30 protein-coding genes, 17 tRNA genes and 1 rRNA gene are annotated in these 41,534 nt (G+C 37.5%); 41 read left to right on the top strand and 7 right to left on the bottom strand.

The window, feature by feature from the left end; genetic code table 11:
- From QVA17_RS06065 to QVA17_RS06170, 22 genes are all read left to right on the top strand, one after another.
- A 23S ribosomal RNA gene (locus tag QVA17_RS06065) occupies positions 1–81 on the top strand; the annotation flags it as partial.
- Between the two features lie 141 nt (positions 82–222).
- Positions 223–294: transfer RNA gene (locus tag QVA17_RS06070), tRNA-Asn, on the top strand.
- A gap of 39 nt (positions 295–333) precedes the next feature.
- Positions 334–405 (top strand) — tRNA-Glu (locus QVA17_RS06075).
- Between the two features lie 29 nt (positions 406–434).
- Positions 435–506: transfer RNA gene (locus QVA17_RS06080), tRNA-Thr, on the top strand.
- 7 nt (positions 507–513) lie between these two features.
- A tRNA-Ile gene (locus QVA17_RS06085) sits at positions 514–587 on the top strand.
- A 33-nt stretch (positions 588–620) separates the two neighbouring features.
- Positions 621–694 (top strand) — tRNA-Asp (locus QVA17_RS06090).
- Positions 695–734: 40 nt separating this feature from the next.
- Positions 735–807, top strand: a tRNA-Val gene (locus tag QVA17_RS06095).
- Positions 808–839: 32 nt separating this feature from the next.
- Positions 840–926 (top strand) — tRNA-Leu (locus QVA17_RS06100).
- 29 nt (positions 927–955) lie between these two features.
- Positions 956–1,029 (top strand) — tRNA-Arg (locus tag QVA17_RS06105).
- A 268-nt stretch (positions 1,030–1,297) separates the two neighbouring features.
- Positions 1,298–2,455: a THUMP domain-containing class I SAM-dependent RNA methyltransferase gene (locus QVA17_RS06110; RefSeq protein ID WP_287387080.1), complete on the top strand. Its 1,158-nt coding sequence runs from the start codon at positions 1,298–1,300 to the stop codon at positions 2,453–2,455.
- Positions 2,456–2,571: 116 nt separating this feature from the next.
- Positions 2,572–3,159: an XTP/dITP diphosphatase gene (locus tag QVA17_RS06115; protein ID WP_074522116.1), complete on the top strand. Its 588-nt coding sequence runs from the start codon at positions 2,572–2,574 to the stop codon at positions 3,157–3,159.
- Entirely contained in the window at positions 3,152–3,643 is a 492-nt protein-coding gene (locus QVA17_RS06120; RefSeq protein WP_034246276.1) for a metallophosphoesterase family protein, read from the top strand. The genes QVA17_RS06115 and QVA17_RS06120 overlap by 8 nt, the downstream gene beginning before the upstream one ends.
- Positions 3,644–3,866: 223 nt before the next feature.
- Positions 3,867–3,941 (top strand) — tRNA-Pro (locus tag QVA17_RS06125).
- 18 nt (positions 3,942–3,959) lie between these two features.
- Positions 3,960–4,030: transfer RNA gene (locus tag QVA17_RS06130), tRNA-Gly, on the top strand.
- Between the two features lie 4 nt (positions 4,031–4,034).
- Positions 4,035–4,108: transfer RNA gene (locus QVA17_RS06135), tRNA-Arg, on the top strand.
- A gap of 12 nt (positions 4,109–4,120) precedes the next feature.
- A tRNA-His gene (locus tag QVA17_RS06140) sits at positions 4,121–4,194 on the top strand.
- Positions 4,195–4,303: 109 nt separating this feature from the next.
- A tRNA-Gln gene (locus tag QVA17_RS06145) sits at positions 4,304–4,375 on the top strand.
- 30 nt (positions 4,376–4,405) lie between these two features.
- Positions 4,406–4,478: transfer RNA gene (locus tag QVA17_RS06150), tRNA-Lys, on the top strand.
- Between the two features lie 147 nt (positions 4,479–4,625).
- Positions 4,626–5,459 carry an Mrp/NBP35 family ATP-binding protein gene (locus QVA17_RS06155; protein ID WP_027431895.1) on the top strand — a complete coding sequence of 278 codons (834 nt, stop codon included), beginning with the start codon at positions 4,626–4,628 and terminating at the stop codon, positions 5,457–5,459.
- Between the two features lie 29 nt (positions 5,460–5,488).
- Positions 5,489–6,877, top strand: a complete 1,389-nt coding sequence (locus QVA17_RS06160; RefSeq protein WP_287387084.1) for a glycosyltransferase — start codon at positions 5,489–5,491, stop codon at positions 6,875–6,877.
- Between the two features lie 36 nt (positions 6,878–6,913).
- Positions 6,914–6,995: transfer RNA gene (locus QVA17_RS06165), tRNA-Leu, on the top strand.
- 189 nt (positions 6,996–7,184) lie between these two features.
- Complete coding sequence (locus tag QVA17_RS06170; RefSeq protein WP_287387086.1) at positions 7,185–8,069, top strand: aldose 1-epimerase family protein; 885 nt, start codon at positions 7,185–7,187, stop codon at positions 8,067–8,069.
- A 3-nt stretch (positions 8,070–8,072) separates the two neighbouring features.
- Here the strand turns inward: QVA17_RS06170 and QVA17_RS06175 are convergent, their stop codons facing one another.
- The gene (locus QVA17_RS06175; RefSeq protein ID WP_287387088.1) at positions 8,073–9,224 is read right to left on the bottom strand and encodes an MFS transporter; all 1,152 of its coding nucleotides are present in this window, start codon (positions 9,222–9,224) and stop codon (positions 8,073–8,075) included.
- 322 nt (positions 9,225–9,546) lie between these two features.
- Between QVA17_RS06175 and QVA17_RS06180 the strand changes: the two genes are divergently transcribed.
- From QVA17_RS06180 to QVA17_RS06210, 7 genes are all read left to right on the top strand, one after another.
- Positions 9,547–11,106: a right-handed parallel beta-helix repeat-containing protein gene (locus tag QVA17_RS06180; RefSeq protein WP_287387090.1), complete on the top strand. Its 1,560-nt coding sequence runs from the start codon at positions 9,547–9,549 to the stop codon at positions 11,104–11,106.
- 280 nt (positions 11,107–11,386) lie between these two features.
- On the top strand, positions 11,387–12,721 hold the full coding sequence (gene glnA, locus QVA17_RS06185) for a type I glutamate--ammonia ligase (protein ID WP_287387092.1): 1,335 nt from the start codon (positions 11,387–11,389) through the stop codon (positions 12,719–12,721).
- 14 nt (positions 12,722–12,735) lie between these two features.
- Positions 12,736–13,287, top strand: coding sequence for an ANTAR domain-containing response regulator (locus QVA17_RS06190; protein WP_027431889.1), 552 nt, complete (start codon positions 12,736–12,738; stop codon positions 13,285–13,287).
- Between the two features lie 155 nt (positions 13,288–13,442).
- Positions 13,443–14,315, top strand: coding sequence for a diaminopimelate epimerase (dapF, locus tag QVA17_RS06195; protein ID WP_287387095.1), 873 nt, complete (start codon positions 13,443–13,445; stop codon positions 14,313–14,315).
- A gap of 15 nt (positions 14,316–14,330) precedes the next feature.
- Positions 14,331–14,963, top strand: a complete 633-nt coding sequence (locus tag QVA17_RS06200) for a cyclodeaminase/cyclohydrolase family protein (protein WP_287387097.1) — start codon at positions 14,331–14,333, stop codon at positions 14,961–14,963.
- Between the two features lie 9 nt (positions 14,964–14,972).
- Positions 14,973–15,815, top strand: a complete 843-nt coding sequence (locus QVA17_RS06205) for a bifunctional 5,10-methylenetetrahydrofolate dehydrogenase/5,10-methenyltetrahydrofolate cyclohydrolase (protein ID WP_287387099.1) — start codon at positions 14,973–14,975, stop codon at positions 15,813–15,815.
- A 297-nt stretch (positions 15,816–16,112) separates the two neighbouring features.
- Entirely contained in the window at positions 16,113–22,064 is a 5,952-nt protein-coding gene (locus tag QVA17_RS06210; RefSeq protein ID WP_287387102.1) for an Ig-like domain-containing protein, read from the top strand.
- A 147-nt stretch (positions 22,065–22,211) separates the two neighbouring features.
- On the opposite strand, the gene glpK is transcribed toward QVA17_RS06210, so the two are convergent.
- A complete protein-coding gene (gene glpK / locus QVA17_RS06215) occupies positions 22,212–23,717 on the bottom strand; it encodes a glycerol kinase GlpK (RefSeq protein WP_287387104.1) in 1,506 nt (501 codons plus the stop codon).
- 81 nt (positions 23,718–23,798) lie between these two features.
- Positions 23,799–24,716, bottom strand: coding sequence for a YitT family protein (locus QVA17_RS06220; RefSeq protein WP_287387106.1), 918 nt, complete (start codon positions 24,714–24,716; stop codon positions 23,799–23,801).
- 210 nt (positions 24,717–24,926) lie between these two features.
- Here QVA17_RS06220 and trpS point away from each other — a divergent pair, with 210 nt between their 5' ends.
- Positions 24,927–25,931, top strand: coding sequence for a tryptophan--tRNA ligase (gene trpS, locus QVA17_RS06225; protein ID WP_287387108.1), 1,005 nt, complete (start codon positions 24,927–24,929; stop codon positions 25,929–25,931).
- A 227-nt stretch (positions 25,932–26,158) separates the two neighbouring features.
- On the top strand, positions 26,159–26,593 hold the full coding sequence (locus QVA17_RS06230) for a GatB/YqeY domain-containing protein (RefSeq protein WP_027431882.1): 435 nt from the start codon (positions 26,159–26,161) through the stop codon (positions 26,591–26,593).
- Positions 26,594–26,706: 113 nt separating this feature from the next.
- Here QVA17_RS06230 and QVA17_RS06235 read toward each other — a convergent pair whose 3' ends face one another.
- Positions 26,707–27,276 (bottom strand): chromate transporter, encoded by a 570-nt coding sequence (locus QVA17_RS06235; protein ID WP_287387110.1) that lies wholly within the window; start codon positions 27,274–27,276, stop codon positions 26,707–26,709.
- Positions 27,273–27,845 (bottom strand): chromate transporter, encoded by a 573-nt coding sequence (locus QVA17_RS06240; protein ID WP_287387111.1) that lies wholly within the window; start codon positions 27,843–27,845, stop codon positions 27,273–27,275. Before QVA17_RS06240 ends, QVA17_RS06235 begins: the two co-directional genes overlap by 4 nt.
- A 575-nt stretch (positions 27,846–28,420) precedes the next feature.
- Here QVA17_RS06240 and aspS point away from each other — a divergent pair.
- From aspS to gatB, 4 genes are all read left to right on the top strand, one after another.
- On the top strand, positions 28,421–30,166 hold the full coding sequence (aspS, locus tag QVA17_RS06245) for an aspartate--tRNA ligase (RefSeq protein ID WP_027431879.1): 1,746 nt from the start codon (positions 28,421–28,423) through the stop codon (positions 30,164–30,166).
- 399 nt (positions 30,167–30,565) lie between these two features.
- Positions 30,566–30,862: an Asp-tRNA(Asn)/Glu-tRNA(Gln) amidotransferase subunit GatC gene (gatC, locus tag QVA17_RS06250; protein WP_027438349.1), complete on the top strand. Its 297-nt coding sequence runs from the start codon at positions 30,566–30,568 to the stop codon at positions 30,860–30,862.
- A gap of 268 nt (positions 30,863–31,130) precedes the next feature.
- On the top strand, positions 31,131–32,579 hold the full coding sequence (gene gatA / locus QVA17_RS06255) for an Asp-tRNA(Asn)/Glu-tRNA(Gln) amidotransferase subunit GatA (RefSeq protein ID WP_287387115.1): 1,449 nt from the start codon (positions 31,131–31,133) through the stop codon (positions 32,577–32,579).
- 17 nt (positions 32,580–32,596) lie between these two features.
- Positions 32,597–34,033, top strand: a complete 1,437-nt coding sequence (gatB, locus tag QVA17_RS06260; protein WP_287387117.1) for an Asp-tRNA(Asn)/Glu-tRNA(Gln) amidotransferase subunit GatB — start codon at positions 32,597–32,599, stop codon at positions 34,031–34,033.
- Positions 34,034–34,198: 165 nt separating this feature from the next.
- Here gatB and QVA17_RS06265 read toward each other — a convergent pair whose 3' ends face one another.
- Positions 34,199–34,576 (bottom strand): PilZ domain-containing protein, encoded by a 378-nt coding sequence (locus QVA17_RS06265; protein ID WP_034246271.1) that lies wholly within the window; start codon positions 34,574–34,576, stop codon positions 34,199–34,201.
- A 291-nt stretch (positions 34,577–34,867) separates the two neighbouring features.
- Here QVA17_RS06265 and QVA17_RS06270 point away from each other — a divergent pair, with 291 nt between their 5' ends.
- Both QVA17_RS06270 and purF read left to right on the top strand, forming a co-directional pair.
- Entirely contained in the window at positions 34,868–35,743 is an 876-nt protein-coding gene (locus QVA17_RS06270) for a phosphoribosylaminoimidazolesuccinocarboxamide synthase (protein WP_287387119.1), read from the top strand.
- 69 nt (positions 35,744–35,812) lie between these two features.
- Positions 35,813–37,255: an amidophosphoribosyltransferase gene (gene purF, locus QVA17_RS06275; protein ID WP_074522181.1), complete on the top strand. Its 1,443-nt coding sequence runs from the start codon at positions 35,813–35,815 to the stop codon at positions 37,253–37,255.
- Positions 37,256–37,341: 86 nt separating this feature from the next.
- Here the strand turns inward: purF and QVA17_RS06280 are convergent, their stop codons facing one another.
- Entirely contained in the window at positions 37,342–37,827 is a 486-nt protein-coding gene (locus QVA17_RS06280) for a DUF2500 family protein (RefSeq protein WP_287387122.1), read from the bottom strand.
- Between the two features lie 259 nt (positions 37,828–38,086).
- On the opposite strand from QVA17_RS06280, the gene purB reads away from it, so the two are divergent.
- The 4 genes from purB to QVA17_RS06300 form a co-directional block, all read left to right on the top strand.
- Positions 38,087–39,517, top strand: coding sequence for an adenylosuccinate lyase (gene purB, locus QVA17_RS06285; RefSeq protein ID WP_287387123.1), 1,431 nt, complete (start codon positions 38,087–38,089; stop codon positions 39,515–39,517).
- 993 nt (positions 39,518–40,510) lie between these two features.
- Positions 40,511–40,583, top strand: a tRNA-Val gene (locus QVA17_RS06290).
- A 35-nt stretch (positions 40,584–40,618) separates the two neighbouring features.
- A tRNA-Met gene (locus QVA17_RS06295) sits at positions 40,619–40,692 on the top strand.
- A 255-nt stretch (positions 40,693–40,947) separates the two neighbouring features.
- The coding region (locus QVA17_RS06300; RefSeq protein ID WP_287387124.1) for a hypothetical protein at positions 40,948–41,534 on the top strand (587 nt) is incomplete at its 3' end.

Consider the following 41,534-nt stretch of genomic DNA (forward strand, 5'->3'; position numbering starts at 1 on the left):
ACGACGAGGTTGATAGGCAAAAGGTGGAAGCGTGGTGACATGTGGAGCTGATTTGTACTAATAGGTCGAGGGCTTAACCAAGTAAAGGTTAAGGTTTGGATAGAGAGTGAGAAATCACTGAACAATACGAGGGTTATTCTTTAAGGATAATCAAACGGATGATATATTTAATGTGCAGTTTTGAAAGAGCAAATCTTTCAGGCATTATCGATAAGATAATATTCCTCGATAGCTCAATGGTAGAGCACTCGGCTGTTAACCGAGTTGTTGTAGGTTCGAGCCCTACTCGGGGAGCTGTGATAGGAATATCACTATTTGTATGAATACAAATAAGGCGCCATGGTCAAGCGGTTAAGACACCACCCTTTCACGGTGGTATCAGGGGTTCAAATCCCCTTGGCGTCATAGAGTAGAGCAAATGCGTAGATTTTCATGCCGACATGGCTCAATGGCAGAGCAGCTGATTTGTAATCAGCAGGTTGTTGGTTCGACTCCGACTGTCGGCTCTTATTTGGACCTTTAGCTCAGTTGGTTAGAGCAACCGGCTCATAACCGGTCGGTCCTGGGTTCGAGTCCCCGAAGGTCCATTTGTTCTACTCGTTTTTTTAAAAAATTATTATGGCCTGGTGGCTCAGCTGGTTAGAGCGCCGCCCTGTCACGGCGGAGGTCGTGGGTTCGAACCCCATCCGGGTCGTTTACAATTTAATATTGTAAAGTAAACAATGTTTACATATGGGGTCTTAGCTCAGCTGGGAGAGCATCTGCCTTACAAGCAGAGGGTCACAGGTTCGAGCCCTGTAGGCCCCATTTAAGTCTTAAAAGGGCTAAAAACCACACATGCCGGTGTGGCGGAACTGGCAGACGCACAGGACTTAAAATCCTGCGGGACTTATACTCCCATACGGGTTCGATTCCCGTTGCCGGCACTTAAACATCTTTGATGTTTACTTTATATGTACGTGTAGCTCAGCTGGATAGAGCGTCTGGCTACGGACCAGAAGGTCGCGAGTTCGAATCTTGTCACGTACATTGACCTTGCAAACTTTCTTTGCAAGGTTTTTTTATTATCATGAATTATACAAATTCTTACATTTTAATACTAATTCCAAACATAAACTGGTTAAGACCTAGAGCTATTAGCATGATTATACATGTTAGTAAAATCCAGATAATCTAGCATTGGACTTTAGTAAAATTGACATTGAATTCCATAGGAATTAATATAAGTGTATGTGCATTTAAAAATAAAAGCACAGTGTATATGTATAATTCACTAAGAAATATTTTGGAGTAAGTTATGAATACATTTGAATTGATTGCGCCATGTCACTTTGGACTGGAGGCGGTATTAAAAAGAGAAATATACGATTTAGGTTATGACATCTCACAGGTTGAAGATGGTAAGGTAACCTTTATTGGCGATGCTGAAGCTATTGCTAGAGCTAATATTAATCTTAGAACAACTGAGAGAATTCTTCTTAAGGTAGGCCAGTTTAAGGCTACTACATTTACAGAATTATTTGATCAGACAAAGGAATTACCATGGGAAGAGTTTATTCCTAAGAATGGTAAATTCTGGGTAACAAAGGCTAATTCAGTTAACAGTAAGCTCTTTAGTAGCTCAGATATTCAGTCCATTGTTAAAAAGGCTATTGTAGACCGTTTAAAGGACAAATATAGCGTTAATTGGTTTGATGAAGATGGCGAGAGCTATCCAATTAGAGTAACAATTATGAAGGATATGGTAACACTTGCATTAGATACAACAGGCGTTTCTCTTCATAAAAGAGGTTATCGTCCGGTAGCTGGTAAAGCTCCTATTTCAGAGACACTTGCAGCTGCGTTAATTATGTTAACTCCATGGAAGAAGGATAGAATTTTAGTTGATCCATTCTGCGGTAGTGGTACATTTGCAATAGAAGCAGCTATGATGGCGGCTAATATTGCTCCCGGCGTAGAGAGAAATTTCCAGGCTGAGAAGTGGACTAACTTCATTGATAAGTCCCTTTGGAAGGATGCTAGAGAAGAGGCAAGAGACCTTGAAGAATTAGATGTTGAGACTGAAATTCAGGCTTATGACATTGATGAAGAGGTAATTAAGAAGGCGAGAATCAACGCTAAAAGAGCTGGCGTTGATCATTTGATACATTTTCAAAATCGAGGCGTGGAGGAGTTAAGCCACCACAAGAAGTACGGCTTTATCATCACTAATCCACCTTATGGCGAGCGATTAGAGGATAAGGAGACACTTCCTAAGATTTACTCTGATTTTGGACGTCAGGCAGCATTACTCGATACTTGGTCAGTTTACATGATCACATCTTACGAGGATGCGCAGAAATATTATGGCAAGAAGGCAGATAAGAATAGAAAAATCTATAACGGCATGTTAAAGACATATTTTTATTCATATATCGGACCAAAGCCACCAAAAAAGACAGATAAACAACTATAGTATGAGCATATTTACAATACTTATATCATCTATCTGACGAGTACAAAAAATAAATATCTTTCTGAGTGCAACCGCAAATAATAAATTGCGCTCAAAATAAATTAGGGGAGGCAAAAATGTCAGAAATTATATTAGCTTCTAACAACAAAGATAAGGTAAAAGAAGTAAAGCAGATTCTATGCGACTACGACATCGTTTCACTTAAAGATGCCGGAATTGATGTGGATGTTGAGGAAAATGGAACTACATTTGAAGAAAACGCACTTATAAAGGCAAGAGCTATTGCTAAGATTACAGGAAAGATGACAATGGCAGATGACTCTGGACTTGAAATTGACTATTTAGATAAGGCTCCAGGAGTATATTCAGCAAGATTTATGGGTCATGACACAAGTTATGACATTAAAAATAAGGCTTTAATTGAGAAGTTAGAGGGCGTTGAAGGACAGGATAGATCATGCCGTTTCGTATGCGCCATTGCAGTAGTTTTCCCAGACGGTAGAGAATTAGTAAAGAGAGGCACAATGGAAGGCCTTTTAGCTAAGGAAATATCAGGGGAGAATGGATTTGGTTATGATCCAATCGTATTTTTACCAGAATATGGTAAGACATCAGCTTCTCTAAGCCCAGAGGAGAAGAACAAGATCAGTCACAGAGGTAAGGCATTAGCACTAATTAAAGAGGAGCTTAAGAATTATGCATAGAATTATGATTGTAAGTGATACTCATCGTAAAGAGGCTAATTTAGCCCAGGCGCTTCATAACGAGGGTCAAATCGATAAGTTGATACATTTAGGGGATTTTGAAGGCGAAGAGGACGTTATAGAGGCTATGGCAGGCTGTGAGACTATCATGGTGCCAGGAAATAACGATTTTAGTTCTAATATGCCTGCAGAACAGGAAATTACTATTGCTGGCAAAAAGATTTTACTTACACATGGACACTATTATTATGTTTCTCTTGATTTGCAGACTCTAAGAGAGGAATGTAAGGCTAGAGATATAGATATTGTCATGTTTGGACATACTCATAGACCACTTATCCAGGAGGAGAAGGATATTACCTTTATTAACCCTGGAAGTATTAGTTATCCTCGTCAAGAGAGCAGAAAATGCACCTATATTATGATGGAATTCGAAGATTTTGAAAAAAATTGCAAAATAGACTTTACAATTAAGGAAATATAGTGTATAGTTAATAACTGTTGTGACTGCCACGACAAAGCGGCCGGGAGGCAAGCATCTGGTATAGTTACAACAGTTTGAGAATATAGATTCCATCAGTGTTTGAAGGTAATCGAGTTTCTCAAAAAGAGTTGAAAAAAGTCAAAAAAAACACTTGACAATAACAACTCACTGATGTAAAATACATCTTGTTGTTGCGACACATCAACAACAAAGACAAACACCTCGGGGTGTGGCTCAGCTTGGCTAGAGCGCTTGATTTGGGATCAAGAGGTCGCAGGTTCGAATCCTGTCACCCCGACTTACAACTAAATAATCTGCGGGTGTAGTTCAATGGTAGAACACTAGCCTTCCAAGCTAGATACGTGGGTTCGATTCCCATCACCCGCTTCGTGTGTCCGTAGCTCAGTTGGATAGAGCAACGGCCTTCTAAGCCGTGGGTCGAGGGTTCGAATCCCCCCGGGCACACTTATTTTTATGGTGGGTATAGCACAGCTGGTCAGCGCGTCAGATTGTGGCTCTGAAGGTCCAGGGTTCGAATCCCTGTACCCACCCTTTTTTTATTTAAGGGACTTGATAACGCTTGTTATTTCGGGGGATTATTTAGTTTGACGATATACGCGGAAGCGGATGATATATACTAAACTGATTATTCAGTTATATTGGGCTATCGCCAAGCGGTAAGGCACAGGGTTTTGATCCCTGCATTCGCTGGTTCGAATCCAGCTAGCCCAGTTGGATTAGCGATAATCCTGAAATCACTTTGGGTTCATAGCTCAGTTGGTAGAGCACTAGACTTTTAATCTAGGTGTCGCGGGTTCGATCCCCGCTGGACTCATAATTAAAGCCAGAAGATTTAATCTTCTGGCTTTTTTTTACCCTTTCTTTAAAGACAAGTTTCTTAAATTTGCATTTATATAAATTCCATTATTCTAATCCATGTTGTATAATATCAATTGAGTAAAAAATTTCGGAGGAAGACTCGATGAGCGAAGAATACAGAAATGAAACAAATAACGCTAAGTCTATTAGTGACTTAAAGCCACCAGTTAAGGAAGAGCCAAAGAAGGCTAATAATTATGATGGTGTTAAGAAAGTAATTGCAGTAGTTAGTGGTAAGGGAGGCGTTGGTAAGTCACTTGTTACTTCTATGCTTTCAGTAAAGTCAAGACAGGCTGGCTTAAGCACAGCTATTTTAGATGCTGATATTACAGGCCCTTCAATTCCAAGATCTTTTGGTGTTAAGGATAGAGCTATGACAGATGAGGCTGGTACAGTTATTTACCCAGCTATTACAAGTACAGGTATTAAGATGATGTCTCTTAACCTTTTAATGGATAATGAGACAGATCCAGTTATTTGGAGAGGTCCAGTTATTGCTAATGCAGTAAAGCAGTTCTGGGAAGAGGTTTTATGGGAAGACGTTGACTTAATGTTTGTGGACTGTCCTCCAGGAACAGGTGACGTTCCACTTACAATTTTCCAGACATTACCAGTTGCAGGTATTGTAGTTGTAACATCTCCTCAGGATCTAGTTTCTATGATAGTTGAGAAGGCTGTTAAGATGGCTAAGATGATGAAAGTTCCAGTACTTGGTATCGTTGAAAATATGTCATATTTTGAATGCCCTGACTGCGGCAAGAAACATTACATCTATGGTGAAAGTCATATCGATGAAATCGCAAAGGATCTTGATATTAAGACAGTTGCAAAGCTTCCAATTAAGCCAGAAGTTGCAGCAATGGTTGATTCAGGTAGAGCAGAAGATATTGATGTATCTGCCCTTAATGATATTTTCGAGGCAATTAAAGAAGCATAAGCATGTAATTAGTGATTTTGGGGGATAGCATGAAATTAATTATGTTTATGGGTGGAGTTGAAACTCTAGAATATTTTTCAATGGAGATAGCAAGATATTTAGAAGAAAAAGGCTATGAAATCTTTTGGTATAATCTTTTGGTCGGAGCAAGTGAAGTCTCTAGGCTAAAGGGATTTTTTGATGCCAATAAAAGTGAGGATTTCATAGCCTTTACTTTTAATCATGAGGGAATTGCTGGGGAAGAAGGCTTGTATTTTATTGATAGTGAATCGGTGAAGAATACTGAAACTGAGTGTGGACAAGCAGATTGTAATAAATACGCGTTAGAACAAGCAGATGATAGGAACTCCTCGTGTGGGCAAGCAGATTGTAAGGACAGCTTAAACAGCCAGAAGCTAGCTTCAACTCTTAAGCTAACTAATATCTGGGATAATTACCGTGTTAAGGTTATTAACATGGTGGTGGATCACCCACTTTACTATCACAAGTATCATAAGTACTTACCAAAGAACTATCATCAGATTAATATTGATAAAAATCATTTTGAATATATGCGACATTTTTATCCTGAAATAAAGAATGTTAGCTTTCTTATGACGGCTGGAATGGAGCTAAATAAAGATAGGGATATTTTGCCGGATAGGCCTTATTTATTCATGGATGAGAGAAAATATGACATTGTCTTTACAGGCAACTTCACTCCGAAATACATTTTGCAAAAGTCTATTGAAAAAATGGGACAGGACTACATAGACTTTTATGAGAGTGTCCTTACGAGAATGATAAAGGAACCGAAAGAAACAATTGAAAAAATCGGACAAGAGGCCTTAATTAAGGAGATAGAGGGCATAACAGAGGCAGAGATAAGAGAGGCTATGCAGACCATGTCCTATGTGGATTTGGCGGTGCGTTTTCACTATAGGGAGCTAATGATAAGGACACTAACAGACCTTGGCTTTAAGCTTACAGTTGTGGGGGAGGGCTTTGAGTATATGAAGCTAAAGCATCCTGAGAATTTAAACATGCTTGGCAGTGGTAATACGAAGAAGTGTCTTGATAGCATAAGTCAGGCAAAGATTTCCCTAAATGTCATGCCTTGGTTTAAGGCGGGGGCTCACGATAGGATTTTTACATCTATGCTTAATGGGGCAGTGTTACTTACAGATAGCAGCACATTTTTAGATAAGGAAATTCTAACGGAGGAGAACTGCATAAGATATAGTCTTGAGCTTTTAAGAGATTATGAGGCATCAGGCTTTGATTTAGGCCTAATAGAGGATTTTGGGGTGAAATTAAGGAATTTGTTAGAGGATAAGGAAAAGCTTTCTAAAATGGCAAATAGCGCCTATATTTTTGCAAAAAACGGACATACATGGGAAGATAGAGCAAAGATAATAGAAAAGCTTTTTTATACTTGACGTACGCTTAAAAACATGATAATATATTGAATGTTCGCGGATATGGCGGAACTGGCAGACGCGCTAGATTTAGGTTCTAGTGGGGTACCCCGTGCAGGTTCGATTCCTGTTATCCGCATGGATTTAAGAGAGTCTTTTAAAGGCTCTCTTTTTTATTTTACTTAAGAAACTAGACTTAAGAAGTTAGACTTAAGAATCTAGAATTGGCTTTATTGAAAATAATAAGGACTTTGTTTATAATTAAACAATGTCAAAACATATCAATGAACATTGGAAATAAAAAGATGATTTGAATTGGAGGTTTAATATGGAGTTTTTTATAGAAAATGATGAATTAAAGCTTACAGTTAATTCAAAGGGCTGTGAGATTAAATCAGTTAAGTCTGTTAAGACAGGGGAAGAATATATGTGGTCGGCTAATCCAGAGGCTTGGAAAAGAACTGCACCAATCCTTTTCCCGATTGTAGGTAAATATGCTGATAATGAAAGCATTTACGAGGGCAAGACTTATACTATGACTCAGCACGGTTTTGCAAGAGATAAGGAATTTACACTTGTGGAAAATGCTAATCAGAAGCTTGTAATGAAGTTAGAGTCAGATGAGGAAACTAAGGCTAAGTATCCTTTTGATTTTGAGCTTTATGTGGAATATGATTTGTGTGAAAATGCAGTTACAAAGAAGATTAAGGTTGTAAATAAGGATACTAAGACAATGTATTTTAGCCTTGGTGGTCATCCAGCCTTTGTTTGCCCAGATTTAAAGGAATCTCAGGCAGGGGTTAAGATTTGTTTTGAGAAGATATCAGATGAAGCTAAGGGAATTAGCTATAAGTTATTAAGCGAGAATGGCTTATTAGTTGATGAGGAATATAAGCTTCCTTTAAATGAGAATAGGGAATTTGAAGTTGATAAGACTTTCTTTGATAAGGATGCTTTAATCCTTGAGAATAAGCAGGCTAGCAAGATTTCTCTTGATTATAAGGGCAGAAAGTACGTAACCGTAGAGTTTGATGCCCCAGTATTTGGCCTATGGTCAGCAGCAAAGAAAGACGTTCCATTTATCTGTATTGAGCCTTGGTATGGTAGAACAGATAAAGAAGGCTTTAATAAAGACTTAACTAAGCGTGAATGGGGCAATGAACTCGCAGTTGGACAGGAGTTTAATGCCAGCTATAAGGTTAGCTTTAATTAGAGATTAAGTTAGTTTTTTAGTAATTCTAATTAAGATTAGTAAGGCTATTAGTGATATTAGGAAAAATGCAGCAAGAACCAGAATAGCAATTCTTAGGTTATATTGCCCACCGACAAAGCCTGTAAGGGCTGTAAAACAGACACCACCAATTCCTGTGGCAGTTGTTATCATTCCTGTGGCTGTGGCCTTTTTTGAGCCAGCTAGCGGCATGGCTATATTTAAGACACTAGGATAGATTGCGCCTGATGCAAAGCCTAGTGGTATGCACAAAAGTAAGATTCCAATAGGGTTAATTAAGTTGGTTATAAGTAAAATTATGGTTGGAATGGAAATTATACAGATAAGTAAAATTATTTTTGAATATTTTCCAAGGTAACCAACTAATACTCTTGCAGGAATCATAATAATCCAGAATAAACTTAAAGCGTATTTGCCTAGGTTAGAGTTTAATTCCTGGGCAAATAGGCTATCTATAAAGAAAGCGAATCCATTTTCAAAACCAACATAGATACACATAATAATACATAGACATATAATGGCCAAAATAATGAAGTTTCCGCTAGTTTCCCCTTCTAAATCCTGATTAACGACTGTTTCCTTTTGGTAGTTATTAGATTTAATTAGTCCTAAAAATGCAAAAAATGAGGCAAGGGCAATAAGAAGGAATAAGGTTTTCCAGCTTAGTCCAATTTTTAAATAAGCACTAACAATTAAAGGTGCAATGAAAGCGCCAAGGGCATACATAGAGGTTAAAAAGCCGATTTTTTGGTTATAGGATAGGGGATAGGAATCTGCAAGGGCTGCAATAGTAATAAACTGAAGGGCGCTTGTACTAAGGCCAAGAAAGAAAACTCCAGCTATAAATACGATTTTAAGATTAATTAAAGTGATTAAGCTAGCTGCTAGAATTTGAATAAAAAGGATTATTTTTAGGCAGTTGATTTTGTTGTTTCTATCAGCCCAAGCACCTAAAAATAAAGGCGCAAGCATAGTGGCAAAAAGCTCAACTGAGGCAAAAAGTCCCTTAGATGTATTAGAAAGATCGTAATCTTTGCCTATATTTAATAAGCTTGCTTGATATCCTCCAGCCTCAAAACCGTTTATAAGTATAATTAAAAAGAAGGCTAGCCATAAGAAATCACGTTTTTTAATCATCAAAAATTCCCCCTAATCTAAATGAATTTCCTAATCTAAATGAATCCCCTAATTTCATGTCCCTATTTTTATTCCTATAAATGTTCCATATAGTAATAATATACTATTATAGATAATTATACTATATTAATAAAAGATAAAAATGAAGAATAAGTCCTATAGACAAAACATATAATTATGCTATTTGCACAAATAAAGTGTGAAAATTTTGTGAATTCTCGTGACTATTAAACAGAACATTTTTGTGTTAAATTAACCTATGTTCACTACTAACAGCGAAGGTTTAAAGTAGCATTAATAAGGCGTTTTGGGAGGTATTAATATGAGAAAGGCAAGAAGATTTTTATCACTTGTTTTAGCGCTTGTTTTAGTTACAGGAGCAAGCTTAATGTTGATGGTATCTAATGTTTCTGCAGCATCAACATCATGGAACTTCAAGAATAGTTCATTTAAGAATCTTGGAACAATTAAGAGTACAGTGTCAGTTGATGGACTTACACTTATTGCAACAAGTTCTAAGACAATGTCTGTTAAGGCAGAGAATGCAACAGTAGACGGTACAGCATATACATATTGCTTAGCTCTAGGGGGAACTGGCGATAAGAATGGTCGTGCTGTAAAGGTTCCAGTAACAAAGAACAGCACAATTAAGGTAGTTCTTAGAAGTAGCGGAAGCTCAACAAGAACTCTTACAGTTGCTAATTCTAATGGTAACACAATAAGCACAATGTCAGCTGCTTCAACAGCTAGCCAGCAGACATATACATATACAGGTGCTGATGGTTACATTTATCTTTATTCTAAGAACAGCGGAATCAACATCTACAAGATTCAGGTAGACCAGGCATCAGGTTCATCAAGCTCAGGTTCATCAAGCTCAGGTTCATCAAGCTCTGGATCATCTAGTTCAGGTTCTTCTAGCTCATCTGGTTCAAGCTCATCAAGCTCAGGTTCTAGCTCATCTACAACAGGCAGCACAATAACTGTTAAGAACGGCGGAACAAGCTTAGAGTCAGCTATTAAGAGCGCTAAGAAGGGTACAACAATCGTTATCGATGGTACAGTTAAGTCAGGTGCAATCACACTTCCAGCTGGTGTTAACATCTCTGGTAAGAATAATGCAACAATCGACTTCTCTAGCACATCAGGTTCATCTGGTCGTGGTATTACAATCAGTGGTAATGGTAGTACAATTGAAAATGTAACAATTAAGAACGCTGCTGATAATGGTATTTATATTACAGGTTCTAACAATACATTTAAGTATGTAACAACATGCTACAACGATGATGCTGGTTTCCAGGTATCAAACGGTGGTGCTTACAACAAGTTCTACAACTGTAACTCACATCACAATGCAGATGCAAAGGGTGAGAACGCTGATGGATTTGCTGTAAAGCTTCATTCAGGTGAAGGTAACTATTTTGAAAATTGTATCGCTGAATACAATTCAGATGATGGTTGGGATTGCTACGCAGCTCATGGTGCAGTTCAGTTCAAGAATTGCCAGGCTAACTACAACGGTTACTGTGATGGTATTTATGGTGATGGTAATGGTTTCAAGCTTGGTGGTGTTGATAATAAGACACCAGGCCAGAAGGCACATTTAGACCCACTAAATCACTACCTTGAAGGTTGTAAGGCAATCGGTAACTACGCATCTGGTTTTGATAGAAACAACCAGAACGGTGTTGTTACAATGAAGAATTGCTACGCAGAAGCTAATAAGAAGTGCAACTACAACTGGCCATTAAAGGGCAAGCCATCTGCACTTGGTTATGAAGTAACATTTGGCAAGGCTATTATCCAGGATTGTACATCTAAGAATGGTAAGAATAAGATCGATGGTGCAACACTTAAGGGAAATTGCATCGGATTTTAAGATACATAATAATTGTCTATAGTTAAATAAGATAAAAGCGAATTATAATGCTACTTTGGCGCCGTGAGAGAAATCTTGCGGCGCATTTCTTATTTTGGGACCACAATACATTGTAAAGCGGGGGATTGCTTACACTGCGTTCAAACCTTACAAACTAGCCATAGATAGGGGAAAATTCCTAAATTTAGAAAGTTAAATAGTATATACAAGAAATGAATAAATGATGTATATTAATATATGTGTGTATTAAAATTTAAGCTTTTTAAAGGAGGATGAATACATGAGTAAATATACCAGAGAAGATATATTTAGAATGGTAGAAGAAGAGGACGTTGAATTTATTAGATTGCAGTTTACAGACATTTTTGGTGCTTTGAAAAATGTAGCAATCACCTCAAGTCAGTTAGAGAAGGCTCTAGACAATCAATGCATGTTTGATGGTTCTTCAGTAGAAGGCTTTGTAAGAATAGAAGAATCGGATATGTTTTTACATCCAGATTATGACACATTTGAAATATTCCCATGGAGACCACAGCAGGGTAAGGTTGCCCGTTTGATTTGTGATGTCTATATGCCAGATGGCACACCATTTGAGGGAAATGTGCGTTACATATTAAAGAAGGTAATTAAAGAGGCTGACGAGATGGGACTTAAGTTTGATGTTGGTCCTGAGCTTGAATTCTTCCTTTTCCAGACAGACGAGGACGGAAACCCTATTATTAATAATTACGAGAGAGCTAGCTATTTTGATATCGGTCCTACAGATTTAGGAGAAAATGTTAGACGAGATATGGTACTTAATCTAGAAGAGATGGGCTTTGAGATTGAGGCCTCACATCATGAAATAGCTCCAGCTCAGCACGAGATAGATTTTAAATATGATGAAGCCCTAAAGACAGCAGATGCTATTATGACTTTTAAGCTAGCAGTTAAGACAATTGCTAGAAGACATGGACTTTATGCAACCTTTATGCCAAAGCCACAGGAAGGAATCAATGGTTCAGGAATGCATATTAATATGTCTCTTGCTACAAAGGATGGCAAGAACATTTTTGCAGATGATACTGATCCTAATGGCTTATCAAAGGAAGCCTATCACTTTATTGCAGGTATTTTAAAGCATGCAAAGGGAATGGCAGCTATTACAAATCCTATAGTTAATTCCTATAAGAGATTAGTGCCAGGTTACGAGGCACCAGTTTATATTGCTTGGTCTTCAACTAATAGAAGTCCACTTATTAGAATTCCTGCAGTTAATGGAAGCGGCACAAGAGTTGAGCTTAGAAACCCAGATCCAGCAGCTAATCCATATCTTGTAATTGCTTGTTGCCTTGCAGCAGGACTTGATGGAATCAAGAATAAGCTAGAGGTTCCAAAGGGGGTTGGTAGAAACCTTTACGAGATGACAGAAGAAGAAAGAGCTAAGGAAGGCATTGATGAGCTTCCTGAAAATCTTTACGAAGCCCTTAAGTGCTTAAAGGAAGATAAGTTTATTTGTAGCGTTTTAGGTGAGCATATCACTAATAAATATATTGAAGCAAAATTATCAGAATGGAAGGCCTACAAGGAACAAGTTACTAAGTGGGAAGTTGATGAGTACCTTTATAAATACTAATTAAAGGAGAGTATATGGCTACAATAATAGTTGCATTTCCTAAGTTGGAAGAAGCAAGAGCCATCAGAAATCTTTTAATCAGAAAGGGCTTTGATGTAGCAATGCCCCTAACTAGTGGAGCCCAGGTTATAAACCAGGCGGACTCCCTTGCTAGCGGTATTATAGTGTGTGGTTATAAATTATCAGATAATATGGTCTATACAGACCTAAACGAATATAAGCCCAAAAGTTTTGAGATGCTACTTGTAACCTCTCAGAACCGATGGGAAGAATGCAGAGATAATAATATAGTCTGTCTTGGCACTCCTCTTAAGGCCAACGAACTAGTATCAACACTTGAGATGATGATACAGTCCCAGATTCGAACTAGAAAAAAGAAGAGGAGCACACCTACAAAACGTTCACCTGAGGAACAAAGAATAATTGATGATGCTAAGCATCTTCTAATGGAAAGAAATAATATGTCGGAACCAGAGGCATTTAGATATATACAAAAGTGTAGTATGGACAGTGGCAATTCTATGGTGGAATCCGCGAGAATGGTTATTGGTTTATATGAGGAATAGCAAAAGAATTTAGCTTGTTAAAGTATGGGCTAATTGATACAATAATTAGGGTTTAGCATTTTCTAAACCCAAGATATGTAGTAGGAAAATGTTTCTAGGTCGTTTTTTTACAAAAAGCCAAAAGATACATTTTCATAAAAAGAAAGAGGTAGTGTATGAAGTTTACAAAAATGCATGGTATAGGCAATGATTACGTTTACGTTGATTGCACAAAGACTGAGCTTGAGAACGCTAGTGAAATTGCAATTAAGGTAAGTGATAGACATTTTGGAATCGGTTCAGATGGACTTATTCTTATAAAGAAGTCAGATAAGGCTGATTTTTATATGGAAATGTATAACGCAGACGGTTCACAGGGCAAGATGTGTGGTAACGGTATTAGATGTGTGGCAAAGTATGTTTGCGATAATAAGCTTACTGACAAGGATGAGTTTACAGTAGAGACTCTATCAGGAATTAAGATTTTAAAGGTTACTAAGGACGAGAAGGGATTAGTTAGCCTTGTTAAGGTAGATATGGGTGCTCCAATTCTTGAGGCAGCAGACATTCCTGTAGATGTTACTAATCTTAAGAACTACTCTAATAGAGAAGATAAGAGAGTTATTGATGAGACAATTGAAGTGGATGGTAAGGAATACAAGGTAACTTGTGTATCTATGGGTAACCCACATGCCATTGTTTATATTGATAACACAATTGATATTAAGGATTTCCCTCTTGAAGAAATCGGACCTAAGTTTGAATGTCATCCTGCATTCCCAGAAAAGGTTAACACAGAATTTATTCAGGTTGTGGATAATAAGAATTTAAATATGAGAGTTTGGGAGAGAGGTTCAGGCGAGACACTTGCTTGTGGAACAGGCGCTTGCGCTAGCTTAGTAGCTACTCACTTAAACGGTTTATGCGATAGTAATGCAACTCTTCACTTACTTGGTGGTGATCTTAACATCACATGGGATAAGGAAGAGAACACAATTATTATGCAGGGCCCTGCAACAACTGTATTTACTGGAGAAATTGAGGTCTAAGAAAGGGATAATAATATGGAAATGCAAACTATGGTAATAAATGACTTTATAAAGGAGCTATCTTCAAAGGCTTCTGTGCCAGGAGGCGGCGGAGCTTCAGGACTTGTGGCAGCTATTGGTATGAGCCTTGGAAACATGGTTTTAGCCTTAACTGATGGTAAGAAGAAGTATGCCCAGTATCAGGAAGAAGTAGAAGCGACTATTAAGGAAGCAGATGCACTAACTAAAGAGCTTCTTCTTTGTATGGATAAGGATGCTAAAGCCTTCGAACCTCTATCAAAGGCTTATGGTCTTAAGAAAGATACTCCAGAAGAGATAGAATATAGAGATAAGGTCATGGCAGAAGCCCTATTAGTTGCGACAAATGCACCACTTGATATGATGGAACTTATATTAAAGGCCATTAAGATGATTGAGCGAATTGCAGTAATTGGCTCTCGTCTAGCACTTAGTGACGCAGGTGTTGGTATTGCCATGTGTAAGGCAGCAATGGAAGGTGCCTCTTTAAATGTATTCATTAACACTAAGTTAATGAAGGATAGAGAACTTGCTAAGTCGCTTGATGCTAAGGCAGAAGGCTATTTAAAGGAAGCAAGAGAAATCGCTGATAAGACATTTGAAGAAGTAGTTAAGGCAATTAAGGGTTAGGAGATAGTTATGCAGGAATTAAGAGGAATTAATGTAGCTAATGCTATTAATGAGAAGATTTTAGAAGATGTTAAGGGCTTAAAGGGAGCAATCCCACACCTTGCAATCATTAGAGTTGGTGAGCGTCCAGATGATATGTCTTATGAGAGAGGCGCTACAAAGAAGATGGATAAGTTAGGCTTTAGAGTAACATCTTTTGTTTATCCTAATGAAATTACTAACGAAGAATTTCAAAAGGAATTTGATAAGATAAATGAAGACGAAGATATTGATGGCATCTTACTTCTTCGTCCCCTTCCAAAGCATTTAGATGAGAAGGCTATTGAGAATAAGATCAATCAGATGAAGGATTTAGATGGTATTTCTCCAGCAAACCTAGCTAAGGTATTTGCAGGAGATGACACAGGAATGGCACCATGTACAGCAGAGGCAGTAGTTGAGATGCTTGACTTTGCAGGCGTTGACTTAAATGGTAAGAAGGTCACTATTATAGGAAGAAGCCTTGTAATTGGTAAGCCTGTGGCAATGCTTTTGCTTAAGAAAAATGCAACAATTACCATGACTCATACAAAGACCGTAGACATGCCAAAGACTTGTAGAGACGCTGAAGTCTTAGTGGCAGCAGCGGGTGTAGCTCGTATGGTAGATGAAAGCTATGTTGAAGATGGCGCTGTAGTTATTGATGTTGGTATCAATGTGGATAGCGAAGGCAATTTGTGTGGTGATGTGGATTTTGATAAGGTTAAGGAAAAGGCTTCAATCCTTACACCAGTGCCAGGTGGCGTAGGTTCAGTTACAACATCTGTACTTGCAAAGCATTTGTTAAAGGGTGCTTTCTTAAGAAGAGGCTAATATATTAATAAAAGGGAATTGTTTCACATTGTGGACAAGTCCCTTTTTTTAGTTTAAAATTATATTAAGAAAATTCGTGAAAAATTAAATAGCTAATAATTCATAGTATCTAATAGTGTGAAAATTTTTTTGAAAAAATTTACGTTTTCTTCTAAAGATTTTTATTTAAAACACCGATATAGTACATAGATGATTAGTATAGTTGCGTGAAAAATATCTAGTATGGGGATAAATATTGGCTTTGCGCGATGTAGCTTATGAGAGAAGGGACTTAAACATAAGCAGGGGGACAACACTATGGAATTAATGAGAGTGGACAAAGGAAAGAGAAAAACTAAATTACGTCTTAGAAAAGATAGAGTTCTAGCTGTAATAAGCGTTATATTGGATATTGCCGTTTTGGTAAATTCAATATGGTTTATTGCGGCTTTTTTTAAAGCAGAAAATACAATTGCCACAACTGTCACTAACACCTTTACCATTGGTGCAGGTAGCCTAGGCACTAGTGCAAATTCAAGAAATATTGCAGTAGATGCTAGTGGTACAGTTTATGTAGTTTATAATACAGGTTCAACGGTTTGTTTTAAGACAAGTGCAGATAGTTTTACAGAAGAACATCCTCTTATTACAAGTGCCACAGGTTCTCCAGAAATAGTTTATTATGCACCGGGAAACTGTATGTTAATTTCATGTACTAATGGGTCTTCTGCCCTTCTTTATTATGGAAGTGGAACAAGTTTTAGTAAGAGTACTGATAATAGTGGAATTACAACTACTGCTAGTTCAGTTCATATGGCAATTTCAGGTGCCAATATTTATATGGTTGATAACACAGCACAGCATATTTGGGTGGCTACAACAGTTAGCTCTTATGGTGGTTACACAATTCAAGACAGCGTAACTGCAACTAATGCAGATATTGCAGCCACAGGCTCAACAGTTACTGTATCTGCGGAGGTTTCAGGATATCTAGCGGTTTATAGAAGTTCTGATGCTGGGGAAACATTTTCAGATTTAGAAATTACTGATACAGCGATAACAGGCCTATCTGTGGCAAATTATTCAGGAACTTCGTATATCTATGGAGATTCTGTAGGATATATTTTAGCTTCAAGTGGAACTAGCGTAACATCTATAGATGTAACTACATCTAATTCAGGAATGAGGTCTGCGATTTATTCAGGTGGCCTTTATCAAACATATTCAACTGGAACAGTTTATGCAGTTAGTAGTGGAAATTCTACGGCTGTAGCAGGCGGAACTAATCCAAGTATTGCAGTCTCTAATGGAGTTGCTTATGTGGCCTATGTCTCTGGTGGAGTGGTTTATGTATCAGAAGTTAGAGGCCTTGTATCAGGATATTATCTAACTTGCGACCCATCTATGGTTCAGTTCCTAATAGGTCAAGAGACTTCTATGCCAGTAGTATTAACTAATTCAACATCAAGTGCAATTACAATAAATTCGATTACAGTGCCATCAGGTTATACAATAACTTATGCTGGTTCAAGCATTACAGGTTCAGCTATATCAGCAGGAGATGATTTAGCCTTTAAGTTAGTGCCAGATGAAGCGGTAACGTCAAGCATGACAGGTTCTATAACGGTTGGCTATAGTTATGCAGGCTCTAGTTATAGTCTTGTTATCCCGGTTAATACTTATTCATCATCTACTGTAGATGAGAATAAGGATAATCTAGAAACTCAGGCAAATATTACTTATGATGCCACAACTAATGGTGGTGCTACAGATGCCACAACAGCTACAGTGGATATAGGTGACTTAGCAGACCTAACACCATCTGCCGTTAGATCAGGTTGTAATTTCCTTGGTTGGAATACAAACGCTGCAGCTACAACAGCGCTATCAAGCTTTATAGTTGCAAGAGATACCAGACTTTATGCAATCTTTTATGTACCTGTAACATCTATTACCCTTAGTAATTCCACTCTTTCTGTAGAGTCAGGAAGTACAGCCTCTCTTTCTGTTGCGGGTTATGAACCCTCAGATGCAACCCTTCAAACGGTATCTTGGACAAGTAGTGATACAAGTATTGCTACAGTCAATGACGAAGGTCTTATAACTGCAGTTTATCCAGGAACTGCAACAATTACTGCAACTGCTGATGGTGCAAATGAAGATTCACCAGTAACTGCTACTTGTATCGTAACAGTTACACCAAGATATTATACTTTAACTTATGATGCAGAAACTAATGGGGGCTTGCTAGAAAGTGGAGCAGCTACAAGTTCTGTATCAGTAACAGAAGCACAGACCATTAATCTATCAAATAGCGTTAAGGCACAGGATTATGTTTCCTCTGGAAATAACATGATTTTTATAGGCTGGAATACAGATAGGGATGCTACTAGTGCTCTAGATAATCTTACCATTGTAGATAGTCTTGCTAATACTAGTGACGTAATTACTCTTTATGCTATTTATGAGAAAATGGCTGTAACAGTTTATGATGATGAAAATAATGTGGTTAGTGGTACAACTATGACAGTTGCAGAAAATCAGGTAATTGATCTTACAACAGTAGTTTCACCAACTAGCCATGTACCAGAATATACCTTATCTTATACTAGCTCTAATACCAGCGCTGCAAAGATAAGCGATGGACAGTTGGTAATGCAGTCAGGTTCAGGAGGAACAACAGGGGTCTATATTACAGTAACTGCCACTCCAACAGATACAAGTTATAAAGAAGTATCTGCTAGAGTAAATTTAAACATTACAGGAGCACAGTGTATTATTACTTATGATGCACAAACTACAGGAGGTAATGAGGCTACTGTTTCAGAAAGTCTTATTTATGGAGACGAAATAGATATATCAACATATGGTTATAAAGCTACAAGGACAGGTTATACTCACATAGGTTGGGCAGTTTCAACTACTGCAACCACTGGAATTACCGCTCCTTACTATGCTACAGGAAATGCTAAACTTTATGCTGTATTTGAGAAAATTAAGGTAACTCTTGATAAGACAAGCCTTACAATAACACAAGGAGATACAGCTACTCTTACAGCTACAGTAACACCATCTCAGACAAGTGATAAGTCTGTAACTTGGGTAAGTAGTAATGAAGCTGTTGCAACTGTTGATCAAAACGGTGTAGTTACAGCAGTAGCAGAAGGTAGTGCCTCAATTACTTGTACACCAACAGCAGGTACAGATGAAACCTCTTCTTGTACAGTAACTGTAGAGCCAGTTAGATATACTCTTACCTACGATGCAAATGGTGGAGAGTCAAACATCACATCAGAAGAATTTGCAGCAGGAGATAACGTAGATTTAACAGTAACAGCAGCAAAGGAAGGTGCTATCTTTAGAGGATGGGCAACCACAGCTACAGCAACACAAGCTCTAGATAGCTTTACAATGCCAACAAGTTCTACAATTCTTTATGCAGTTTATGAAGAATATAAGGTAACTCTTGATAAGACTAGCATTACTTTCATGGAGGGAGAAAGTTCAACAATTATTGCAACCCTTAGTCCTACAGATGCTAATCCTTCAACGGTTCACTGGGAATCAGAAGATACAAGTATAGCAACAGTGGATGAAAATGGTAAAGTAACGGCAGTTCATCGAGGAGAAACAGTAGTTAATGCCATAGCAGATGCGGATGGAACTGTATTTGCCTCTTGTGCCATTATAGTAGAACCATTAGCCTACCTAGTAAGCTATAATGCAGGAAGTGGAACTACAGATGCTAGTGAAGAGTATGTAGAGTATGAGACAGAAGCTAACCTTTCATTTACTGCAGAAAGGGAACATTATAAATTTTTAGGATGGAATACAGATCCTTATGCTACAGTAGGCTTAACTAGTCTTTCTGTAACTAAGGCAGTAACCCTTTATGCAATATATCAGGCAATTGTGCCAACAGATATTAGCTTAGATAAAGATAGTCTGACTATGACAGTTAGAACTAATGAAACATTAACGGCAACTATAACTCCAACAGATGCTCTTGATACAGGGGTTCGTTGGTATTCAAGTAATGAAGAGGTTGCAACTGTTAGTTCAAGCGGAACTATCACAGCTGTATCAAAGGGAACTGCAACTATTACAGCAGAGTCTAATGCAGTGGCAGGTCTTACAGCAACTTGTAGTTTAACTGTAGAGCCAGTTTATTATACAGTGACCTATGATGCTAAAACTAACGGCGGTGAGGCTGAATATAATAGTCTAGAGGTAGAAGAGGGAACTTCAGCCCTAGTAAATGTAGTGGCATCTAAAACAGACTATGTCTTTGTAGGTTGGGCATTATCAGCTACGGCTAGCGAAGACGAGGTTTTAACAGAGTATATTCCAACAACAGATGTAACTTTGTATGCTATATTTACAGAATTAAAGATAGAACTTGATAAGACTTCAGAGACCTTAATGGAAAGACAGACAATTACCATAACTCCAACAGTAACACCAACCTTTGTAGATGATAATACCGTCACTTGGACAAGCTCTAATACAAATGTAGCAACAGTGAACTCTGAGGGTGTTGTTATTGGTGTATCAGAAGGTGCCTGTGTAATTACAGCTAAAGCTAATGCAGGAACTAATGTATATGCTCAGTGTGTAATCTTAGTAGAAGATGAAATGTATACAGTAACCTATGATGCAACGAGGAATGGTGGAACAAGCTATATTACCGAGGAAGATATATCTTACGGAGATGAGGCAGATTTAACAGTACCAGCCTATAAAGATAATTACTATCACATAGGTTGGAATACAGATCCAGACGCAACACAAGCCCTAACTTCAGTAGTGGTTTCAGGGCCTGTAACCCTCTATGCAATTTATGAGGTAAAGGTTCCAACAGCTATAGATTTAGGGGACGATATAAGTATTCAGATTGAAAGCGCAGATTATATTGACGCGACTATTACACCATCGGATTCCCTAGATACGAGTCTTACTTGGACAAGTAGTAATAAAGATGTGGCAAGGGTAGATGACCATGGTAGAGTTGAAGCGCTAGCCCTTGGAACTACAGTAATTACAGCTACATCTAATGCAGATACAAGTGTTTCAGATACAATAACAGTAACGGTTATAAAGAAGCGTTTCACAGTAACCTATAATGCAGAGTTTAACGGTGGTACATCAGATACTAGCTCCCTTATAGCAATAGATGGGGAAAAAGCTGACCTAAGCGTGGAAGCTAGCCGATATGGATACATTTTCCTAGGCTGGAACACTAATAGGGATGCAACAGAAGCCTTAACTTCCTTTACTGTTACTGAAAATGTAACTTTATATGCAATTTATAAAAAGATTGAAGGAAGTAATAAAGCAGAAGCTGTTATTGAATCAGTAACAGATGGTGATTCAGACGTAGTGGTTACTAGCAGTTCTGATATGGGAATTGATAGCTTAACTAATGAAGAGAAGGCTAATATTATTGCAGGTGCCCTTTCAGTATCAGAAGTATCGGAAATGTATGCTGGTAACTTAGGAGCGGTAATTGAGATTGTAATCTCACCAAATAATCAGAGTATTACAAGTACCGACAGCGTGCTCTTACTTAATATGAGAGATTCTAATTACACTGAAAATATTCACTTCTTTAACACAGACGTATATAGAACTCTTAATTATACTAGCGGCACTACAGAGACCGAGGAATTAACAAGCCTTGATACTGCTATTAACCTTTGCTATACAATACCATCTGAAATTACGGTGGTTTCAAATAGAGGCTTTAGAATCGTAGCTGCCCATGAGGACGACAATGGTAATAAATACGCTCAAAGCTATTCAGATACAGATAGTACTTATGGAACTGTGACAATTAGTATTGATAAGTTCTGTTTAATGGGACTTATTTATAGAGAAGATGCAGATACTTCAAGTACAGATTCCGGAGGTTCAAGTTCTGGTGACTCATCTTCAGGAGATTCAGGTTCAAGCACAGATTCCGGAAGCTCTAGCTCATCTGGCTCAGGCTCAAGTGGAACTAGTGGCTCTAGTAGCTCAGGCTCTTCTAGTTCAGGAAGTTCAGGCACAGCCTCAAAAACCTCAGGAGTTTCAGGAGTGCCATACGATGGAAATTCTGCTAATGCAAAATATGTAGTTGTTGGCCTAGCTACAACTCAAACTGGTGATAAGCCAAATACAGTTTGGTATATTACCCTTTGTATATCTGCAGTAATTACTAACCTAGCCTTAAAGAAGGAAATTGATAGGCGTAAACTAGAAAAGGCGGCAAGACTAAAGCTAAGGTCGTAAGTTAGCTAAAAGATAAAGATAATAAAAAATTTTATAAATGTAGGACAAAATAAGAATAAGCCAGCTAAACAAGTATTTCTTCGGAGCTTTTACCCCGAATAAATCTACAACGTTTAGCTGGCTTATTAATTGCTTATTATTTTTTATTTAGTCATTTTCTGCCTCTTCTCCCCAGACTCTAGCACACTTAACAGCACGCTTCCAGCCGCGAAGAAGTTTCTCTCTTTTATTATCATCCATGTTAGATTTGAAATTCTTAGCAAGTTTCCAATTATTCTTAATATCTTCCTTATTTTTCCAATACTTTGTGGATAAACCAGCAAGATAAGCAGCACCAAGAGCTGTTGTTTCAATACAGCTTGGTCTGTGAACTTCAACCCCTAAGATATCTGCCTGAAACTGCATAAGGAAGTTGTTGGCAGCAGCGCCACCATCTACCTTTAAGGCCTTAAGAGAACAAGCACTGTCTTCCTTCATGGCCTCTAAGACATCTGCCACCTGATAGTCAATTGCCTCAAGAGTAGCCCTAATAAAATGTTCCTTCTGACAGCCTCTAGTAAGTCCCACGAAAGTACCTCTAGCATCAGAGTCCCAATAAGGAGCTCCAAGTCCTGTAAAGGCTGGCACAAAATACACTCCTTCACAGTCCTCAATAGCATCTGCATATTCCTCTGACTGGGCAGCAGTTTTAATCATACGAAGGCCATCACGTAGCCACTGAATTGCTGCACCGCCGATAAAAACTGAACCTTCAAGGGCATAATTTATTTCATCTGAAGTAGAAGCTGCAATAGTGGTAACTAGGCCATTTTTGGACTTAATTGCATTTTTACCAGTATTAAGTAAAAGGAAGCAGCCTGTACCGTAGGTGTTTTTTGCCTCCCCTTCTTCAAAACAGCACTGTCCAAAGAGGGCAGCTTGTTGATCACCTGCAATACCACAAATTGGCACCTCACCACCAAGAACCGTAGTATCTGTGTAGCCAAAAAGGTTACTACTTGGCATTACATTTGGCAAAATGCTTCTAGGAATCTTAAAGTAGTCAAGTAACTTTTCATCCCAATCTAGCTTGTGAATATCAAAAAGCATGGTTCTGCTTGCATTAGTGTAGTCCGTAGCGTGAACCCTTCCTTTAGTAAGATTCCAAACAAGCCATGTATCCACTGTTCCAAAGAGAAGTTTACCTGCATTAGCAAGCTCTCTTGCTGTAGGCACATTTTCTAAAATCCAAGCAATCTTAGAAGCGCTAAAATAAGCGTCTGGAATAAGGCCAGTTGTGTCTGTAACATAGTCAGATAGCCCGTCTTCCACCAGCTTATTAATAATTGGAGCGGTACGTCTGCACTGCCAAACAATGGCGTTATAAACAGGAATTCCCGTCTCTTTGTTCCAAAGAATTGTAGTCTCTCTCTGGTTTGTGATTCCAATGGAATCAATGTCTCTGTAGGATAGACCCGCCTTTAAAAGTGCCTCCATTGCTACACCTAACTGTGAGGACCAAATCTCCATAGGGTTGTGCTCAATCCAACCTGGCTTTGGGTAAATTTGCTCAAACTCTTTTTGCTCTTTTGAAATAATATTACCTTGCTTGTCAAAGATAATACAGCGAGAACTAGTAGTTCCCTGGTCTAGAGCCATTACATAATCTCTCATAATCCCTCCCATTAGTAAAATTAATTCTAAATTTAATTTATCGTTTTCTTATATTTTTATTATTTTTCTTATGAAAATGTATTAATACTCCTTTGGTCTGTAGAAGCGGCCCTGCACCTGCTGGGTACGCATTACATTTACAAAAGCCTTAGGATCAGTGGTCTTAACGGCCTTTACCACATGAGAACTCTCCTGTGATGAAATTACGGAATAGACCACATTTCGCTCACAGTGCTCATAAGACCCCTCCCCTTCAAGAATAGTGGAGCTGTGACCGCTAATGGTAGCAATAGTTTCCACCACTTCTCTAGGTTTATTAGTGACAATAAAAAGGGTTGTCTCCTGATATTTTCTATAAAGGAGATGAAGCACCTGAGTTGATATATACTGGAAAACAATGGAATACATGGCCTTGTCCCAACCAAAAAGGAAGCCAGCTATGGTAAGAATCACAGTGTTAAAGCCCAGAATTATATTAAAGGAATCTATCCCCTTTCTTTCTGATATGAAAATGCTAATAAAGTCGGTACCTCCGCTAGTGGCCCCGCTAAGTAAACATATACTTATGGCTACACCATTAATGATTCCACCAAAGACAACTAAAAGTAATATGTCATCAGTGATTTTAATGGCTGGAAGTAAATCTGTTAGTACACTAGTTATAATAATCATATACACAGATAGAATTGTAAAATGTTTACCGATGTATCTAAAGCCTATATAGACTGGAATTGCGTTTATAAGCAGGTTAATTATGGTGTAGGAAACCTTAATATTAAAAAACTGCCAAAAGATTTGCTGGATTAAAAGAGTTAATCCTGTAGCACCTCCTGGGAAGGTGTTGGCGTTGCGCACAAATATCTTAATATTAAGCGCCATAATTACAGCGGCAAAACTAATAAAGATAAAGTTGCGAATTCGTAGCTTTAAACTTATTGTATTGCCGTTTTTAGGATTTTTTAAACAAGTAGATGTGTTTTGATTTTTCTTAGTTAACATGTTATTTCCTCTTTTTATAAATTTGTAATAAAACGACAAAATAATAGAATTTATTCTCCTCTAATTATAACAAATCTAGGGGATAAAACGAATATATAAGGAATATAAATTTTCACTTTAATAAGTTAAAGAAGTGTGGTAAAATCGTATTCATGGTGTATAAAGATACATTTTCACACCAATAATAAGACTAAAAACAGGAGGAAAGTTATGGAAGAGAAGAAAAGAATGCTATCAGGCATCCAGCCAAGCGGCGACTTACATTTAGGTAATTATTTAGGAGCCATTAAGAATTGGTCAGACAGAGTTAACGACTATGACTGCTTCTATTTCATGGCTGATTTACATACAATTACGGTTCGTCAGAATCCCGCTGATTTAAGAAAAAGATCTATTAATCAGTTAGCACAGTATATTGCTTGTGGTTTGGACCCTGAACAGAATACATTGTTTTTACAATCTCACGTTCCAGAACATGCGCAGCTTGCTTGGGTACTTAATTGTTACACAATGTTTGGCGAACTATCAAGAATGACACAGTTTAAGGATAAGTCTAGTAAGCATAAGGATAATATCAATGCAGGTCTATTTACATATCCTGTACTTATGGCAGCAGATATTTTACTTTACCAGCCAGACTACGTACCAGTAGGTGAAGATCAGAAGCAGCATGTTGAAATCTGTAGAGATATTGCTCAGAGATTTAATAGTATTTATGGTGATGTATTTAAGATACCAGAACCACTTATTGCTAAGACTGGTGCTAGAATCTATGGCCTTAATACACCAGGAGATAAGATGAGTAAGTCTAACCCTGATGGTTGTGTATTTATCATGGATGATCCTGATACAATTGCTCGTAAGTTTAAGAAGGCAATTACAGATTCAGATACAGAGAATTGCGTAAGATACGATAAGGAGAATAAGCCGGGTGTGGCTAACCTTATGAATATCTACTCAACAGTTACAGGCAAGACTTTTGAAGAAATTGAAAAGGAATTTGATGGCCTTGGATATGGTAAGTTTAAGCCAGCTGTTGGTGAAGCAGTAATTGAACATCTCCGTCCTATTAGAGAAGAGTCAGAAAGACTTATTAAAGATAAGGCCTACCTTAATGATGTATATAAGGAAGGTGCAGAGAAAGCTGGCTATATTGCTATGAAGACTCTTCGTAAGGTTTATAAGAAGGTTGGTTTCTACCAGCTTACAAAGTAATTGATTTACTTTAAGGATGTATTAATTTTATAATGATAGAAATTACAGGTTAGCTATTCAGATAATGAATAGCTAATTTTGTAACTCCTATAAATAAAGAAGAATTCTAAAGGAACGTTAGTCATTATTTATGAAAATGTATTTAGCTATCTTAATTGATGACTTAAGAAAATGCATGGCTAACGGTTACTTTAAAAAGAATTTTAACCTAGATTAAGGAGGATTTTATGACATTAGAAAAATTACAAAAAGATATGATTGCAGCTATGAAGGCTCATGAAAAGGATAGAAAGGAAGCTATTTCATCTTTAATTGGTGCAGTTAAGAAGTATGCAATTGATAATGGCAGCAGAGATAACATTACTGAAGATATTGTTGATCAGGTTGTTTTAAAGGAATTAAAGACAGCTAAAGAGCAGGTTGATTCTTGTCCAGCTGACAGAACAGATCTTTTAGAGGAATATAAGTTAAGATATGACATTATTGCTGAGTATGCTCCAAAGATGATGTCAGAAGAAGAAATTGTTGCTTTACTTGAGAAGGATTTTGCTGAAGTACTTGCAACTAAGAACAAGGGTCAGATTATGAAGTCAGTAATGCCAGCACTTAAGGGTAAGGCTGATGGAAAGCTTATTAATCAGATTGTAGCAAGATATTGCTAATTAATTTAATATTCTAGTAAAGTAAAGAGCTATCTTCTTATTGAATTGGAGATAGCTCTTTTTATCTATGCATAACATTAATGGGAAAGTGCAAGAGTCAAGTGAATTTAGAATTACAAACTAGAAGTTGCAAACTGTACTATAAGTTCTGCTACGCCACAGCCTACCATTACAAGAATAGGATCAGTTTTATATTTTTGTAGTACGAAGAAGGCAACTAAAAACAACACAAAGGCTCTAATATTTACATCTGTTGCTATATTTGCAAAGCCACTCGGAACTACTGTTGGAACTAAGATAGTTAAACCTGCGGTAAAAATCATAGCAATTACTGCAGGAGCTAGCGCAGATAAAACTTCTTGAAGAGGCTTTAGGTTCTTGTATTTAACATATAACCAAGCAAGTAAAGTAACAAAAATACAAGAAGGAAGTATTACTCCAAGGGTTGAAACAATTGCTCCAGGAATACCTGCCACCTGATTACCTACAAAGGTTGCTGCATTTACAGCAATAGGGCCTGGCGTCATCTGGGAAATTGTGACTAAATCAGAGAAATCACTAGTGCTTAGCCAAGCGTATTTATCAATAACCTGACTTTGAATAAGGGGCATAGCGGCATAACCGCCACCAAAACTAAAGGCTCCAATTTGTAAAAATGCTAGGAATAATTGAAAATATATCATTTAGAAGCCTCCTTAATATTTTTTCTGCTCTTTATAAATGCCTTGCAAAGACCATAGGCAATGACAATAAGGATTATAATTACAACATTTACATCGAAGTAATAATTAGCTATAAAGCTGGCAATAAGAATTATAATCTTACTAATATCCTTTTCTTTTAATACATCCTTAGTCATGTCATAAACCACTGAAATAATAACGGCACTAACGCCTGAACGCATGCCAAGAAGTAAGGACTTAATTATTGTGTTGTTCTTAAAAGCGGTATAGCAAGCGGAAATAGCACTTAGGATTATAAAAGGTGGGATAATTGCACCAAGAACTGCGCAGATAATTCCTGGAATTCCACAAATCTTATAACCAACCACAATTGAACCATTAACAGCAATTGCTCCAGGAGATGACTGGGCGATTGCCACTAAATCTAACATTTCTTTTTCGTCTATCCAATGTAATTCATCAACAAATTTCTTCTTAAGCAAAGTAACTATTACATAACCGCCGCCAAAGGTGAAGCTGCTAAGATAAAGAGTTGAAAAAAAGATTTTTCTTAGTTTTTTTATGTCCATAATAGCCTCCTAAATTTATGCTAATATTGTATACCTTGTAGGAAAATTGGTAAAACAAAAAACTTGAATTCTACAACTAATTATGTTACACTTTCAAAGTTAATAACTGTTAATTTTAATAGTTATTGATTTAATTTAATAGATGTGAAAGCATCAGCTAAAGACTATGAAGGAGACTTCTTTTCATGGAACTTGACAGGAAAGTGGCGTCATCGACTGAAAGCGCACGCAAGGAATTGTTAAGAGGAACACTCTGGAGTTGAATATCTGAAAGTTAGAAGAAATTAGAAAGTTAATTCTAGATTATTTTAAGCGTAGGATATTACGTTACACGCGTTAAGTGTTAATGAGGAGTAAAAGCTTGATAAACTTATCTTGTTGCTTTTATTCAAATGCGGGTGGTACCGCGGATTATTAGATAATTCGCCCCGGAAGTTAAGAGACTTCCGGGGCTTTTTTATTAAATTTAGCTTTAATAAATAGTCAGACTAGGATTTAGCCTAGTGTTTTCCGGAAGAAGCACATTTGCATAAGAATGTTTTAAAGGCCTTTAGGCTTAGAAGAAAGGAGAAATTATGAGTAACATTTACAGAGACGTTAACCTCTCTCAGGTTAGTGAATCAGACATTGGAAAAGAATTAAAGGTTTCAGGATGGGTTGAGAACATCCGTGACCACGGTGGAGTTTCATTCATCGATTTAAGAGATATGTACGGCGTTTTACAGGTCGTATTAAGAGACACAGCACTTCTTGAGGGTATCCACAAGGAAGAGTGTATCTGCATCGAAGGTATCATGGAGAAGAGAGATGAGGAGACATACAATCCAAAGCTTCCTACAGGTACAATCGAACTTGAAGCTAAGAAGATTACAATCCTTGGTAAGGTTTACCAGCAGCTTCCATTTGAAGTTATGACTTCAAAAGAAGTTAGAGAAGATGTAAGACTTAAGTATAGATACTTAGACCTTCGTAATGAAAAGGTTAAGGATAACATTTTATTTAGATCACAGGTAATTTCATTCCTTCGTTCTAAGATGACAGAGATGGGATTTGTTGATATTCAGACACCAATCCTTTGCGCTTCATCTCCAGAAGGTGCTAGAGATTATATTGTTCCATCAAGAAAATATAAGGGTAAGTTCTACGCTCTCCCACAGGCTCCACAGCAGTATAAGCAGTTACTCATGGTTTCTGGTATTGATAAGTATTTCCAGATTGCTCCATGTTTCCGTGATGAAGATGCAAGAGCTGACCGTTCACCAGGAGAATTCTATCAGTTAGACTTCGAAATGAGTTTTGCTACTCAGGAAGATGTATTTAGAGTTGGTGAAGAAGTATTATCAGCAACATTTGAAAAATTTGCTCCAGAAGGTTATACAGTAACACAGGCTCCATACCCTGTAATTAGCTATAAGCAGGCTATGCTTGAATTTGGTTCAGATAAGCCAGATTTAAGAAACCCACTTAGAATTATTGATGTTACTGACTTCTTCCAGAAGTGTACATTTAAGCCATTTATTGGTAAGACTGTAAGAGCTATTAAGGTTCATGCAGATATGTCTAAGGGCTTCCATGAAAAGTTACTTAAGTTCGCTACAAGCATTGGTATGGGCGGTCTTGGTTACTTAGAAGTTAAGGAAGATTTATCTTACAAGGGACCTATTGATAAGTTCATCCCAGATGAATTAAAGAAGGAATTCCTTACACTTGCTGGTCTTGAAGCTGGCGATACAATCTTCTTTATGGCTGATAAGGAAGAGAAGGCTGCATTCTTTGCAGGTCAGATTAGAAATGAATTAGGTGAGAAGTTAGACTTAATTGAGAAAAATGCATACAGATTCTGTTATGTTAACGACTTCCCTATGTTTGAAAGAGATCCAGAAACTAAGAAGATTGGATTTACACATAACCCATTCTCTATGCCACAGGGCGGCTTAGAGGCTCTTAAGACTATGGACCCACTTGATATCTTAGCTTACCAGTATGATATCGTTTGTAACGGTATCGAGCTTTCTTCAGGTGCTGTACGTAACCACGATATGGAAATCATGGTAAAGGCATTTGAAATTGCTGGTTATGATGAAGAAGTATTAAAGGCTAAGTTCGGAGCCCTCTACAACGCATTCCAGTTTGGTGCACCTCCACACGCTGGTATGGCACCTGGTGTTGATAGAATGATTATGTTACTTCGTAATGAAGAAAATATCCGTGAAGTTATTGCCTTCCCAATGAGTGGTACAGCACAGGATCTTATGTGTGGTGCTCCTAATGAGGTAACAGAGCAGCAGTTACGTGAGGTACATATAAAGGTAAGAGATTAAAGGAAGCAAACGGGGGGAGAGCAAATGAAGCAAGTCTTTTAAAAGACACGCTCTCGCTAAGCTAACCACGTAGCGGTAGATAAGACTTTTCTTCGCCTTTCAGGCTTGAAAAGTCTAACTACCGACGCGGTTAGAATTGTCTTTTAGAAAGACTACTTCATTTGCTCAAAACCACCGATATGCTTTTTAATCCCGTAGGGCTAGGGGTGCCGAGCCTCTATGTTAGTGCTGCCGGAGGGTGTGAGAGGCCGGAGGGCTTTGAACTGACGGACGCCAAAAGCGCTTCGCTGGTTGGCTGAATATGCTAGCTTAGACGGGATATGTCATAGCTTTTGATTTGATATATTTGGGAGGTGTGCTTCCCTTAGTTGATTTAGATTTTGAAAGGAGGAACTTTTTATGGCTAATGTTATTAGTGATGAGACTATTGATTACGTTGGTATCTTAGCTAAGCTTGAACTTTCTGATGAAGAGAAGGAAGCTGCTAAGAAGGATATGGCAGATATGCTTGATTACATTGACAAGCTTGGTGAACTTGATACTACAGGTATTGAGCCTATGTCGCATGTATTCCCAGTTAACAATGTAATGAGAGAAGATGTTGTAACTAATGGTGATGGTAGCGAGGCTACACTTAAGAATGCACCAGAACATAATGAGTCAGGATTTATAGTTCCTAAGACCGTTGAATCATAAAATATAAAGTGAAACGAGAAGCTTGAAAGCTTTTGTTAAGGGATGCGTGAAGTCTCGGGGATGTGGCCTGCGGAGGTTTCTATCCTTTGTAAAAACTGTCCTGTAGCCGTCGCTAGTTATTTTCTTAGAGCGTAAGCGATAAAGAAAATTTACTAGCGCTACGAGCTACAGCAAGCGAAAGCGTGTTTTTTAAGAAGGAATAGAGACGACGCAGGCGCCCACCGTTTCGCACGCAAGCTTAACAACATTGTTTCAAGAAAGGAAAAATATGGATTTACTTAATTTAACAGCGCACGAACTTTCCGCTGCTATTAAGTCTGGTGAAACTACAGCTACTGAAGCTATGGAAGCTGTTCTTAAGCAGATTGAAAGTTCTGAATCTGAAATTAATGCGTATGTTACAGTAGATAAAGAAGCTGCCCTAGCTAAGGCTAAAAAGGCAGACGAAGACATTAAGTCTGGTAAGCTTACAGGCCCTCTTGCTGGTGTTCCTGTGGCTATTAAGGATAACATGTGTACTAAGGATATGCTTACTACATGTTCATCTAAGATTTTATCAAACTTTGTTCCTACATTTTCATCAGAAGCTGTACTTAAGCTAGAAGAAGCTGGAGCAGTAGTTATTGGTAAGACAAATATGGATGAGTTCGCCATGGGTTCTACAACAGAAACATCATTCTATGGTGCTACTAAGAATCCAAGAAATACAGAACATGTACCTGGTGGTTCTTCAGGTGGTTCCGCTGCAGCAGTTGCGGCTAATGAAGCATTTGCAGCACTTGGTTCAGATACAGGTGGATCAATTAGACAGCCAGCTGGTTACTGCGGTGTAGTAGGTTTAAAGCCAACATACGGAACAGTTTCAAGATATGGTCTTATTGCTTACGGTTCATCACTTGATCAGATTGGACCTTTAACTAAGGACGTTACTGACTGTGCCTTAATTCTTGATGCAATAGCAGGCAAGGATGACAAGGACTCAACTTCTATTGGTCGTGAAAAATATAACTTCGCCGACAGCTTAGTTGACGACGTTAAGGGCATGAAGATCGGTATTCCAAGAGATTATTTTGGAGAAGGTCTTGATCCAGAAGTTAAAGAAGCAGTTCTTAAGGCAGCTAAGGTCTTAGAAGAAAAAGGCGCTATTGTAGAAGAGTTTGATTTAAGTCTTGTAGACTATGCAATTCCTACTTACTATACAATTGCTGCTGCAGAAGCATCATCTAACTTAGAGAGATTTGATGGTGTTAAGTATGGTCATAGAGCAGCAGAATACGATGGACTTCATAACATGTATAAAAAGACTCGTTCTGAAGGCTTTGGCCCAGAAGTTAAGAGAAGAATCATGCTTGGTTCTTTCGTACTTAGCTCAGGTTACTATGATGCATATTACTTAAAGGCATTAAGAGTTAAGGCTCTTATTAAGAAGGCCTTTGATGAAGCATTTGCAAAATACGATGTAATCCTTGGACCTGTTGCTCCAACAACAGCACCAAAGCTTGGTTCATCTCTTGCAGATCCTATTAAAATGTATTTATCTGATATTTATACAATTTCAGTAAACTTAGCTTCTCTTCCTGGTATTTCACTTCCATGTGGTAAGGCAAGCAATGGTCTTCCAATTGGTTTACAGTTAATTGGTGATTGCTTCAGAGAAGACAATATTATTCGTGCTGCTTACGCTTATGAATGCGCAAGAGGCGAAATAAAATTTTAGAAAGGAAGGGTGTATAAATGAAAGAATACGAGACAGTCATTGGTTTGGAAGTCCATGTTGAGCTTGCAACTAAAACTAAGATTTTCTGTGGTTGTTCTACTGAATTTGGTGGAGCTCCTAATACACATACTTGTCCAGTTTGTACAGGTATGCCAGGTTCCCTTCCTGTTTTAAACAAGAAGGTAGTTGAATACGCAACAGCAGTTGGTCTTTCTACTAATTGTGATATTACAAGAGATTGTAAATTTGATAGAAAGAATTATTTCTACCCTGATAATCCACAGAATTACCAGATTTCTCAGTTATATTTACCAATCTGTAGAAATGGTCATGTGGACATTAAATTAGAAGATGGTTCTACTAAGGAAATCAGAATCCATGAAATCCATATGGAAGAGGATGCTGGTAAGCTTATTCATGATGAATGGGAGGATGTATCATTTGTTGATTACAACAGATCTGGTGTACCTCTTATTGAAATTGTTTCAGAGCCAGATATGCGTTCAGCTAAGGAAGTTGTTGCATATCTTACAAAGCTTCGTAACACAATTCAGTATCTTGGCGCTTCAGATTGTAAGCTCCAGGAAGGCTCTATGAGAGCCGATGTTAACCTTTCAGTACGTGAAAAGGGAGCAACTGAATTTGGTACAAGAACTGAGATGAAGAACTTAAATTCATTCTCTGCTATTGAAAGAGCTATTGAAAATGAGCGCGCTCGTCAGATTGACTTAATTGAGTCAGGTGAAGGTGTAACTCAGGAAACAAGACGTTGGAATGATGATAAGGAATATTCATATGCTATGCGTTCTAAAGAGGATGCTCAGGATTACAGATATTTCCCAGATCCAGACCTTGTTCCAATTCATATCTCAGAAGAATTCTTAGAAGAAGTAAAGTCAAAGCAGCCTGAATTTAAGGATGCGAAAATGTTACGCTACAAGGAAGAATTTGGTTTACCAGATTACGATATCGAACAGATTACTGATTCTAAGAAGTTAGCTGATATCTTTGAGGCTACAGTGGCTATTTGCAATAATCCTAAGAAGGTTTCTAACTGGTTAATCGCAGAAACAATGCGTATCTTAAAGGAACGTCAGTTAGACCCTGTAGATATTAAGTTTAAACCAGAGGCACTTGCTAGAATTATCGAACTTACAGATAAGAACGAAATTAATAGTAATGCTGCTAAAGAAGTCTTTGAGGCTATCTTTGATGGTGAGGTTGATCCAGACGATTACGTTAAGGAACACGGACTTAAGCAGGTTAATGATGAGGGAGCACTTCGTGCAACAGTTGAGCAGGTAATTGCAAATAACCCTCAGTCAGTAGCTGATTACAAGGGTGGTAAGGAAAAGGCTATTGGTTTCTTAGTTGGTCAGACTATGAAGGCAATGCAGGGAAAGGCTAACCCAGGTATGGTAACACAGTTACTTAAGGAATTACTTAATAACTAATTTGTTTATTGTTATGAAAATATATCGCGCTATGCAATTTTGAACACAGCGTAAGACCCCCCACTTTAAAAGCGTAAGCTTTAAGCGGGGGGTTCTTTTTTGATGTGTTAAAATGTAGATAAAAAATCCCTGTTTATAAAAACAGGGATCAATTATAATTAAATTTTAATTTGTAGCATTTTCAGCATCAATTTCGTCTTCATATTCTTCAAAAATATAATTAAGGATTGATGACATACCAACAAATTCACATCCGTAAGAATACTTATCTGAATCTTCTAATTGCTGACATCTAATAATTTTTACTACGCAATATAAAACGTCTTCTTCTTCGCCAAGTCTAAGGGCAGCATTGAAATAAAATCCTATTGGGAAAACGCTCTTTGATTCAAAGCCAATGCCGCTTTTTGAGATATTAATAACTCGGATTGGTGAATCAACATTCTGAATCATAACATTGTTCTGCTTAAAAAGAGTGGATACGTTAAGCTTTAAATCGGCTTTCACTCTTCTGTGGCGTCTCTTCTCGATTCCGTCGTTCATAAGAAATCCTCCAATATTTATTAGGGTTTTGACTTATGCAAATACAGGCTCCCCTTAAAGCCTTCCAAACTAGTTTAACTACTTTTATGATACACTTTCACCCTTTCTTTTGCAAGCAAGTGACTATTGATTTTAAATCTAGGCTGTTATATAATTTTTCACGTGATTGCCTCTATTAAGAAGCAATTATAAGTCATCTAAACCTATAGATGACGCGTAATATTGAGACTATTCGGCTTAAGTAGTCTTTATATTATTAATATTATTTATAAGAAAAGGATGGGCACATTGATGGAGAAGTTAAAGTTACTCTATGAAGGAAAAGTAAGAGAAGTTTATGACAATGGAGATTCGCTAATTATAGCGGCGACAGATAGAATATCGGCATTTGATCATATTTTAAAGAATAAGGTTACAGATAAGGGTGCTATCCTTACTCAAATGTCAAAGTTTTGGTTTAATTTAACAGAAGATGTTATTGCTAATCACATGATTACTACAGATGTTAAGGAAATGCCAGAGCAGTTCCAGAATGAGGATTATGTTGGAAGAACAATGAAGGTTAAGAAATTAACTATGTTACCAGTTGAGTGTATCGTTAGAGGATATATCACAGGTAGCGGTTGGGCTAGTTATAAAGAAAATGGTACAGTTTGTGGTATTAAGTTACCAGAAGGTCTTAAGGAGTCAGAGAAATTACCTGAACCTATCTATACACCATCTACAAAGGCAGAGATTGGTGATCACGATGAGAATATTTCATTTGAAAAGAGTATTGAAGTTATCGAAAAAGCATTCCCAGGTCATGGAGAAGAATACGCAACAAAGATTAAGGATGCAACAATTGCAATTTATAAGAAGTGTGCAGAATATGCTTTAACAAAGGGCATTATTATTGCTGATACAAAGTTTGAATTTGGTTTAGATTCAGAAGGAAATGTTGTTATTGGTGATGAAATGCTTACACCAGATAGCTCAAGATTCTGGCCATTAGAAGGTTACGAAGCAGGAAAGAGCCAGCCATCATTTGATAAGCAGTTCGTAAGAGACTGGTTAAAGGCTAACCCTGATAGCGACTACCTTCTTCCAGAGGACGTAATTACTAAGACAGTTGATAAGTATAAGGAAGCTTACCTTATGTTAACAGGAGAAGAATTCTCTAAGTAGATCGATCAAATCGGAGGAATTATGACATTTTGTAAAAATAAATGTGCAGATTGTAAGAGTGTCTGTAAAATGAATGAAGAACTTCTAAATCGTGAGGACGATTTTGAAGGAGATATCATCCATGATGAATGTGGTGTTTTTGGAGCTTATGACTTTGATGGACACGATGTTTCATCAACTATTTACTATGGCCTTTTTGCCCTACAGCATAGAGGACAGGAAAGTGCCGGTATTGCAGTAGGCGATACTAACGGCCCTAAGGGTGTTAAGTGTTACAAGGATATGGGCTTGGTTAATGAGGTTTTCAATCATGAGAATCTTTCTAAGCTTTGTGGCGATATTGGTGTTGGACATGTACGTTATTCTACAGCGGGTAGTTCTGTTCGTGAAAATGCACAGCCTCTTGTAATTAACTACGTAAAGGGAACTCTAGGTATGGCACATAATGGTAACCTTCTTAACGCTGTAGAGTTAAGAGAAGAGTTATCTTATACAGGTGCTATTTTCCAGACTACTATTGATTCAGAAGTTATTGCATACTTAATCGCAAGAGAGAGATTATATGCTCCAACTGTTGAATTATCAGTTAGAAATGCTATGAGAAGAATTAAGGGTGCTTATTCTTTAGTAGTAATGAGTCCAAAGAAGCTTATTGGCGCAAGAGATCCATTTGGCTTTAAGCCACTTTGTATTGGTAAGAGAGATAATACATATTTCTTATCTTCAGAGACTTGTGCTCTTGATACAGTAGGCGCTGAATTTGTAAGAGATGTTGAACCTGGTGAAGTTGTAACAATTACACCAGAAGGCATTTTTAGTGATAAGAGTCTTTGTCAGGAAAAGCATGCTAGATGCATTTTCGAATACATTTACTTTGCAAGACCTGATAGTAAGATTGATGGAATGGGCGTTTATGAGTCTAGAATTATTGCAGGTAAGATTTTAGCTCAGACACATCCTGTGGAAGCAGACTTAGTTGTTGGTGTTCCAGAATCTGGTAATCCAGCAGCACTTGGCTACTCAATAGAATCAGGTATTCCATATGGTAATGCCTTTATAAAAAATAACTACGTCGGTAGAACCTTTATCAAGCCTAAGCAGGGAGAACGTGAGTCTTCTGTTAAGGTTAAGTTAAATGTGCTTAAAGAGGCAGTTGCCGGCAAGAGAGTTGTCATGATTGATGATTCCATCGTTCGTGGTACAACTTCAGCTAGAATTGTAAGTTTACTTAAGGCAGCAGGTGCAAAGGAAGTTCATGTGCGTATTAGTTCGCCAGCCTTCCTTCATCCGTGTTATTTTGGTACAGATATTCCTTCAGAGGACCAGCTTATTGCATCAGGTCATTCTGTTGAGGAAATCTGTAAGATGATAGGAGCTGACTCACTTGGTTACTTAGACGTTACAAGACTTTCTGAGATGATCGGTGGCAAGACAGACATCTGCGACGCTTGCTTTACGGGAAATTATCCTATCGAACCTCCAAAGATTGATATAAGAGGCGAAATGGGATAATAAAGCTAATAATAGATAGAAATAAGCTAGGACTTAGGTGTTTTTCTAAGCCCTAGCTTTTATAATGGAATGATTTATGAAACTTGCTATTGAATTGTGTTGTATTTTCCTTCTTTGTTTTCGTAACTTATAAATTTATCACCTTTGTAGGTTAGAATTCCTGTATCTTTTTCATGGAATTTTTCAAACATAAACTTAGGTACTTCTAAGGTTACGTATTTATTTTTAGCATTGTAAAATGTAACATAATATCCTAAGGTTTTCTCTACGTAATCAGAGCCTAATTCTTTTGCTAAATGACGTCTGATTCCTGGCTTGTTATTAATAATGGAACGTTTAGGCATGTCCCCTTTAAATACACTTGATATTGTCACTGTATCAGTAACTTGTTTTGCGAAAAAAGTATTAAAGATGTCTTTTAATAATAATCTAAAAAAGAAGGCAAGGAATATTATCCAAAGAACTATACCAACGATGTAGAGCCACTTTGGAAAATCATTTCCGGGATCTAAGCTAGTATCATAAAATGTCCCTTGAAATCCCTGCTGCACTGATAAGAGTACATATATCATATATATCCCTCCTTGAAATTATTATATTTGATTTAAATATAGCATAAATGTATAAATTTAACAAGTTATAAACAAATAAATTTAAACTTTCCTTATGCTTGCACCTATAAAATTGCTATGCTATACTTTTAAGCGTTTGAGTGCAATCGGGCTTTTTCAATGATTGAAGCCTTTAAAAATTGCACTTAATATGTTCATTTAATAATTTTATAGCTTAGATTAATTAAATGAAAAAAATAAGGAAGGCGGATTTATAACAATGAATGACGTTTATCAGACACCACTAGCTCAGAGATATGCAAGTAAGGAAATGCAGTACATTTTCTCACCAGACATGAAATTTAAGACTTGGAGAAGATTGTGGATTGCACTTGCAGAAACAGAGAAAGAGTTAGGACTTGATATAACAGATGAGCAGATTGAGGAATTAAAGGCTCATAAGGATGATATCAACTATGAGGATGCAAGAAAGCGTGAAAAGGAAGTAAGACATGATGTTATGTCTCATGTTTATGCTTACGGTTTACAGTGTCCTAAGGCAAAGGGAATTATTCACTTAGGAGCAACATCTTGCTACGTTGGAGATAATACAGACATTATTATTATGACAGAAGGTCTTAAGCTTGTAAGAAAGAAGCTTATCAATGTCATTTCTGAATTAGCTAAATTCGCAGAGGAGTATAAGGCACAGCCTACTCTTGCATTTACACATTTTCAGCCAGCTCAGCCAACAACAGTAGGTAAGAGAGCTACTTTATGGATGAATGAATTTGTAATGGATCTTGAAGATTTAGATTACGTTCTTTCAACAATGAAGTTACTTGGTTGTAAGGGTACAACAGGTACACAGGCTTCATTCTTAGAATTATTCAATGGTGATCATGACAAGATTCGTATGATAGATAAGAAGATTGCTGATAAGATGGGCTTTGACGCTTGTGTTCCAGTTTCAGGTCAGACTTACTCTCGTAAGGTTGACACAAGAGTACTTAACGTACTTGCAGGAATCGCTGCTTCAGCACACAAGATGTCTAATGATATCAGATTATTACAGCATTTAAAGGAAGTTGAAGAACCATTTGAAAAGAGCCAGATTGGTTCATCAGCTATGGCTTATAAGAGAAATCCTATGAGAAGTGAAAGAATTGCTTCTTTAGCAGATTTTGTTATTGCAGATGCACTTAACCCAGCTATCGTTTCATCAACACAGTGGTTTGAAAGAACTCTTGATGATTCAGCTAATAAGAGATTATCAGTACCAGAAGGCTTCTTAGCTGTTGATGGTATTCTTGACTTACTTCTTAATGTTACAGATGGTCTTAAGGTTTATGACAAGGTTATTCTTCGCCACTTCATGGCAGAATTACCATTCATGGCTACAGAAAACATCATGATGGATGCTGTTAAGGCTGGTGAAGATAGACAGGTTATGCATGAGAAGATTAGAGAATTATCAATGATCGCAGGTAGAAGAGTTAAGGAAGAAGGCCTTGATAATAACCTTCTTGAACTTATCGCAGCAGAACCTTCTTTCCATGTAACAATGGAAGAGCTTCAGGCTAAGATGGAACCTATCAATTACGTAGGTCGCTCAAGAGAACAGGTAGATGAGTACTTATCAGAAGTAATCAAGCCAATTCTTGATGAGAATAAAGAATTACTCGGCATGACAGCAGAGATTAATGTTTAGTTTAGCTTGACCCCGCTACGCGGGGGCACGCGCCCGTAAGCTGCTTGCAGCTTACAAGGATTTAGCTTGACCCCACTATGTGGGGGCCAGTGCCCGTATCGAGTTTACGCGATACAAGGTATGAGAAATAGTATGGTGGGACGTGGGCCAAGGCCCATCCACCCTTTAAAAGAGGCGATTTCGCCTCTTTTTTTATACCTTTTTTCACCTTTCCAATTTTTCTCCAGCTTGCGTCTTTAAATCTGGGCGGTTTTGTCAAAGTTACTTCCAACAATAAAACTAGATACCATCACCGAGAAATTTTCTTTGATTTGATGGAGAATTATTATAATTTTATCGCTATAGCCTACAGGCACCACAGAGAAATTTCTTATTTGCCTGCAAAGCGATAGTTTAATGTTTTTAACAGTTTCAGGTAAATAAAAGATTTCTTAGAATTGCATGTAGGTTATAAAGTAAGGCTTACATACTGATGCGGTTAATTCTTGCTTTCTTTGTTATTACCTGTAGGGTATTAAGCGATAGGAAGAAATCTCTTTATCACGTTAATATACGAATTACAGGTAAGCAGAGGAAAAAGTAAGTTTTGAATGTAACAGTTAATGAAATTTAATCAGCATAATTCATTCAATATAGGAAAAATCTTGATTTGATGGTATGCTCCGCAGAAATTTTATCAACATTAGTGGAATTCCAAATCTCCCCATACATCAAATCCGGAAAAAAGTAAGATTTGATGGTAAAATCCCGTGCCAGAAACAAAGAAAAATAGTAAACTACGTCCCACAACAAGCTCCCAACTCAACAATCCCTCTAATTTCCATCCTATTCCCACACTTTCTATATTATAGAAATCAAAAACAACTATATATCCTACACTATTGATAAACACTGACTTTTTTCAAAAAAAATTACAAAAAATGCTTGACAGAAAAGAGATAATTGTTATATACTAACCAAGTCGCAAGTGCTTAGCACTTCGGCGATAAGCTTGGGGTCTTAGCTCAGCTGGGAGAGCATCTGCCTTACAAGCAGAGGGTCACAGGTTCGAGCCCTGTAGGCCCCACTACTATTCCAAGTAGAAGCTTATCAATATAATATGGCGAGATAGCTCAGTTGGCTAGAGCACACGGTTCATACCCGTGGTGTCGTGGGTTCAAATCCCTCTCTCGCTACTATAGTTAGCAGGTCGAAAGACCTGCTTTTTTCTACTCTATTATCATCAATTCCAATCCCTTTTGCATTATCAATCAAACCCCTCTAGCACCGTTAATCTTATCGCATTCCTGCGCCAGCTCCCAGGCTATACATTTCGCCCCCTCATTTCTACAGCTTCTTTTCCCTTGAAAAAAGCTCTATATAAGTTTAAAATTAGGTTATATATTGAACGTGACAATTTAATTTAACTAGTATTACTTACAGGAGGAACTATGGCAAATGAGGTATACAATATAGTTGGTGAAGTGGCTTCATTATCCTTTGGGATAATGATTGTTATTTTGATGCTTTTTACAAGACCAAGGATTACCTTTGTATATAAGTTATGTTCTATAGGATTAACCTTATCGGTAATTGCTAATGCTATAAATATCGTAATCATCAAGGCTGCTGGGAGCTTTCAAGAAGATAACTTCCTTTTGCTTGGTGCTTTAATGATTGCTTTTATTGTTATTTATTTCTTTATAATAGCACTCCTTTTTTCTTATATAAGTTTTTTGTCAGCTTATAGGCGTAAATCCGCTTTCCTAATAAATATCATGATTTTTATTGTAGCTATAGCCTACACTTGGTTTGCTGTATCTAAATTTACAACAGGTGAAATACTTGTGGCTAAAGATGGGGTGGTAGAGCTATACATTTTCGAAAAATTCCTAATATACACATCCTTTATCGAATCCTTTATGTCTGTGGTAATTACTATAATCGACTACGATAACCTGTCAAAGATCGTAAAAAAGACAGTGTTTTTCTTCTTTACATTTAACCTTATTATTTTGCAGCTGCAGTACCTCTTTTA

Source organism: Lachnospira sp. (assembly GCF_016290755.1).
Taxonomy (GTDB): Bacteria; Bacillota; Clostridia; order Lachnospirales; family Lachnospiraceae; genus Lachnospira; species Lachnospira multipara.

Excerpts from the sequence above, each read along its gene's own strand:
- QVA17_RS06200 (WP_287387097.1), top strand. The coding sequence starts at position 14,331 with ATGGAAATGCAAACTATGGTAATAAATGACTTTATAAAGGAGCTATCT.
- glpK (WP_287387104.1), bottom strand. The coding sequence starts at position 23,717 with ATGAGAGATTATGTAATGGCTCTAGACCAGGGAACTACTAGTTCTCGC.
- trpS (WP_287387108.1), top strand. The coding sequence starts at position 24,927 with ATGGAAGAGAAGAAAAGAATGCTATCAGGCATCCAGCCAAGCGGCGAC.
- QVA17_RS06210 (WP_287387102.1), top strand. The coding sequence starts at position 16,113 with ATGGAATTAATGAGAGTGGACAAAGGAAAGAGAAAAACTAAATTACGT.
- QVA17_RS06280 (WP_287387122.1), bottom strand. The coding sequence starts at position 37,827 with ATGATATATGTACTCTTATCAGTGCAGCAGGGATTTCAAGGGACATTT.
- dapF (WP_287387095.1), top strand. The coding sequence starts at position 13,443 with ATGAAGTTTACAAAAATGCATGGTATAGGCAATGATTACGTTTACGTT.
- QVA17_RS06115 (WP_074522116.1), top strand. The coding sequence starts at position 2,572 with ATGTCAGAAATTATATTAGCTTCTAACAACAAAGATAAGGTAAAAGAA.
- QVA17_RS06180 (WP_287387090.1), top strand. The coding sequence starts at position 9,547 with ATGAGAAAGGCAAGAAGATTTTTATCACTTGTTTTAGCGCTTGTTTTA.
- QVA17_RS06235 (WP_287387110.1), bottom strand. The coding sequence starts at position 27,276 with ATGATATATTTTCAATTATTCCTAGCATTTTTACAAATTGGAGCCTTT.
- QVA17_RS06205 (WP_287387099.1), top strand. The coding sequence starts at position 14,973 with ATGCAGGAATTAAGAGGAATTAATGTAGCTAATGCTATTAATGAGAAG.
- QVA17_RS06110 (WP_287387080.1), top strand. The coding sequence starts at position 1,298 with ATGAATACATTTGAATTGATTGCGCCATGTCACTTTGGACTGGAGGCG.
- QVA17_RS06265 (WP_034246271.1), bottom strand. The coding sequence starts at position 34,576 with ATGAACGACGGAATCGAGAAGAGACGCCACAGAAGAGTGAAAGCCGAT.
- glnA (WP_287387092.1), top strand. The coding sequence starts at position 11,387 with ATGAGTAAATATACCAGAGAAGATATATTTAGAATGGTAGAAGAAGAG.
- purB (WP_287387123.1), top strand. The coding sequence starts at position 38,087 with ATGAATGACGTTTATCAGACACCACTAGCTCAGAGATATGCAAGTAAG.
- QVA17_RS06270 (WP_287387119.1), top strand. The coding sequence starts at position 34,868 with ATGGAGAAGTTAAAGTTACTCTATGAAGGAAAAGTAAGAGAAGTTTAT.
- QVA17_RS06230 (WP_027431882.1), top strand. The coding sequence starts at position 26,159 with ATGACATTAGAAAAATTACAAAAAGATATGATTGCAGCTATGAAGGCT.
- QVA17_RS06120 (WP_034246276.1), top strand. The coding sequence starts at position 3,152 with ATGCATAGAATTATGATTGTAAGTGATACTCATCGTAAAGAGGCTAAT.
- QVA17_RS06240 (WP_287387111.1), bottom strand. The coding sequence starts at position 27,845 with ATGGACATAAAAAAACTAAGAAAAATCTTTTTTTCAACTCTTTATCTT.
- gatC (WP_027438349.1), top strand. The coding sequence starts at position 30,566 with ATGGCTAATGTTATTAGTGATGAGACTATTGATTACGTTGGTATCTTA.
- gatA (WP_287387115.1), top strand. The coding sequence starts at position 31,131 with ATGGATTTACTTAATTTAACAGCGCACGAACTTTCCGCTGCTATTAAG.
- purF (WP_074522181.1), top strand. The coding sequence starts at position 35,813 with ATGAATGAAGAACTTCTAAATCGTGAGGACGATTTTGAAGGAGATATC.
- QVA17_RS06155 (WP_027431895.1), top strand. The coding sequence starts at position 4,626 with ATGAGCGAAGAATACAGAAATGAAACAAATAACGCTAAGTCTATTAGT.
- aspS (WP_027431879.1), top strand. The coding sequence starts at position 28,421 with ATGAGTAACATTTACAGAGACGTTAACCTCTCTCAGGTTAGTGAATCA.
- gatB (WP_287387117.1), top strand. The coding sequence starts at position 32,597 with ATGAAAGAATACGAGACAGTCATTGGTTTGGAAGTCCATGTTGAGCTT.
- QVA17_RS06170 (WP_287387086.1), top strand. The coding sequence starts at position 7,185 with ATGGAGTTTTTTATAGAAAATGATGAATTAAAGCTTACAGTTAATTCA.
- QVA17_RS06160 (WP_287387084.1), top strand. The coding sequence starts at position 5,489 with ATGAAATTAATTATGTTTATGGGTGGAGTTGAAACTCTAGAATATTTT.
- QVA17_RS06220 (WP_287387106.1), bottom strand. The coding sequence starts at position 24,716 with ATGTTAACTAAGAAAAATCAAAACACATCTACTTGTTTAAAAAATCCT.
- QVA17_RS06175 (WP_287387088.1), bottom strand. The coding sequence starts at position 9,224 with ATGATTAAAAAACGTGATTTCTTATGGCTAGCCTTCTTTTTAATTATA.
- QVA17_RS06190 (WP_027431889.1), top strand. The coding sequence starts at position 12,736 with ATGGCTACAATAATAGTTGCATTTCCTAAGTTGGAAGAAGCAAGAGCC.